Source organism: Streptomyces sp. BPTC-684, assembly GCF_030028635.1.
Taxonomy (GTDB): Bacteria; Actinomycetota; Actinomycetes; order Streptomycetales; family Streptomycetaceae; genus Streptomyces; species Streptomyces noboritoensis.
This window is the reverse complement of record NZ_CP124863.1, coordinates 1,296,511-1,354,181: the sequence shown is the minus strand read 5'-3', so window position 1 is coordinate 1,354,181 and position 57,671 is coordinate 1,296,511. Positions and strand designations below refer to the sequence as shown.

Here is a 57,671-nt window from a genome sequence, read left to right as displayed (position 1 = left end):
GTCGAGCAGGGTCATGCCCGCGTCGAGCGCCGCGTGGACGGTGGCGAGGGCGCGGGCCTCGTCGGGCCGCCCTTCGATGGACAGGGGCATGGCCCCGTACCCGACGGCGCCGACCCGCACGTCTCCAAGTGAGCGGTACCGCATATCAGTTGTCCCCCTGTGCTGCTGCTTCGAGCGTCCGGGCCACGGCGTCCGTGAGCCAGTCCTTGGTGTGCGAGAAGGCGAATCCGAGCTGCTCGGCTCGGGTGTTGCCCATGCCGTACGAGCGCCGGAAGGAGAACGGCGAGACCTCGCCGACCTCCACCGCCCGGTACCGCGCGGGCCCGCCGCCGATCGCGGTCACGATGTCCTCGGTGGTGAGCGGCCCGTGCGAGGCGGCGTTCACGGGCCCGGTGAAGTCCTGCCCCGCCGTCCAGAAGAGGAAGTCGGCGATCTCGTCGACGTTGATGTAGGTGGCGGGGTGGTTGGCCGCCGGGACGGCGATGGGCTCGCCGTCGCGGACGCGGTCCGCGTAGTGGGTGACGCGCCCGGTGAAGTCGTCGGCGCCGCCGAGTACATGGGCGACGCGCACGGAGACGTACGGGAAGCCGGGCGCGGCGGCGAGGACGGCTTCGGCCTGCCGCTTGCCCTCGCCGTAATGGGAGGCGAGGAACTCGGCGTCGTCCCACGGGAGTTCGAGGTCGACGGGTACGGAGGAGGGTTCGACGGCGCCTTCCGGCACCGGCTGGTCCGAGTCCTCGTACTCATATACCTCGACGGTCGACGTCATCACGTACCGCCGGGTGCGGTGGGCGAAGACGCGGCGGGCGGCGGCGGCCTGGCGCGGGGTGTAGCAGACCTGGTCGAGGACGACGTCGAACGTCCGGTCGCCGAGGGCGGCTTCGAGAGCGGCCTCGTCGTCGCGGTCGGCCACGAGGTGTTCGACGCCGGGTGGGGGTGGAGAGGAACCCCGGTTCAGTACGGTGACGCGGTCACCGGCGGTGACGAGGCGCGCGATGAGTCGCTTGCCGAAGTAGCGGTTGCCGCCGATGACCAGCACGTTTCGTGTCTTCTCCGCCATGTCGTTTGCCATGTACACAGTGTTACGTTGGCGGGCGGCATCCTGAAGGGGGAAACATGGGAGAACTGTCGGCTGTACCGAAGGAACCACGGAGTTCGAGGGCGTTGACCCACGATTCCTCACCGGCCTTCGACCAGGTGGACCGGCAGCTGCTCGAACTGGTCCAGTCGGAGGGCCGGATCAAGCTGAGCGAGCTGGGCCGCAGGGTGCGGCTGAGCCCCGCCGCCGTCACGGAACGGCTGCGGCGGCTGGAGGCGAGCGGCGTGATCACCGGGTACGGGGCGCGGGTGGACGCGGCGCGGCTCGGCTACGGCATCCAGGCGTTCATCCGGGTCAACCCGCACGGCGGCTACACCCTGAAGCACCCCAGGACGCTGGAGCTGATGGAGCGCGAGGAGATCCGGGAGGTCCACCACGTGGTGGGCGAGGACTGCTGGATCATCAAGGTCGCGGTCGCGGACACGGGGCACTTGGAAGAGGTGCTGGCACAGGTGTCGGCGCTGGGGCGGACCACGACGTCGATCGTGCTGTCGTCACCGGTGAGCGGGAAGCCGCTGCTGCCGGCGGGGTAGGGGGCGGGGCCGAGCCGGATGCTCGACCTGGTGGAGCGGTGGTTCGCCGAGCTCGCCCACAACAGGCTCCGCCGCGGCGTCCACCGCTCCGTCGAAGGCCTGGAGGCCGACCTCACCGACGGGATCCAGGACATCACCGAGTCAGGACACCGGTCAGTACTTCCGCAGGAGGTCCATGGCCACCTCGGCCGGTGTCGGCATGGCGGCTATCTCGCGGCCCAGCCCCTCTGCCGCGGTGCGGTACTCCGGCTTGTCGAGCAGCAGTGCCACCGAGTCACGCACCAGCTCGGCATCGTCCTGGCCGGCCACGTCGTCGAGCGCGATGCCCGCACCGGACGCCTCCAGTCGCTCGCCCAGCGCGAACTGGTCCGACCACTGCGGCAGCGCCAGCTGCGGCAGGCCGACCGTGGTCGCGGTGAGCATGGTGCCCGATCCGCTGTGGTGCACCATCGCGTCGCAGCTGTCCATGAACAGGTGCAGCGGGGTGGGCGACACGAGCTGGACCGCGGCCGGCATCGGCCCCAGCTCGTCCCAGTACTCGGGGGGCACGGTGCCGATGACCTCGACGTCCGGCACGCTCGCGGCCGCCTGGAGCACATGGCGCACATGCGGCACACCGTTGAGCTGAAGCGTGCGGGTGCCCAGCGTCACCACGACCCGGCGCGTGTCCGGCCGTCCGCGCCACGCCGGCAGTTCGCCGTACCCGTTGAACGGCACGTGCCGGATCGGCGTCCCCTTGCTCGCCGACGGCATCTGCAGCGACGGCGGGCAGGGGTCGAGCACCTCGGTCGGCGTCGGCAGTTCGTCGAGGCCGAACTCCTCCGCCAGGTCGGCGAGTTCGCCGCGGGCGTCACGCATCGCGAGGTCGGAGATGGGGTCGACGCCCCAGCGGTGGTGCACCACGGGGATGCCCAGCACGCCCCCGATGAGCAGCGAGGCGTACTCCACCTGGTCCGCGACGATCAGCTGCGGCTTCCACTCCCGGGCCAGCTCCAGGTACGCGTGGACATTGCGCCGCGCCTGGTCCATCCACACGCGGCCGTAGAAGCCCATCTCCTCCGGGGGGAACCGGGTGAAGCTCTCCAGCGGGCGCCGGCCCTCGGTCAGGAATCCGCGCAGGTGCGTGTCCCCGTCGAACTTCTCGCCGACCGGGGCGCCGACGAGCCCCGCCGAGCGGATCATGGGCATCACGTCGGGCTGCGCGGTGACCAGCACCTCGGCCCCCGCCGCGCGCAGGCCCCAGGCCAGCGGTACGAGCGGGGCGAAGTGCGTGGGCACCGCGGTACTCATCATCAGGATGCGCATCGGTGTTCCTCCGGACTTTCTCGACTAGTCGACGAACGTCGTCTTTGCTTGCTGTTCGACCTGGCCGACCAGCCTGGCCAGGTGGACGGTCTCCGCGTGAAGATGGCCGACCGGCTTGCCGGCGACCGCGTCGGCGAACCAGCGGATCGTGTTCGCGACCTGGTCGTCCGCGGCCAGTTCGTGTTCCTCGTGGCGGCCGTCGCGCGTGAGGGTGGCGGTGGGCCGGTAGTCGGCAGGCGGGGTGAACACCCGCTCCGCCGACAGCGTCCCGTCGGTGCCGACGAACTCGTAGTGCGCCCGGTACGCGTGCTCCATGCCGAACGCGACCTGGACGGCCACCCCGGCCGCGGTGTGCAGCAGCACATTGCCGCTCAGCACCACATCGCGAGCCCTGTCGACGCGCAGCACCGCACCGGCGACGTCGAGCTCCGTGCCGAGGAAGTGCAGTGCGGCCCGCAGCGGGTACACCCCGACGTCAAGGAGCGCGCCGCCGCCGACGGCCGGCAGGTAGCGGATGTCGTCCGCCGGTTTCGGCGGAATCGTGAACGCGCTGGAAAAGTAGCGCAGTTCGCCCACCGAGCCCAGCAGTTCCTTGATCCTCGCCTGTTGGCCGTGGTGCGGGAACATGAAGTTCTCCACCAGCACCCGATCCGCCGACCGCGCCAGCTCCAGCAACCGCACGGTGGTGGCGTGGTCGGCGCTCAACGGCTTCTCCGCCAGCACGTGCTTGCCCGCCGCGAGCGCCCGCTCGATCCAGGCCGCGTGGAACATCGCGGGCAGTGGGATGTACACGGCGTCGACGTCGTCCCTGGCGAGCAGCGTGTCGTAGCCGGTCACCGCGGCGCAGCCGAATCGGGTCGCGAACGTCCGCGCCTTCTCCGGGTCCCTGCTCGCCACCGCGACCAGTTCGACCCCGTCCACCGCGCGGATGGCGGGCAGGGTGCGCCGCCACGCGATGTCGGCGCAGCCCAGGACGCCGACGCGGATGGGCGCGGTCATCCGAGGACCTCCTCGGCCGACGCGGACTCCCGCTCGGCCGCGAGCATGTCCGCGAGCGAGTCGTCCAGCTTCCGGGCCGGCCGCCAGCCGAGCAGCCGACGGGCCCGGGAGATGTCCAACTGCTGCCAGGGCATCGGTTCCAGGACGGTCCGGTCGGCCACGACGACCTGCGCGGGCACACCGGACAGCGCGATCAGCCGGTGTACGAGTTCGCGGACCGGAACCGCGTTGCCACCGGCGATGTTGATCACCTGGCCGCTGACGTCCGCGGCGGGCGCGGTCGCCGCGGCCAGTACCGCGTCGATCACGTCCCGTACGTCCACGTAGTCGCGCCAGCAGGTCAGCGGGGAGAGCGGCAGTCGCTCCTCACCCGCCGCGAGCCGCCGGGCCACCATGCCGGGCAGGCTGCCGGCGCCCGCGCCGGGGCCGGCCACGTTCGCCACCCGGAGCACCACGCCGTCCACCCGGTGCTCCTGTGCGGCACGCCGTACGGCCTCCGTGCTGCGCCGCTTCGTCACGCCGTAGCCGGACGTGGGCGGACGCCGGTCGTCCTCGGTGGTGATCACGCCGAACTCGGCCGGTCCGTACTCGTAGCTGCTGCCCAGCTGTACGAGCCGGGGCCCCAGGTCGGCGGCCACGTCGATCAGCCGGTCGACGAACTCCACGTGCAGCGCCCGCATGGCTTCGTCGGTGGTCCGCCACACGACGGCGGCCGCGTTGACGACGACATCCGCCCCCGCCAGTGCCCGGCGCAGCCCGCCGGCGTCGACAGTGGACAGATCGAGGGCCGTCGAAGCGATGTCGTCGGACCACCACGGCGCGCGTCCGCCGGACCGGGACACGCTGAGCACGCTCCAGCCCGCCGCGGCGAACTCCTGGCACACCCGGCTGCCGAGGACACCGTTGCCGCCGAGGACCACTACGCGCCTGCTCACCGCGTCACGTCCTGCTTCAGCGGTTTCCACCACTCCGGATGGTCCCGGTACCAGGCGAAGGTGTCGGCGAGTCCCTTGTCGAACGGGACCTGCGGCCGGTAGCCGAGCTGTTCGCGGATCTTGGTCTCGTCGATGGCGTAGCGCAGGTCGTGCCCCGGCCGGTCCGCGACGCGCCGGATCATCGACTCGTCCGCACCGGCCAGGTCGAGCAGCATGCCGGTGAGCTCGTTGTTGGTGAACGCGTTGCCGCCGCCGACGTTGTAGATCTCACCGGCCGAACCCTTGGTCAGCACCAGCTGGATGGCCCGGCAGTGGTCGTCGACGTGCAGCCATTCGCGGACGTTGCGGCCGTCGCCGTACAGCGGCACCGGCACGCCTTCCATCAGGTTGGTGAGGAACAGCGGGATGAGCTTCTCGACGTCCTGGTGCGGCCCGTAGTTGTTGGAGCAGCGGGTGATCGACACGTCGAGACCGTGCGTGCGGACGAACGACCGGACGATCAGGTCGGCGGCGGCCTTGGATGCGGCGTACGGGGAGTTCGGCAGCAGCGGCGCGGTCTCCGTGCTCGCGCCGTGCTCGACCGAGCCGTACACCTCGTCCGTCGACACGTGCACGATCCGCTCGATCCCCGCCTCGCGGCACGCGGCGAGCAGCGCGTGCGTGCCGTCGACGTTGGTGCGTATGAAGTCGCTCGCGTCGTCGATGGAGCGGTCCACATGGGACTCGGCGGCGAAGTGCACCACCGCGTCATGGCCGGGCAGCAGGTCGAGCAGCAGCGGAACGTCGCAGACGTCCCCCCGCACGAAGTCCAGTCGGGGGTGGCCGGCCGGCAGGTTCTCCCGGTGGCCGCCGTGGCCGAGCTTGTCGAGGACGGTGATCCGGCAGTCCTCCCAGCCCGGGTACCCGCCGGCGAGCATGGTGCGTACGTAGTGCGAGCCGATGAATCCGGCGGCTCCGGTAACCAGTAGCTTCACTTGCCCCACCTGCCGGCGGTCGCCGATGGCGGGCTGACGATGACGAGTCTCATGGAAACCGCGGTCGATCCTCTCGGGCTTGTGGCGAGTGCGGATTGACCGGCGCCGCGCGGGCGGGCCCGCCCGGCGCCGGTGCCGTCACACGATGGAGAGCGGTGCGGGCAGCGGGAACACCAGCTTGCCGCCGCCGGCGAGGAAGTCCTGCTCCCGCTCCACGTACCCGTCGCGGTAGACCCACGGCAGCACCAGCAGCTGGTCGGGCTTCTGGGACAGCGCCTCCTGCTCGGAGACGATGGGGATGCGGGTGCCCGGCGTGAAGCGGCCCGACTTCTCCGGGCTGACCTCGCCGATGCACGGCAGGTCGCTCTCGTCGAGGCCGCAGTACTGCAGGACGACGTTGCCCTTGGTCGACGCGCCGTACCCCAGCGTCAGCTTGCCCGCCGCCTTGGAGTCGGCGAGGAACCCGCGCAGCTCGTCGCGGTGCTCCCGCACCCGCGTGGCGAACGCCTCGTACGGCGCCGTCGTGTCCAGGCCGAGCGCTTCCTCCTGCTTGCGCAGCCGCTCGATCTCCACCTCGTCGACCTGGTGCCCGGCCGACGACTTCGCGAGCGTCAGGCACAGGCTGCCGCCGTAGACGTCGGTGACCTCGGCGCGGATGACCTTCAGGCCCACCTGCTCGGCCATCCACTCGATCGGGCGCAGCGCGTAGTACTCAAGGTGCTCGTGGCAGATGACGTCGTACGCCGTGGCCGCCAGCATCGACGGCAGGTAGCTCAGCTCCAGCATCCACACGCCGTCGTCGGCGAGGACGGCGTGCACGTCCCGCATGAACTGCAGCGGGTCGGGGAGGTCGTAGAACATCGCTATCGACGTGATGACCTTCGCCTTGCGGTCACCGTACCGGGCGCCGAACGCCTCCTTCGAGAAGAAGTCGGCGATCAGGTCGACGTGCTGGGGGTAGTAGGGGCGCCACTTCTCCCCGGTCGGGTCGATGCCGACGAGCTGCGGGCCGTTGTCCGGGTAGTGGCGCAGCAGCGTCGAGTCGTTGCTGCCGATGTCGAGCACGAGGTCGGAGGCGTCGAGATCGACGAGCCGCCGCACCGCCTCGACCTTGCCCTTCAGGTGGTTGATCATGAAGGGGCGGATGCCGGAGCGGTAGCCGTAGCTGTCGCCGTACATCAGGGACGGGTCGGCCGTGTGCCGCAGCTGGACCAGACCACAGCCCTCCGGCGAGCACCTGACGAGCTCCAGCGGCGCCACCGGCACCTCTTCGTCCCGGTCGCGGGGGAAGATCCCGGTCAACGCCTGCGAACCGAGGTCGAGCACGGGGAGCAGGGAACGGTTACCGCATGCGCGGCACTCAGCAATCGCCATCTCGTTCTCCAACTGACAGATTGAAAATTCGTTGGTGGATATGAAATCGCCTGCGTCGCCAATGAAACGGTCCACAGAGGACTCAGCGGCGAATTGGCGACCACTGGGCGGTGGCAAAGGCGAAACTGCTATGCGACTGGGGGGTTATGCACTGGCTTTCGGAACTTCGCGAAAGCATGTCAGACGAACGTCGATTGGCCCAGGTGCCGGTGTTCAACCGCGGAAAGATCGTTGTTGAGCGCCGACGCCGCCGTGCCGCGCCCCGTCGAGCACCTCAACTGCACGGTTCCGGGCGCGGACCGAAGCGGAACCGAGTGCGCCGAAGCGGCTCCGGCCCGGTGCGACCGCCTTTGCCGCAGCGGCTGGGACGCCCGGCCTGTGCGAGAGCAACGCTGCCGCTCCATGCAATGCGTATCGAAGTCATGCATATCGAACGCATTCGAGCGTATGCCTCGCGGCGGGGAAATTGTCACATGCTTTGAATTCGCATACGGGCAGGGCTCTGGGCCGTGGACACCGGTCGGGTACGTACGCCGGTGTCCACGGCCCAGGGGGCCACCCGGTCGGGTCAGGTGAGGACGCGCTTGGTGAAGGTGCGGGTGGCCGCCCAGGTGAGCAGGGCCGTGCCGCCGAGGATCACCAGCAGGAACGCCCACGTGGGCATGTGCGGGAGGTCGGGGGTCAGCGCACTGCGCAGGCCCTCGCTCACGTACACCATCGGGTTGGCCAGGCTGAGGATCTGCAGCCAGCGGATGTCCTCCAGCGCCGACCAGGGGTAGTAGACGCAGCCCAGCATGGTCATCGGCAGCAGCACCAGCGCGAACATCACCTGGACCTTCTGCGGGTTCATCAGCGTGCCAAGGAGCAGCCCGCCCGCGGCGGCCAGCACCGAGCCGGCCAGCAGCACCACGATCAGCACCGGCCAGTTGGCCACGTGCACCTCCGGCTCCTGCCCGGGCGCGTGGATGAACAGCACCGCCGGGAACACGAGGAGGCCGCCTATCAGCCCCTGGAGCGCCGCCGCCAGGATCTTCTGCACCCCCAGCAGCCCGATCGGGATCGGTGCCAGCGCCCGGTCGGTGATGGACTTCTGCCAGTTCAGCTCCATCATCAGCGGGTAGGTCACCGCCTGCATCGCCTGCATGATCAGCGAGGAGCCGACCAGGCCGGGCAGCAGGATGGTGGAGAAGGTGGCCCCGGTCCCGTCGCCCGCCATGACGCCGCTGCCGATCTTGGGCATCACATAGGCGAACACGAAGACGAACATCACCGGCTGCACCAGCACCCGTACGAAGGTCCCGACCATGCTCTTGCGCAGCACCCGCGCCTCACGCGCCATCATCGCCGACAGCGTGCGCGGAATGGTCGCCCGCGCGGCGGACAGGGGGGTGTGGGTGGACGCGCTCATTCGCGGTAGTCCCTTCCGGTCAGGGTGAGGAAGACGGTCTCCAGGCTGGGCCGCAGCTGGTGGGCGTCGGTGACGCCGACCCCGGCGTGCGAGCCGATCGTCACCAGCTCGCCGAGCAGCCCGTCGGAGGCGGTGGCGAACACCCGGACCTGCCCGTCGTTCACCTCGACCTTGCTGATCCCGTCCCGGTCGGCGAGGGCGTGGACCTCGGCGGGGGCGGGCGCGTCGTAGCTGACGGAGATGACGATGTCGGCGCCGGCGGTGTTCTTCAGCTCGTCCACCGTGCCGCGCGCGAGGATCTTGCCGTGGTCGACGACCGCGATGCGGTCGCACAGGGCCTCGGCCTCCTCCATGTAGTGCGTGGTGAGCAGGATCGTCTGCCCGCCCGCCTGCAGCTCGCGCAGCACCTTCCACAGGTTGGCGCGGGTCTGCGGGTCGAGCCCGGCGGTCGGCTCGTCCAGGAACAGCACGTCGGGGCCGTGCATCAGCGCGCGGCAGATCATCACCCGCTTGGCCTGCCCGCCCGACATCTCGAACGGGTTGCCCTTGCGCTGCTCGGTCAGGCCGAACAGTTCGATCAGCTCGTCCGCGCGGCGGCGCGCCTCCTTGGCGGTGAGCCCGAAGTAGCGGCCGCGGAACTCCAGGTTCTCGGCGGCGGTGAGCTCGCTGTCCAGGGTGTTGTTCTGCGACACCACCCCGATCCGCCGCTTGACGTTGATGGGGTCGCGCACCACGTCGAGCCCGTACACCTCGGCGCTGCCGCCGGTCGGCTCGACCAGGGTGGTGAGCATGCCGATGGTGGTGGACTTGCCCGCGCCGTTGGGGCCGAGCAGGCCGAAGAACTCCCCGCGCGCCACGTCCAGGTCGATGCCGCGGACGGCGCGCACCTCGGGGCGCGGGCCGGCGGCCGGGTAGGTCTTCTCCAGGCCCGCCGTCCGGATGGCCGCCTCCGTCGCGGCGACGTCGGATCGTGTCTCTGCTTCTGTGGTTGGGGTCAACACCGGTCTCCTCCGGAGAAGTTCTCTGAGCGGTCGAGGGGGGTGGCCCGCCTCGGTGATGTGCGGGCGGACGGCCCGCCGGTCCTTCGCGTCGCGGCGGCGTTCGATCAGCCGTTGCGCTCCGGCGTGTTGGCGACCGGGACGATCGTGGCGGCCGAGTGCATGAGGCGCTCGGCACGTCTCCGGGGCGCGGCCCCGTGCTCGCCTGCTCAGCGCGTCCTGATCGCGCAAGGGCCGCAGCCCGCATGGCAGTTCAGGAGGGTGGAAGGAGTACCGGCCGAGTGTCTCCGTACAGCGAGGTGGAGCTCGGTCCCGGCTCCCGCGTGCGGATCGGCGGCGCCGGTCTCGGCGGACTCGGCGGATGATCCGTCAGGCGGGGTGTGCCGATGCTGCCTCAGGACCGGCAGCCGAACGAACGGGAACAGCAATCCGCCGACGGGCCCGCCGGGAGACAGCCAGGTCTCCCGGCGAGCCCCGTCACCGCTGTGCAGTCAGTGGACAAGAGCCAACACAGGGCTCAGCCCCAGGTCTTGCCGGCCGGCTCCTTGATGGTGCGGTTGATCCGGTTGAAGAAGTTGGTCAGCGCGATCTCCAGGTTGATCGCGCCGATCTGCTCCTCCGTGAAATGGGCGTTGACCTCGTCCCAGATCTCGTCCGTGACACCCTCCGCACCGTCCTGCAGCCGGGTGGCGGCCTCGGTCAGCGCCAGCGCCGCGCGCTCCGCATCGGTGTAGAACGGCGCCTCGCGCCACGCCGCCACGTTGTGCAGCCGCTCATCGGTGTCACCGGCCTTCTTGCCCCCGGCGATGCTGGCGTAGACGCACGCCGAGCAGCTGTTGATCTGGCTGGCGCGCAGGTGGACCAGCGAGAGCAGCTTCGGGTCGACGCCCCCGGCGGCGATCGCCTTCGTCAGGTGCTGGATCCCGGTCCACACGTCGGGGTTGTTGGCGCTCTTGTTCTTGAGTCGGTTTTCCATGTGCGTGTGCTCTCCTTCATCGGTTTACGTTGCCGGGCTTGGCCCGTCACCCCTATGACGGAGCAGCGGCCAAGAAGGTAACAACATGCCCGGCGTCCATCTCGCGGACCCGGTCGCTGTCGACGCCGACCACCCGGGCGCCGGGGCCGGCCGGGGTCAACGTCGGTTCTCGGCGTATTCCTTGGCGTGGTTCAGCGTCGCCGTGCTGTTCGTGCTCAACGCGGTGCGGACGTAGTCGCGGGCCTGCGCGACATCGGCGTCCGGGCCGAGGATCCTGGTGATGTTGTCGGTGTTGAGGACGACGGTGTGCTGCGACGACGCGGCCACGCCGTCGCCGCTGTCCTTGAACGTCCAGATGCCGGTGTGCAGCGTCATGAGGGCGGGCAAGGTGACCTGCTTGTAGGCGATCCTGCGGTGCGGGAGCGTCACCCGGTGCGACGTGGTCGTGTGCGTCGAACCGTCCTTGGCCCGCGTGTCCATCTCCAGGGTCTGCAGACCGGGCGTGTCCTCGGTCAAGCGCACCCGCGCGACGTGCGGCAACCGCTCCTGCCACAGGTGCGCGTCGTTGATGAAGTCGTAGACGTCCTCGGCCGACCCGTCGATCTGCACGGTGTCGGTGAACGAGAAGGCCAGGTCGGTCGCGGCGTGCGCGAACTCCACATTGGACTTGAGCGCGGCCAGCTCCAGCCGGGAGTTGCGCTCCACCTCCTCGGCGATCCGGGCCGGGTCGCCGTCGGCGGCGCGGTAGTTGTGCACCAGGCGCACCCGGGACTCGGTCCCGGAGCGGGGCTCGATGAGCCAGGTGCCGTCCAGCGACGCGACCGGCAGGCCGGACTGCTCCTGGGTGAAGTCGATGCGCAACCCGTACGGGTCGAACACCCGGTGCGACGTCCAGGTCTTCGCCTCGCCGTTCGCGGTCTCCCAGATCCGGATGCGCTCCTCGCCACCCTTCGTTTCGATCTGGTCGACGTAAATGGTCGACGGGAAGATCCGCGGCCAGTTCGCCGTCTTGGAGAGCAGCCGGTAGACGGTGGTCGCCGGGGCCGAGATCACGGCCTCCTGCTCGACCGCGTTGCTGGTGGATTCGCCGGGAGAGGCGGACATGATCATGCTCCTGGAGTCGAGAAGGGTCGAAGGAGGGTTCAGAAGTCGCCGAGGCCGATCCCGCTGGTCGCTCCGGTCACGACGGCGACTCAGACGTTCCGGGCCATGACGAGGTCGACCGCGATCTCGATCACCGCCGCGCCGGGCGGGTTGAGCCAGTCCTTCCCATAGCGCTCGGCGTACCGCCGCGCCCCGTCCGCCAGCCGTTCGGGATCCTCGTAGACCGTGCCGGTGCCTTCGAGGGTGACCCAGGAGGAGACGTTGTCCCGCTGGCACAGGGCGACCCGGCTGCCCGGCGCCGCGATCAGGTTCCGGGCCTTCTTCGACTGGGCGCCGGTCAGGACGCGGGCCAGTCGCGCCTCGCTGTCCCAGGTGAAGCTCACGGGCACCACATGGGGTGTGCCGTTGGGCCGGTGGGTTACGAGAATGGCCTGGCCCGGCTCGGCGAGGAATTCCTCGATTTCGGCAGAAAGAGGCCAGGACTGGGTGTCCCTGTGGCCCTCCGGCATTTGGCCGACTATGGGTTTCCGCCGAGTGCTGGTCGCCATTGTTTGCATTCTCCTTCAAGGCTTTTATATCCGCAGTATCGGCTGGCCGATGAGGCCTGGAATCGCATACTGCTGGCCGCCGATGGAACGAGCCAACTTTACAACGGCGTGGTAGGTGTTCAACTGCGAATAACCGCGCTCGAACATTGGCGGCTACCGGCTCCCCGTACCCCATTGAGGTTCCCGCGGAGGGTATTTGGAGGAGGCGGATTGCCCTTTATCTCCTGGCCTCGGCGTTTCAGTTGAGGTTGGGCCGGATGCTGGCTGATTACGCGAATGCGCCTTCCGGACTGCAATGCCGGTGAGATAGCACGGTTCCGGGGTTCGGAGTGGACGTGCCCGGCAGTGCGGGCGAGTGGGGCCGGGAAACTCGCTCTGTGCAGTCCCAACTCCCGTATCCCATAAGGGAATTCGCTGGACGTGCAGGCATCGGCGCGATCCGAGAACCTGCGGCGGGCTTGCGCCGGCCCGGGCCACCGGGCGGCCTCCGTCACCGTACGGCCGGTGGGGTCGACAGGCGCGATCGCGTCCCGCTCGAACTCCGCGGCGTACCACCGGGGTTACGCGCTTCCCGCCTGGTGCTCTTCCTCCGGAACCGCACGTACCGGTCTCCCGGTATCCATGATCAACGGGAAGCTCCCTCCGGGTTCCCCGCGCTCTGCAGACGTGCTTCCATGGATACCTGCTCCCCACATCGGGTTCAGCCGTACTGTCACCACCCATGACGGAGCAGGCCCGAGGAAGGTAACAACATGTCCGACACCCGCCCGACGGAGCACGTGGTCGCGGCGTTCGAGTCCCAGCGCGACCGGATGCGCGCGGTCGCCTACCGCGTCCTCGGCTCCCACGCCGACGCCGAAGACGTGGTCCAGGAAGCCTGGCTGCGCCTCTCCCGCCAGGACCCGGACACCATCAACAACCTCGCCGGCTGGCTCACCACCGTGGTCGGCCGGATCAGCCTCGACATCCTGCGCTCACGCCAGTCCCGCCCCGAGGCGTCCTGGGACGACCGGCTGCCCGAACTCGTCGTCACCCTCGACGACGCCCCCGCCCCCGACGAGGACGTGGAGTTGGCCGACTCGGTCGGGCTCGCCCTCATGGTCGTCCTCGACTCGCTGCGGCCCGGCGAACGCCTCGCGTTCGTGCTGCACGACATGTTCGCGGTGCCCTTCGACGAGATCGGCCAGATCCTCGGCAAGTCCACCGACGCCGCCAAGACGCTCGCCAGCCGCGCCCGCCGCAAGGTCCAGGCCAACGAACGCCCGCCCGGCGCCGGACCCGAGCAGCGCGCGGTGGTCCACGCCTTCCTCGCCGCCTCCCGCGACGGCGACTTCGAAGGGCTGCTGCGGGTGCTCGACCCCGAGGTGAAACTCACCGTCGACACCCCCGCCGGCGTGTTCGTCACCCTCGGCGCCACCGAAGTCGCCGCCGGCGCCAAGCTCTCCGCCAGCGCCGCCACCCTGGGCCACTCCGCCCTCGTCAACGGCCTGCCCGGCGTCATCTCCTGGAACCAGGACGGCACCCCGCTCTCCGTCCTCGCCTTCACGGTCACCGACGGCCGCATCACCCACATCCAAGCCGTCGTCGACCCCGCCAAACTCGCCCTGGCGGACCTGCCCGCACCGGTGTGAACCCACGAGGCTCCCGGGCCGTCGAGAGAGGCGCTTGACGCCTCGACTCTTCGGCCGGGGAGCCTCGTTCGTCACGTATCGATCCGCACCAAGCGCTCCGCCGCACATGGGGTTCGTTGGCTGCGGGCCGTCTGTGGCTGGTCGCGCAGTTCCCCGCGCCCCTTCGGGGTACGGGGAACCGCACCGGAATTCTGCGGGGCCGCAACGCCCCGCTCAGTGCACCGCGTTGACGAACGCCTTGAACAGGCCGGTGATTTCGGAGTCGCCCTCCTCGGCGTGCGGCTGGAATCCGACCAGGAAGCGCGCGGACGGGTCCTCGACCGCCTCGATCATGCCGTCCTCCTTCGCCCAGGCGGTGGCGACCAGCCCTTCGCCGATCTCCGCCACGCCCTGGTGGTGGTGGCAGTGCCCGGAGGTCGAGGCGCCCACGGCGGTCCCGAGGACGGAGTCCGGCGCGACCCTGATGTCGCGCACCGTGTGGCGGCCCGGGACGGTGGGGGCGTGCGCGGGCAGGTGCTGGTGGAGCGTTCCGCCCCGGGAGACGGCGATCACCTGCAGGCCCCGGCAGATGCCGAGGACCGGGATGCCGCGCCGCTCCGCGATGGCCAGGGCGGCGAAGTCGGTGGCGTCGCGCAGCGCGTCGGGCGGGAACGTGCGCGGGTCGCGCTCGGCCCCGTAAAGCGCGGGGTCGATGTCCGCGCCGCCGGTGATGAGGAGCGCGTCCACCGAGGCCATCACGTCCTCGACGGCCTCGGGGACCGGCGGCAGCAGCAGCGGCGAGCCGCCCGCCTCGGTCACCTTGGTGATATACGCCCAGGGTTGTACGGCGGCCGGGATGGTGCCCCAGACACCCCAGGTCGCCGCTGAAACCGCGTCCGCGGTGACCGCCACTACTGGCCTGTTCACTCGGGCCCTCCTAATGCTCGGCCGGCGCGTCGTACGAGGCGCCTGCGATGGGTTTGTGGCAATCACGGCTGAGGCCGGCGGGCATCGGGCGCCGCTTCGACCGGCATAGCGCGATACCCAATCCTTTTTCAGTACGGGAACGATCCACTGGTGTCCGCGACTATGATCATAACCAGCCCGATCCCGCAATGGTTGATGGCCGTCAGTGTTCAAGCGCGGGTTTTCGCAGTTGAACACACTCCGCGTTCGCATGCTTCGGTATGCGATTCTTGGCGGCGCCGGGAGAACGGCTTGGCACGGCGACGGACAAGACGGGCAAGGAATGTCCGACAACCCGCGAAATGGGACATTCCGGTTGATTTCAGTGGCGTACGCAATTACCTGCGGAACCGCCGCAGAAGCCTTACCGCCCCACAGGCACGGAGAGTCGCCGAAAGCCTGGTAAGGAGAACGAAAACTAATGACTACCAATACTGCACACAAGCCAAAGGTGGGCGTCATGCCTGCGGGTCACCGGGACACGCAGAGCTGGCCGCTTTCCGCTGAAATCGAGGCTTTCCTCGCCGCCGACGGCCAGGGCATCCTCACCACCCTGCGGCCCGACGGCACCCTCCACTCGGTGCCCGTGAGCTTCACCTGGGACAGCGAGGCGCGGCTGGCCCGGGTCATGACGGTCGGCCGGTCGAAGAAGGCCCGGAACCTGAGCCAGGCGCCGGGGAGCCGGGTCTCCCTGTGCCAGCGGGACAACGTCTCCTCCTGGGTCACCCTCGAAGGCACCGGCACGGTCTCGGACGACCCCGAGCGCCTGGCGGACGGGGCGCGCCGGTACGCCGAGCGCTATGGCAAGGACTGGCTCAACCCGCCCGGCCCGGCGATCATCGAGATCGCCGTCGACCGCGTCATGAGCCGGAATGTCTGAGTCGCCGACTGCGGAAATTCAGCAATGAGGTGAGCCGGTCGGGCACCGTTCCGGTGCAGTGTCGGCTCGCCCTTTTATGGCCATATTGATTTGCAGGGATGAACCCCATGGGAAACCTGCAAAGATCTGACGGGAATTGACGATCATGTGACCTGGTGTGGCTTGAAAGCACATCGCCGGGCGGTGATCATTGTTGTCGATGTCTGCTGAGTCGACACGGAAACGCAAGGGAGACGCGCTGTGAAGGGAATTATCCTGGCGGGTGGGCATGGAACACGGCTGCATCCAATCACGCTCGGCGCTTCGAAGCAGCTGCTTCCGGTCTACGACAAGCCCATGATCTACTACCCGCTTTCGGTTCTGATGCTCGCCGGCATCACCGAAATCGAAATCATCTCCTCGCCGGAGGATCTCCCCAAATTCCGGAATCTACTGGGTGACGGCTCGGAACTCGGCATCTCCCTCAGCTATGCCGAGCAGGACAAGCCCAGGGGGCTCGCCGACGCGTTCCTGGTCTCGGCCGACCACATCGGAGACGACTCCGTCGCCCTGATCCTCGGTGACAACATCTTCCACGGCCCGAATTTCGGAAGCCTGCTGCACCGGGCCGTCCAGAACGTCGAGGGCTGCGTTCTCTTCGGCTATCCGGTCCGCGACCCGGAGCGCTACGGGGTGGGCGAGGTGGACAAGCAGGGAAAGCTCATCTCGATCGAGGAGAAGCCGGCCGCGCCGCGCACGAACATGGCGATCACCGGCCTCTACCTCTACGACAACGACGTGGTGGACATCGCCAGGGGACTGCAGCCCTCCGAGCGCGGAGAGCTGGAGATCACCGATGTCAACCGGATCTACATGGAGCGCGACAAGGCCAAGCTGATCCCGCTGGGACGCGGCTTCGTCTGGCTGGACACGGGAACCCACGACGCCCTCACCGAGGCGGGGCAGTACGTGCAGATCCTGGAGCACAGGCAGGGCGTGAGGCTCGCCTGTCTCGAAGAAATCGCCTGGCGCATGGGGTACATAGACCGCGACGCCTGCTATCGCCTCGGCAGCCGTCTGGCGAAGTCGCCCTATGGCCAGTACGTCATGGAAGTGGCCCTCTCCGGATGAGGCCGCTGTCCACCGGACTCGGGAAGGGCACGAAATGAGCGCGATGACGCGGCTTCGCCCGCGGATGGAGCAGAACCTGCCACAGCGGCTGGCGAAGTCGGCGAACCTGCGGGACGCCGGGCACAGCATGCGCACGCGGGACGTCGCCCAGTGGCTCGAAAACCGTACGCGGGCCCATCACTTCGCCGTGGAGCGGATTCCGTTCGGCAAGCTGGACGGCTGGTTCTTCGCCGAGGACACCGGGAACCTGGTGCATGAGAGCGGCCGCTTCTTCTCGGTGGAAGGCCTGTCCGTCACGAGCTCCGAGGGGCCTTTCGGGCACTGGGAGCAGCCGATCATCCGCCAGCCCGAAGCCGGGATACTCGGGATCGTGGTGAAGGAGTTCGACGGCGTTCTGCACTTTCTGATGCAGGCGAAGCTGGAGCCCGGAAACCGCAATCTGCTCCAGCTGTCGCCCACGGTGCAGGCCACCCGGAGCAATTACTCCCGAGTGCACCAGGGCGCGCAGGTCAGATATCTGGACCATTTCACCCGGCCGGACCGGGGGCGCGTCCTGTACGACATACGCCAGTCGGAGCACGGCTCGTGGTTCTACCGGAAGGCCAACCGCAACATGCTCGTCGAGGCCGTCGGCGAGGTGGAGGAGCACGAGGACTTCTGCTGGCTGACGCTCGGCCAGATCGGGGAGCTGCTGCACCGGGACAACGTGATCAACATGGACGCCCGGACCGTGCTCGCGTGCCTGCCCACCGATGACGCCGGGGCGAGCGCGCTGTACTCCGACGCCCAGTTCAAGTCCTGGATCACCAGGGAGCGTTCGGGCCACGACCTGGAGGCCAGGCTCGTCCCCCTGTCGGGCATCGCCGGATGGGAGCTGGACGACGACGTCCTCGCCCGGCCGGACGGCCGGTTCTTCCGCGTGGTCGCGGTCTCCGTACAGGCGGGAAGCCGCGAAGTGCCCGCCTGGACGCAGCCGTTGTTCGAGCCCGAGGACACGGGGGTCACGGCCTTCCTGTTCCGCCGTATCGGCGGAGTCGTCCACCTTCTGGTGCGGGCCAGGGCGGAGGCGGGGTTCCTCGACACCATCGAGCTCGGCCCCACCGTGCAGTGCACCACGCGCAACTGGGACCAGGTGGAGCCCTCGCAGCGGCCCCCCTTCCTGGACGAGGTCCTGGCCGCCTCTCCCGAACGCGTCCGCTACGAGGCGGTGCACTCGGAGGAGGGCGGGCGCTTTCTGTACGCGGAGAGCCGCTACATGTTCGTCGAGGCCGATGAGGCCATGGCGCCGCTGGAGCCTCCCGCCGGCTTCCAGTGGTGCACCCCGGGCCAGCTCAGCGCGCTCACCGCGCACGGGCACTACGTCAACGTCCAGGCCCGGACGCTGCTGTCCTGCCTCAGCACGGGCGCGGTGCGCCTTGAGGACGCCGTCTGACCTCTCGTACGTGATTTCACACCGTCTCACGGGAAGCTTGTCGAATCTCCATGAAATTCCTGTTCATCGCCGGCGGCAGCTCGGCGACCGTCTTCACCATCGCTCCTTTGGCAACGGCCCTGCGGAACGCGGGACACGAAGTGCTCGTGGCCGCCAACCAGCCGCTGACCGACACGGCGTCGAGCATCGGGCTTCCCTCGGTCTCCACCAATCCCGAGCCGGTCTGGCACTTCATGCGGTTCGACCGTGCGGGCAACCAGATCGAACCGCCCAAGGGCCACCGGGAGAACATGCTGCACACCGGCCGGTCCTTCGCCAGGATGGGCGTCGCCGGCCTCGACGCGCTGCGTGACCTCGCCGAGGACTGGCGCCCCGATGTCGTCATCGGCGGCTCCATGACCTACGGCGCGGGGCTGTTCGCCACCGAGCTCGGCATCCCGTACGTACGCCACGACTGGGACGTCGTGCCGACCACGGAAGCTGACCCGGGCGCCGAGGAAGAGCTCCGGCCCGAGCTGGAGCGCCTCGGCCTGGCGGGGCTGCCGGTTCCCGACCTGGCCATCGACGTCTGCCCGCCCTCGCTGCGCCCGCACCTCCCGTCGCCGCACGCCGAAGGGGCGCAGCCGATGCACTGGCTGCCCGGCAACAGCCAGCGCCGCCTGGAGCGGTGGATGTACACCCGCCCCGAGAACCGCAAGCGCGTGGTGATCACCACCGGCACCCGGGCCCTCGCCTTCCAGTCCGCCCAGGAGATGCGGCGCCTGGTGGAGCAGCTCGCCCAGACCGGAGCGGAGGTGCTGATCGCGGCGCCCGAGCAGGTCACCGAGAAGTTCGCCCCGGAGCTGGGCGACGTCCCCATCGGCTGGCTCCCGCTGGACGTGGTGGTCCCGACCTGCGATCTGCTGGTGCACCACGGAGGCGGCGTCACCGCCATGACCGCCATGAACGCCGGGGTGCCGCAGCTGATCACCCCCGAGGCCTCCTACATGGAGATCGTCGCGAAGGCCCTCACCGACTTCGGCGCCGGGCTCACCGTGGCGACGCAGGACCAGGACTCGACGGACGCGATCGCCGCGGCCTGCCGGGAGATCCTCTCCGACGCGCGGTACGCGCAGCGGGCGCGGGTCCTCTCCGACGAGATGGCCACGCTGCCGACGCCTTCCGAGGTGGCGCACACCCTGGAGAAGCTCGCCACCGGCTGAGGCGGTGCCCCCGTGCCCCGAAGGGGCGCGGGGCCGTGTCACTTGCGGCTCCGCCGCGATGGGGGTCCCCCCTGTTCGAGCGAAGCCGAGAACTTGGGGGCACTACCGGCCACAGACGGCCCCGCAGCCGAATACCCGCCCACGGCTCAACCACGACGAGGAGATCTGTAGCCATGAACGCAGACCGGTGCCGATGCCGTGCCGTCCCGAAGGAGGAGAAGCGGTGAAGCTGCTCGTCACCGGCGGGGCCGGATTCATCGGCTCGCAGTTCGTCCGCACCCTGCTCCAGGACGGCTACCCCGGCCTGGAGGGCAGCCGGGTCACCGTCCTCGACTCGCTCAGCTACGCGGGCAACCGCGCCAACCTGCCCGACAGCCACCCGCGCCTCGACTTCGTCCGGGGCGACATCCTCGACCTGCCGCTCCTGCTCGACCTGCTGCCCGGTCACGACGCGGTGGTCCACTTCGCCGCCGAGTCGCACGTGGACCGCTCCATCGAGGACGCGAACGTGTTCATCAGGACCAACGCGGAGGGCAGCCAGAACGTCTTCGAGGCCTGCCGGCGCACCGGCGTGGAGCGGGTCGTCCACGTCTCCACCGACGAGGTGTACGGCTCCATCGAATCCGGCTCCTGGACGGAGGAGTGGCCGCTGCTGCCCAACTCCCCGTACGCCGCCTCCAAGGCCGCCTCCGACCTGATCGCGCGGGCCTACTGGCGCACCCACGGCCTCAACCTGTCGATCACCCGCTGCTCCAACAACTTCGGGCCGTACCAGCACCCGGAGAAGCTCATCCCGCTGTTCGTCACCAACCTCATCGAGGGCGCACCGCTGCCGCTGTACGGCGACGGCGCGAACATCCGGGAATGGCTGCACGTCGAGGACCACTGCCGGGCCATCCACCTGGTGCTCCTCAACGGCGCGGCCGGCGAGGTCTACAACGTGGGCGGGGGCAACGAGCGGACGAACCGCGAGATCGCCGACCGCCTGGTCGAACTGGGCGGCGCCGACGGTTCCGTGATCCGCCGCGTCGCCGACCGCCTCGGCCACGATCTGCGCTACTCGCTGGACGACACGAAGATCAGGCAGGAGCTGGGCTACGCCCCCCGCGTCTCCTTCGAGCAGGGGCTCGCCGACACCTTCGCCTGGTACCGCGACAACCCCGCCTGGTGGAAGCCGCTGAAGGGGAACGGACGCGGATGACCTCCACGGCCATGGTGCTGGGCGGCACCGGATTCATCGGCGGGCACGTCTGCGCCGCGTTCCGCGCCGCGGGACACCGCGTCGTCTGCGTCTCCCGCGGCCGGGCCCGGCCGGAGCCCGGCGACGACGGCGTGGTGCACCTCCACCGTGACCTCGACGGGCCGGCCGGCGAGGTGGCGGCGCTGCTCGCCGACGTGGCACCCGAGGTGGTGGTGAACGCGGCCGGTGTGGTGTGGCAGGCCGACGAGGACCGGATGTGGTCCCTCAACGCCCGCTTCGCGGAGCGGCTCGCCCACGCGGCGGCAGCGCTGCCGGGCCCCGTCCGCCTCGTCCAGCTGGGCAGCTCGCACGAGTACGGGCCCGCCGCGCCCGGTGGCAGCACCTCCGAGGACGCCGCCTGCGACCCCGTCTCCGTGTACGGGCGCACCAAACTGGCCGCCACCGAGGCCGTGCTGCGCACAGCCCGGGAGACGGGCCTCGCGGCCGTGGTGCTGCGGGTCGCCAACGTCACGGGGCCGGGCGTCCCCGGCAGCAGCCTGCTGGGCATCGTCGCGCAGCGCCTCGCCGCCGCGGCGGCCCCCCACGGCGACGGCGGGCCCGCGGAGCTGCGGCTCGCCCCGCTGCGCGCCCGGCGCGACTTCGTGGACGTCCGGGACGTCGCCGCCGCCACCGTGCTCGCGGCGGCGGCCCCGGCCCGCGAGGTCACCGGCCGCGTCATCAACATCGCCCGGGGCGAGGCCGTGCCCGTACGCCGAATCGTCGAACGGCTCATCGCCCTGGCGGACTCGCCCGTACGGCTGACGGAACAACCGCTGCCGGACCCCGGCCGGGACGGGGCGGGACGGGACTCCCGCGCGCTGCGCGCGGACCTGGAGTGGCAGCGGCTGGACATATCGCGCGCGCGGCGCCTGCTGGGCTGGCGGCCCGCCGTGGACCTGGACACATCACTGGCAGATCTGCTCGCGGACGTGCGGCTGCCGCAGCAGCAGGAAAGGACGCGCACGTGAGCGCTCGCAAAAACCTCGTGCTCGACGAGGTCCGCAAGTTCCATCAGGACGCGCAGCCGCAGGGCGGCTTCGTTCCCGGCGTCACCGAGATCTGGCCCTCCGGCGCGGTCCTGGAGGAAGAGGACCGGGTGGCGCTGGTCGAGGCGGCGCTGGAGATGCGGATCGCCGCGGGGGTGAGCTCCCGCAAGTTCGAGTCGGCCTTCGCCCGCAAGCTCAAGCGCCGCAAGGCGCATCTGACGAACTCCGGTTCCTCCGCGAACCTGCTGGCGGTGTCCGCGCTGACCTCGCACGTACTGGAGGACGAGCGGCTGCGGCCCGGCGACGAGGTCATCACCGTCGCCGCCGGTTTCCCGACCACCGTCAACCCGATCCTGCAGAACGGCCTGATCCCGGTCTTCGTCGACGTCGAGCTCGGTACGTACAACACCACCGCGGCGCGAGTGGAGCAGGCGATCGGCCCGCGCACCCGGGCCATCATCATCGCGCACGCCCTCGGCAACCCCTTCGAGGTCGCCGAGATAGCCCAACTGGCCACTGACCGCGGGCTGTTCCTCATCGAGGACAACTGCGACGCGGTCGGCTCGACCTACGACGGCCAGCTGACCGGCACCTTCGGCGACCTGGCCACGGTGAGCTTCTACCCCGCGCACCACCTCACGATGGGCGAGGGCGGCTGCGTACTGACCTCGAACCTGGCACTGGCCCGCATCGTGGAGTCACTGCGCGACTGGGGCCGCGACTGCTGGTGCGAGCCGGGCGAGAACGACAAGTGCCTCAAGCGCTTCAAGTACCAGATGGGCAGCCTGCCGGAGGGCTACGACCACAAGTACATCTTCTCCCACGTCGGTTACAACCTGAAGGCGACCGACATCCAGGCGGCGCTCGGCCTGACCCAGCTGGCCAAGCTCGACGACTTCTGCGGCGCACGGCGCCGCAACTGGCGCCGTCTGCGCGAGGGCCTCGACGGCGTCCCGCACCTCCTGCTGCCCGAAGCCACCGACCGCAGCGACCCGAGCTGGTTCGGCTTCGCGATCACCGTCGACCACGAGGCGCCGTTCAGCCGCTCCGAGTTCGTCGACCACCTGGAGGAGCGCAAGATCGGCACGCGCCGCCTCTTCGCCGGCAACCTGACCCGCCACCCGGCCTACCAGGACCAGCCGCACCGCGTCGTCGGCGACCTGACCAACAGCGACATCATCACCGACCAGACCTTCTGGATCGGGGTCTACCCCGCGATCACCGACGAGATGATCGACTACGTCGTCTCCACGGTGAAGGAGTTCATCGCGAGCCGCGGCTGATGACCGGGCGCCCCACCGCCCACAAGACGAAGGACACGGCGGAGCGCTTCGGGCGCGGCCGTGTCCTTCGTCTTGTGGGCGGAGGCGGCCCCGCCGGCCGACGCGATCGGCGAACCCCGCTCGCCGCAGGCCGCGTTCGCCGTTCCGGAGCATGGCCGAAGGGCCGGCACACCCCTTCCGGGTGTGCCGGCCCTTCGGCCATGGCGCGGTCAGACGGCCGTGCCGAACCAGCGCTCCAGTGCGTCGCGGAGCTTGCCGCCGTCGGGTGAGGCCCAGGCCACGTGCCCGTCGGGGCGGAGCAGGACCGCTTCGGGGTCGTCGGTGGTGGGTTCGCCGGCGGGGATCCAGTCGCCGGTGACGACGTCGACGCGGTCGGCCCAGCCCTCGGCGAGCTCGGCGGCCTCGCGCGAGTCACCGGTGGTGATCAGGACGCCGCGCGCGCTGTGCAGCAGTTCGGCGATCCGGGTCCGGCCGCCGTCGGCGAGCTTGAGCTCGCGGTCCGGCGAGAGGCGCAGGCCGAGCAGCCGGTGCGTGCCGGTGGTGCCCATGTCGTAGCGGACGTCGAGTCCGCTGACCTGTCCGGCCAGGTGGCGGGCCACGTCGGGGGACTGGACCAGTTCGCGCATGACCGCGCGCAGGGGTTCCATCTCGTCGCCGGTCAGATACAGGCGGGTCTGGGCGCGGGTGTTGCGCATCAGCTGCTCGCCGACGGGATGCCGCTCGGACTGGAAGGTGTCCAGCAGCCCTTCGGGCGCCCAGCCGCTGATCGCGGCGGCCAGTTTCCAGCCCAGGTTCACCGCGTCCTGCACGCCCACGCTCATGCCCTGCGCACCGGCGGGCATGTGGATGTGGGTGGCGTCCCCGACCAGGAAGACACGCCCCTTGCGGTACTGGGAGGCCTGGCGGGTGGTGTCGGTGAACGAGCTGATCCACCGGACCTCCGCATGGTGCAGCGACTCGCCCGTCATCCGCTGCCAGGCATCGGCGATCGTCGCGAAGGTGAGCCGGCTCTTGTCCTCGTGCGGGCGCAGCTTCTCGTCATGGATGACGATCCGGTCCACCCCGTTCTCCAGGTTGAACGCCATCACCATGCCCCCGGGCACCTGCTCCCCGATCGGCCGCTGCCGCACCCCCGCCCCGACCAGGTCGGCCATGTACATCCCCCGGGTGGCATCCCAGCCCGGGAAGTCGATCCCCGCCGTCTTGCGCACCACCGACCGGGCCCCGTCACAGCCGACGAGATACCGCCCCTCGGCCTCGCCGGGCCCGTCGGGGCCCTCGAAGGAGATGACGACACCGTCCTCGGTCTCCCGGAACCCGGTCACCTCGTGGTTGCGGTGGACGGTGACCCCCAGCTCGGCGAGCCAGCCCTCCAGGATCTCCTCGGTACGGAACTGCGGCACACCCCGCACACTGAAATGATTGTCATCCAGCTTCGAGAAATCGATCCGCACCCCACCGAAATGCCCCTGCGCCCACTCCACATCCCCGAACCGGGCCAGCAGACCCCGCTGATCGAAGACCTCGGCGGCACGCCGGGTGAACCCGACACCCCGCGACTCCCCACTCGGCGCCGGCAACCGGTCATAGACCGCCACCTCCACGCCACCGAGCTTCAGCTCACCGGCGAGCATCAACCCGACCGGACCGGCACCGACGACGATCACGTCACTCATCTTGGTCACCTCCACGTTCCTCACGTCGTTCACTGGGCGAGGAAGTCGAGCAGTTCGCGGGACACGAGGTCCGGGTCGTCCTCGGCGAGCCAGTGCAAGGACTTGTCCACCCGCACCATGCGTACGTCGGTCGCGATGTGCGACAGCTGGTCCTGCACCTGGTCGTACTGGGTGGGAGCGGCCAGCGCGAGCAGCGGCAGCGTCACCTTCCCGTACGTCTTGATGTCCTCGATGTCCTGGTGGAACGCCTGGTACCAGCCGTTGGTCGCCCGGATGCCCTCGGGCGTGTCGTACGCCCGTGCGTAGACGGCGCGGTCGAAGGCCGTGACCGACTCCGGGTCCTTGAGGGAGTTGCTGTACAGCCAGTCGATCAGGTACCAGCCGCGGCCGGAGAAGACCTGCTCCGGCAGGCCGCGCACCTGGTTGAACGCGTTCCACCACATGTTGAAGCCGGTGTTGGGACGCCGCAGCATCGGCCTGTCGTAGTACGTCTCGTCGGGGTGGACGACGTCGAGCAGGGCGAGACGCCGGGTCGCCTCGGGGTGGTTCGCCGCGAAGCTGTAGGCGACCATCGCGCCCAGGTCGTGCCCGACGATATGGGCGCTGTCGTAGCCCAGCGAGCGGATGAGCTCGTGGACATCGCGCGCCATGTTCTGCTTCGTGAATCCGTCCGAAGGCTTCAGCTCGTCCGGAACCCCGATGCCGCGATGGTCCACCGCGATGACCCGGTGGTGCGCGGCGAGCTTCGGCATCAGCTTCCGGTAGGCCCACCACGTCTCCGGCCAGCCGTGCAGCAGGACAACCGGGTCCCCGGAGCCTCCCACGACGTAGTGCAGCCGCGTTCCGTTCACATCCGCGAATTCACTGCGGAAATCTCCACCCAACGACCGTGCCAATTCTGCATTGTCCGGCACTTCCGGGGGTCCTATTACGGATTCATTCGACATTCTATTCATCCTCCCCGACATAGCCATTCCCTCGACTATAGCGAGAGGCCGAGCCGTTCGACCACGGCGAAGTCACAGTTGAACAGGGACTGTTCACACGCTCGACTCGTACGCGTCGATTGGCCAAGCTGAGCAATGCAAGGAAGCGACGGAAATTCGTCGCTCACTCCGGGAGGGATTCACTTCATGGGCAGGCTGACTGACAAAACGGCTCTCGTCACCGGAGCGAGCCGGGGCATCGGAAGAGGTATCGCACGGAGACTGGCGCGTGACGGCGCCCTGGTGGCCGTGCACTACTCGACCGGTGAGACCGAGGCCAAGGAGACGGCCGCGCTGATCGGCGAGGAAGGCGGACAGGCCTTCACCGTGCGCGCCGACATCAGCGAGCCCGACCAGGTGGCGGAGCTCTTCGGAGCGCTGGAGCGGGAACTCACCGAGCGGACCGGTTCCACGGCCCTGGACATCCTGGTCAACAACGCGGCGTTCAGCGGGCACACCGCGCTGCCCGGGGACGTCACCGCCGAACTGCTCGACCAGTACTACGCGGTGAACGCGCGGGCGCCGTTCCTGATCGCGCAGCGTGCGCTCCAGCTGATTCCGCAGGGCGGACGCATCGTCAACATCTCCTCGGGGATCACCCGGAGCGCCCAGCCGGACATGATCGCGTACGCGATGTCCAAGGGCGTGATCGAGCAGCTCACCCTGCACCTGGCGCGCCACGTCGCCGACCGCGGCATCACGGTCAACAGCGTCGCGCCGGGCCTCACCGACAACGGCAAGCCGATGTTCTCCAACCCGGCCGTGGTGGCACGGCTGGCCGAGCTCTCCGCGTTCAAGCGGGTGGGCCAGGTCGAGGACATCGCCGACGTCGTGGCGTTCGTCGTGTCCGACGACGCCCGGTGGATCACCGGGAGCTACATCGACGCCAGCGGCGGCACGCTGCTCGGCTGACCTGCGCGCCGACTCCGTACATGTGCCGGGGCCCGCAGCGGTTGAACCGCTGCGGGCCCCGGCACATTCATTTTCTACGCACCGGCCGGCTCGCCGAACCACCTGGTGAGGGCGGCGCGCAGGTCGCCGCCGTCCGGCGCGGTCCAGGCGATGTACCCGTCGGGGCGCACCAGCACGGTGTCCGGCAGCGGCAGCGTGCCCGGCTTGCTGTCGTCCTCGTCCACCAGCCACGTACCGCGGACCGTGTCGACGCGGTCGGACCAGCCGGCCGCCTCGTACTCGGCGGCCGCCGGGCCGGTGATGAGCACGCCGCGCGCGGAGCGCAGCAGCTCGGCGGCGCGCCGGGGGGTGCCGTCCACCGCGATCCGCCGGTCCGGCGACAGGCGCAGCCCCAGCAGGGGATGGGCCGTCCCGAGCGCCGCGCCCATGTCGTAACGGATGTCCACTCCGGAGACCTGGCCGGCCAGATGGCGCGCCGCCTCCGGGATCTCGGCCAGCTCGCGCACGACGGCCCGCAGCGGCTCCATCTCCTCACCGCCGAGGTACAGCAGTGACGCGGCGAGGGTGTCGCGCAGCAGCCGCTGCCCCACCGGGTGCCGTTCGCCGTGGTACGTGTCGAGGAGGCCCTCGGGGGCGTGGCCCTTGAGGGCGGCGGCCAGCTTCCACCCGAGGTTGACCGCGTCCTGGATCCCGGTGCTGACGCCCTGCGCCGCCAGCGGGGCGTGGTCGTGGGCGGCGTCGCCGGCGAGGAAGACCCGGCCGCTGCGGTACTGCTCGGCCTGGCCCTGGGCGTTGGTCAGCGCGGCCATCCAGGTCGCGTCGCCGTGGTGGATGGAGTCACCCGTCATCCGCTTCCAGGCGTCCGCGACCTCCTGGAACGTCGGCTCGCTCTCCCCGTGGTGCGGCGGGACGTCGGGCTCGTGGATCACGATCCGGGAGACGCCGGGGCCGAGGGTGACCGAGAGGACCATCCCGCCGCCCTCCACCCGCTTGCCGATCGGGTTCATCGGCAGCTCGGCCCCGACGACGTCCGCCATGTAGATCCCGCGTGTGGCGGGCAGCCCGGGGAAGCCGATCCCGGCCAGGTCCCTGACGGTGCTCCTGCCCCCGTCGCAGCCCACCAGGTAGGAGGCGCTGTCCTCGCCCCGCCCGTCGGGCCCCTCGAACTCGACGGTGACCGTCTCGTCGTCCTGCCGCAGGCCGATGACCCGGCAGCCCCGGCGCACGGTCACCCCCAGCTCCGCCACCCACGCACCGAGCATCTCCTCGGTACGCGACTGGGCCAGCCCCATCACCCCGTAGTGCCGGTCCGCCACCTGCTCGAAATCGACCCGCACCCCACCGAAATGACCCTGCTTGCCCCACCGGGCGCCCTTCAGACGCTCCAACAGGCCCCGCTGGTCCAGCACTTCCGCGGTCCGCCGGGTGAAGCCGAGACCGCGCGACTCACCGCTCGGCGCGGGCAACCGGTCGTAGACGACGACATCGGCACCGCCGAGGCGAAGCTCACCCGCCAGCATCAGCCCCACCGGGCCGGCACCGACAACGATCACACCATGGCTCATGATCCAACTCCTCGTATCAACAGCGGCAGATGGGCGGGCACAGTGAAGCCCGCACCGCGTCTGAGAAGCAACGACGCGCCAAACCGGTGGTCGTGCCCCGGGGCGTGCGGCAGGGGATCAAGCGTTACGCGTTCCGATGGGAGGCGCCCTCAGCAGACGCTTGCCGCACCACAACGCACCGGCCACCGCGGTGTTCGACATCGGACACTCCGCTGTTGCACACCGGCCCCACCCTGCACAGGCGCATCAGCTGAAACAGGAGTACCAGACTCCACTCCGGCGCCGGGTGTCGCAAGGGGGCGGGTGGCGGACCGGCGCGAGGAAGGCGGACCAAAAGCCCCGGGAAAAGAAAAACACCCCGCCCGACAAGGAAACCCGCCCGACCGAACAGCCCGCACAAAACAACGACAGCACGACTCGGAAGACGCGCCCGGAAAAACCGCGATACGCGCCCCTGACACGACCCGCGCGCCGCCCGCCAACGACCGCGAATGTCCTGCCCAAGTCGCACCGGCCGGTAAACCCGCCCCTGCGGAACCAGTGCCCCTTATCGCCCGGCCTCCATAAAACCTCCACCAAATCCCCACCTCGCTCGAGAACAGATTCGCCATCGCGAAGAGCTCGCTGGGGCCGACTCCCGCACCGGGCGCTTACCTGGAGGTGGGTAGCTGACAAAAAAGTCGGTACTTGTGGGGAATTGGGGGCGGGCGAAGGATCGTCGGCATGACGAATCCCAGTAACGCTTCTCCTTCCACTCCTACTTCTGTAACCGTCCTCGGCCTGGGCAACATGGGCCGGGCGCTGGCCGGCGCGTTCCTCGCGGCGGGGCATCCGACGACCGTCTGGAACCGTTCGGCCGGGCGCGCCGACGAGCTCGTGGCCCGGGGCGCGGTCCATGCCGCCAGCGCTGAGGACGCGGTGCGGGCGAGCGCGTTGACGGTGGTGTGCGTGGTCGACTACGACGCGGCCGAGGCGATCCTGGCGCCGGCGGCGGAGGCCGGGGCGTTCGACGGCGGTCGCGTCCTGGTGAACCTCACCTCGGACACGCCCGAGCGGTCCCGTTCGGCGGCCGCGTGGGCGGCCGAGCACGGCATCGCGTACCTCGACGGCTCGGTGATGGTCCCGACGACCGTCGTCGGCGGCCCCGAGGCGCTGATCTTCTACAGCGGGGACCGCGCGGCGTTCGAGCAGCACGAGGGCGCGCTGCGTGCGCTGGGCGGCAAGGCGACGTTCCTGGACGAGGACGCGGGTCTGGCGGCGGTGTACGACCTGGCGATGCTCGACTTCTTCTATACGGCGATGTCGGGGCTGGTGCACGCGTATGCCCTGGCGGGGGCGGACGGGGTGGGGGCGGCACGGCTGGCCCCATACCTGGACACGATCTCGTCGATCCTGCCGCCCATCTCCGCGGTGATGGCCGGGCACATCGACGCCGGGGCCCATCCCGGGGACCTGGGCACCCTCGCGATGGAGGTCGCGGGGATCGACCACATCCTGCACACGGCCCGGGGCCGGGGCCTGGACGTCACGGTCCTGGAGGCGGTCCGGGCGATCGCGGGGCGGGCGGTGGGGAAGGGGCACGGGGGTGACGACTGGTCGCGGACGGTGGAGGAAGTGCGGGGTTAGGTGCGGGGCGGTTTGTCCCCGCCCCACCCCTTCCCTGAAGCCCTCTGGCGGGCGGCCGGGTGGGGGTCGGGGTGGTGTGCTGGGGGCTTCGCCCCCAGACCCCCGTTTTCGCCTGCGGACCGTGCTGGGTTGCTCGCGCAGTTCCCCGCGCTCCTAGGTGGTCAGGGGCGCGGGGAACTGCGCGACAAGCCACAGACGGCCCGCAGGCGAACGTAGCGGGGTGCAGGGGCCGCAGGCCCCGCCAAAGGGGTCCGGGGGCGTAGCCCCCGGGAAACCACCTCCACCCCCACCCACCCCCGGAGGGTTTAGGGAAGGGGTGGGGTGGGGCTCTCCTTGCCTTGACGTCCGCGTCAAGGATTACCGTCGCCCCATGCGAATCGGCGAGTTGGCCGCGCGGGCCGGGACCACCACCCGGGCGCTGCGCTACTACGAGTCGCGCGGCCTGCTGACCGCGCGTCGGGCGGAGAACGGGTACAGGGCCTACGACGAGGACGACCTGCGGTTGCTCACGCAGATCCGGACCCTGCAGGACTTCGGGTTCGAGCTGGAGGAGACGAGGCCGTTCGTGGAGTGCCTGCGGGCGGGTCACGAGGCCGGGGACACCTGCCCCGCCTCGCTCGCCGTGTACCGCCGCAAGCTGGCCGAGCTCGACGGACTCATCGGCCAGCTCCAGTCCGTACGCGACCAGGTCGGCAAGCAGCTGGCCCGGGCGGAGTCGGCCCGCGCCGAGCTGGAAGCCGGTTCGCTGGTGCCCGGGACCCCCGGGTGCGAAATGACGGGTAGGGAAGAGGGGTTGGGATGAGCGTGCAAGCCGTGGGTGTGGACGTCGTGACGGACGCGACCTTCGACGCGGAGGTGCTGGCGGCGGATCTGCCGGTGCTCGTGGAGTTCACCGCCGAGTGGTGCGGACCGTGCCGACAGCTCGCGCCGGTGCTGAGCCAGATCGCCTTCGAGGAGGGCGACCGGCTCAAGGTGGTGCAGCTGGACGTGGACAAGGACCCGGAGACGACCGTGAAGTACGGCGTGCTGTCGATGCCGACGCTGATGGTGTTCCGCGCGGGCGAGCCGGTGAAGGCGATGGTGGGCGCGCGCCCCAAGCGCCGCCTGATGCAGGAGCTCGAAGACGTGCTCTAGTTCCCAGTGCGGGAGAAACAAAAAGCCCCGGTCCCATATTGCGGCCGGGGTTTTTCTCTGCGTATAGTGGTTTCTTCGTGTGCGTTCTGTCGAAAACACACGAAAAGCCCTTACAGAAAGCACTGTATCGCGTCAGGAGCGGAATTGTCAACCGAGGAAATTCGGAAAGAACAGCAATTCATCGACGGGCTCTACGCGCGCCTCGAAGACCTGCGCGGGCAGGCCGAGGCGTCGGTGCGGCGCGCCCTGGCGCAGGTCGGGACCGGTCTGCAGGCCCGCCTTGAGCGCGATGTGCTGGTGGCCGAGCAGTCCGGGCTGCTCAGCGCGCTCGACGGCGGCGAGAACGGACTCTGCTTCGGCCGCCTCGACTTTTCCGACGGGCGCGCCCACCACATCGGCCGCATCGGAATCCGCCGCGACGACAGGGAACGTACGCCGCTGGTGATCGACTGGCGGGCCGATGTGGCGCGCCCGTTCTATCTCGCCACCGGGTACACCCCGATGGGGCTGCGCCGCAGGCGGCACCTCACCACCCAGGGGCGCACGGTCACCGCGCTGCACGACGAGATCCTCGACCTCACCGACGCGGCCCGCACCGGGCACGAGGGCGCGGACGCCGACGCCGTGCTGCTCGCGGCGCTCGACGCGGCCCGCACCGGCCGGATGCACGACATCGTGCAGACCATCCAGGCCGAGCAGGACAAGGTCATCCGGGCCCCGCAGCGCGGCGTCCTCGTCGTCGAGGGCGGGCCCGGCACCGGCAAGACGGCGGTCGCGCTGCACCGGGCGGCGTATCTGCTCTACGCGTACCGCGAGCAGCTGGCCCGGCGCGCCGTGCTGATCGTCGGCCCCAACCCGGCGTTCCTCGGCTACATCGGCGAGGTGCTGCCCGCGCTCGGCGAGACCGGCGTGCTGCTCGCCACCATGGGCGAGCTCTTCCCCGGCGTGCACGCCACCGGCACCGACACCCCGGCCGCCGCCGAGGTCAAGGGGCGCGGCGAGATGGCCGAGGTGCTCGCGAAAGCCGTACGCGACCGGCAGACCGTTCCGCACACCGCCGCCGAGATCGACCACGAGGGGTACGGGACGCTCAGCCTCGACCGGGCCATGGCCGAGGACGCCCGCTGGCGCGCCCGCGAGACCGGGCTGCCGCACAACCTGGCCCGCCCGCACTTCGCCTTCCACATCATCGACGCGCTCACCGCGCAGCTCGCGGACCGGATCGGTGCGGATCCTTCCCCAAGCTCTCAACTTCGTTCGAGCAGGGGAGGCCCCAATGGCGGCGAGAACCTGCTGGGCCCCGACGACCTCGCCCAGCTCGGCAAGGAGATCGCCACCAGCCGCGAGGTGCACGCGGCGATCGAGGAGTTCTGGCCCGCGCTCACCCCGGAGCGGTTCGTGGCCGACTTCCTGGCCGATCCGTCCCATCTGGCGGACACCGACGCGGAGTTGATCCGCCGCGAGGGCGGCGACTGGACGCCTGCCGACGTGCCGCTGCTCGACGAGGCCGCCGAGATCCTCGGCGAGGACGACTCGGCGGCCCGCGCCGCCGCCGAGGCCGAGCGCCAGGACCGGATCGCGTACGCGCAGGGCGTCCTCGACCTCTCCGCGGGCTCGGAGAGCTTCGAGTTCGAGGACGAGGAGTCCGAGGTGCTCGCCGCGCACGACATCATCGACGCCGAGCGGTTCGCGGACCGCCACGAGGAGGCCGACCACCGCAGCGCCGCCGAGCGTGCCGCCGCCGACCGCACCTGGGCGTTCGGCCACATCATCGTGGACGAGGCGCAGGAGCTCTCCGCGATGGCCTGGCGGCTGCTGATGCGCCGCTGCCCGACCCGCTCGCTCACCCTGGTCGGCGACCCCGCCCAGACCGCCGACGCGGCGGGCGTCGGCTCCTGGCGGCGGATCCTGGAGCCGTACGTGGAGGACCGCTGGGAGCACGTGCGACTCGGGGTCAACTACCGTACGCCCGCCGAGATCATGGAGGTGGCGGCGCAGGTCTGCCGCGCGGTGGACCCGTCGTTCGAGCCGCCGAGCTCGGTGCGGGCCACGGGGGTTCGGCCCTGGGCGCGCGAGGCGGCGCCGCAGGCCCTCGCCGAGGCCGTCGCCGAGGCGGTGAAGGCGGAGACCCCCGAGGCCGGCCGCCTCGCGGTCGTCGCGCCCCGCACCCTCCACCCCGCGCTGCACGCAGCCCTCCCGGACGTCCCGCCGGGCGAGCCCGATCTGACCCGCCCGGTCGTCCTGCTCGACCCGCGTCAGGCCAAGGGGTTGGAGTTCGACACGGTCCTGGTGGTGGAGCCGGCCGAGTACGGGGTGAGCGATCTGTACGTGGCGCTGACCCGGGCCACCCAGCGCCTCGGTGTGCTGCACTCGGCGCCCCTGCCGAAGGCACTGGCCGAGGCGCTGAACGGCTGACTCACACCGGCCGCAGCCACACCGTCGCCAGCGGCGGCAGCGTCAGCCGGATGCTGACCGGCTGCCCGTGGCTCGGCGTGGAGTCCGGCTTGAGGGGGTCCTCGTTGCGGATGTCGCCGCCGCCGTAGCGCGCGGCGTCCGTGTTGAGGACCTCCGCCCAGGCGGGGACGGTGTCGGGGACGCCGAGCCGGTAGTCGTGGCGGACCACCGGCGAGAAGTGGGAGACGGCGAGCAGCGGGGCGCCGGAGGCGTCGTGGCGCAGGAAGGCGAAGACGTTGTCCTCCGCCGCGTCGCCCGCCACCCACGCGAAGCCGCCCGGGTCGGTGTCCCGCTGCCACAGCGGCGGGGCGTCGCGGTAGACGGTGTTCAGATCGCGGACCAGGTCCCGTACGCCCCGGTGGTCCGGCTCGGCGGAGTACGACGGGTCGAGCAGCCACCAGTCGGGGCCGGTCGTCTCCGACCACTCCGCCCCCTGGGCGAACTCCTGCCCCATGAAGAGGAGTTGCTTGCCGGGGTGCGCCCACATGAAGCCCAGATAGGCACGGTGGGTGGCGCGCTGCTGCCACCAGTCGCCGGGCATCTTGGAGACCAGTGAGCGCTTGCCGTGGACGACCTCGTCGTGGGAGATCGGCAGGACGTAGTTCTCGCTGTACGCGTACACCATCGAGAACGTCATCTCGTGGTGGTGGTACTTGCGGTGGACCGGCTCGTGGGCCGCGTAGCCCAGCGAGTCGTGCATCCAGCCCATGTTCCACTTCAGGCCGAAGCCGAGCCCGCCGAAGCCGCCGGGGCCCACGTGGTGGGTCGCGCGCGTCACGCCGTCCCACGCCGTGGACTCCTCGGCGATGGTGATCACGCCCGGGCAGCGGCGGTAGACCGTGGCGTTCATCTCCTGGAGGAAGGCCACCGCGTCCAGGTTCTCCCGGCCGCCGTGCTCGTTGGGCGCCCACTCGCCCGCCTCGCGCGAGTAGTCCAGGTAGAGCATCGAGGCGACCGCGTCCACCCGCAGCCCGTCGACGTGGAACTCCTCGCACCAGTACGTGGCGTTGGCCACCAGGAAGTTGCGGACCTCCGTGCGGCCGTAGTCGAATTCGAGGGTGCCCCAGTCGGGGTGCTCGGAGCGCGCCGGGTCCTCGTGCTCGTACAGCGGCCGCCCGTCGAAGTGGGCCAGCGCCCAGTCGTCCTTCGGGAAGTGCGCGGGCACCCAGTCGACGATCACCCCGATCCCGGCCCGGTGCAGCGCGTCCACCAGGAAGCGGAAGTCGTCCGGGGTGCCCATCCGGGCGGTGGGGGCGTAGAACCCGGTCACCTGGTAGCCCCAGGAGCCCCCGAAGGGGTGCTCGGCCACCGGCAGGAACTCGACGTGGGTGAAGCCCAGGTCGCGTACGTACGCCGGGAGCTGTTCGGCGAGTTGACGGTACGTCAGGCGCGGTCGCCAGGACGCCAGGTGCACCTCGTACACCGAGAACGGGGACTCGTGGACCGGCCGGTCGCCGCGCGCCGCCATCCACAGCTCGTCCTGCCACACGTGGTGCGACTCGGTCACGATCGACGCGGTCGCGGGCGGCACCTCGGTGCGCCGGGCCATCGGGTCGGCCCGCAGGGTGTGCGAGCCGTCGGGGCGGGTGATGTCGAACTTGTAGAGCGCGCCGTCGCCGACGCCCGGCAGGAACAGCTCCCACACGCCGGTGGAGCCGAGCGAGCGCATCGGGTACGCGGTGCCGTCCCAGTAGCAGAAGTCGCCGGTGACGCGGACGCCGAGCGCGTTGGGGGCCCAGACGGTGAACCGGGTGCCGGGCACGCCCTGGTGGGTCATCGGGCGCGCGCCCAGCGCCGTCCACAGCTCCTCGTGGCGGCCCTCGCCGATCAGGTGCAGATCGAGCTCGCCGAGCGCGGGCAGGAAGCGGTACGGGTCCTCGGCCTCGATCTCGCTGTCGTCGTAGGTGACAAGCAGCGAGTACGCGGGCACCTCGGGCAGCGGCAGCACCCCGCTGAACAGGCCGTCGCCCTCGTCGTGCAGCTCGGCGCGGAGGCCCTTGGCAAGGACCGTCACCGCCTGCGCGTACGGGCGCAGCACCCGGAAGGCGACACCGCCGCGCACCAGGTGCGCGCCGAGCAGCGCGTGCGGGTCGTGGTGCGCTCCGGCGAGCAGCCGGGCGCGGTCGTCGGGGGCGAGCGGCCGCGCGGCCCGTACGCCGTGGCTCCCGCCGCGCTTCGGCTTCGACGGCGCGGCGGCGCGGGCGGGCCGGGAGGGGTCGGGGTGGTGCGGGCGGTCGCCGGTGGGCGGGCGGGCGGTCACGGGTACGGCCTCCTCGGGGGCGGTGCGGGGGTCGGGGTCAGTCCTGGGCCAGTCGGCGGACCGCCGCCATCGGGACGGCGAGCCAGTCGGGGCGGTGCCGGGCCTCGTAGAGCACCTCGTACACCGCCTTGTCGGTCTCGTACGCGCGCAGCAGCTCGGGCTCGTCGCGCGGGTCGGTGCCGGCGCCCGCCGCGTAGCCCGCGCAGTACGCGTCCCGGCAGGACTCGGCCCACTCGGGGCGCCAGGGGAGCTGGGTGCGGGCCGCGTAGTCGAAGGAGCGCAGCATCCCGGCGACGTCGCGGACCGGGGGCTGCGGGCGGCGGCGCTCGGCCAGCGGCCGGGCGGGCTCGCCCTCGAAGTCGATGACCGCCCAGTCGCCGCCGCCGGTCCGCAGGGTCTGGCCCAGGTGCAGATCGCCGTGGACGCGCTGGGCGGGCCGGGGCCCGGCCACCTTCGTCACCGCGTCGAACGCGGCGCGCAGCCCCGGCACATGGGGCAGCAGCGTCGGCACCGCCTGGGCCGCCGCCTCCAGGCGCTCGCGCATCGCGGCCGCGAGCAGCTCGGTCTGGGCGCGGCCGAGGGTGACCACCGGCAGCGCGGCGGCGAGCGCGGTGTGCACCTCGGCGGTGGCCCGGCCGAGCGCGTGCGCCTCCCGGGTGAAGTCGCGCCGCTCCGCGAGCGCGCGCAGCGCCAGCTGCCAGCCGTCCTGGGAGCCGCGCAGATACGGCTGGAGCACGGCGAGCGTGGCGTTCTCGGGCCGCTCGGTCTGGATCCAGGCCGCGGGCGCGGGCACCCGGGGGCACCCGTGCCGGGCCAGGACCAGCGGAAGTTCCAGGTCGGGGTTGACCCCGAAGTGGATCCGGCGGAATACCTTGAGGATGAACGTATCTCCGTACACCAGCGAGGAGTTGGACTGCTCGGCGGCGAGGAGGCGGGGCGCGAGTCCGGCGGGGACGGGGATGCCCGCGTCGCAGCCGAAGCGCAGCGGTCCCAGCCGCCCCGGCGTGCGCAGCCGCTCCAGGAGGAGGGCTGCGACCTGGGGGTCCTGGAGCGCGTCGTACACGGTGAGCCCGGTCAGCGGCCCGGCGGTGGCGTGGCCGACGAGCGCGGGGGCGAGCGGCGGCGGCAGCACCTTCCGTACGCCGATCAGCAGCTGGTAGACGTCGCCGGGGCCGGGCTCGGGGGTGCCGGGCTGCTCGGCCCGGACGAGCAGGTGCAGACAGCCGGGCAGCAGCTCGGTGACCGAGGCCAGCGAGAAGCCGGTGACCGGGCGGCCCTTGCCCGCGAACCAGCGCTGTCTGGGGAGCCATTCGTGCAGCAGCGGCGCCAGCGACGGCAGCAGCGCGACGGGAGTCAGGGTGGGTGCGGCCTTGGGCATGGCAGCGCGTCCTTTCCCCGGGCTCACAAGGATGTGCGCAGAGTGTCCCGGATTGCGGCATTGGCTGTCCGGCGGCGCGCGGAGCGTCCGGTGTGCCACTGGGAGCGGTCCGGAGCGTCGCTGAGGAGAGTGCCCAGGGCGGGCCGGAGGAAACCGGCCCGCCCTGGCCCGCCCTCGGCGGGGTGGGGCTAGCCGATCACGATGCAGTCCTTGCGCAGCCGGAACCAGTAGAAGCCGTGACCCGCCAGGGTCAGCAAGTACGGCCACTGGCCGATGGCCGGGAAGCGCACCCCGCCGATGAGCTCCACCGGATGGCGTCCGGCGAAGGTCCGCAGATCGAGCTCGGTGGGCTGGGCGAACCGCGAGAAGTTGTTCACGCACAGCACCAGGTCGTCGTTGTGCTCCCGCAGGAACGCGAGGACCGCCGGGTTCGAGGACGGGAGTTCGGTGTACGAGCCGAGCCCGAAGGCCGGGTTCTGCTTGCGGATCTCGATCATCCGCCGGGTCCAGTGCAGCAGTGACGACGGCGAGGCCATGGCCGCCTCCACGTTGGTCACCTGGTAGCCGTAGACCGGGTCCATGATCGTGGGCAGGAACAGCCGTCCCGGGTCACAGGACGAGAAGCCCGCGTTGCGGTCGGGCGTCCACTGCATGGGGGTGCGCACCGCGTCCCGGTCACCCAGCCAGATGTTGTCGCCCATCCCGATCTCGTCCCCGTAGTAGAGGATCGGCGAGCCGGGCAGGGACAGCAGCAGGGCGGTGAACAGCTCGATCTGGTTGCGGTCGTTGTCCAGCAGGGAGGCCAGCCGGCGCCGGATGCCGATGTTGGCGCGCATCCGGGGGTCCTTGGCGTACTCCGCGTACATGTAGTCGCGCTCTTCGTCCGTGACCATTTCGAGGGTCAGCTCGTCGTGGTTGCGCAGGAAGATGCCCCACTGGCAGGTCTTGGGGATGGCCGGGGTCTTGGCCAGCACCTCGGAGACCGGGTAGCGGCTCTCGCGGCGCACGGCCATGAAGATGCGCGGCATGACGGGGAAGTGGAACGCCATGTGGCACTCGTCGCCCCCGGCCGCGTAGTCGCCGAAGTAGTCGACGACGTCCTCCGGCCACTGGTTGGCCTCGGCGAGCAGCACCGTGTCCGGGTAGCTCGCGTCGATCTCGGCCCGGACCCGCTTGAGGAAGTCGTGGGTCGCGGGCAGGTTCTCGCAGTTGGTGCCCTCCTCCTGGTAGAGGTACGGGACGGCGTCGAGGCGGAAGCCGTCGATGCCCAGGTCCAGCCAGAACCGCAGCGCGGCCAGGATCTCGTCCTGGACGGCCGGGTTCTCGTAGTTCAGGTCGGGCTGGTGGGAGAAGAAGCGGTGCCAGTAGTACTGCTTGCGGACGGGGTCGAAGGTCCAGTTGGAGGTCTCGGTGTCGACGAAGATGATCCGGGCGTCCTGGAACTGCTTGTCGTTGTCGGCCCAGACGTAGTACTCGCCGTACGGGCCCGCGGGGTCTTTCCGCGACTCCTGGAACCACGGGTGCTGGTCGCTGGTGTGGTTCATCACGAAGTCGATGATCACGCGCATGCCGCGCTGGTGGGCGGCGTCCACGAACTCCACGAAGTCGGCGAGGTCGCCGAACTCCGGGAGCACCGCGGTGTAGTCCGAGACGTCGTAACCGCCGTCCCGCAGCGGGGACTTGAAGAAGGGCGGCAGCCAGAGGCAGTCCACCCCCAGCCACTGCAGGTAGTCGAGTTTGGCGGTGATGCCCTTGAGATCCCCTACGCCGTCGCCGTTGCTGTCCTGGAAGGACCGCACGAGCACCTCGTAGAAGACGGCCCGCTTGAACCATTCGGGATCGCGGTCCTTGGCGGGAGTGTCCTCGAAGGTGTCGTGGACGGGCTCGTTGACGATCATGGTGTGGGTGACCCTCCGATCGGCGGGGACGGTCGCAGGACCAGGACGTGCGCGGGCGCGCGGCCCGGCTCTAGGCGCACGTAGTCGGTCCTGCCCCAGTGGTAGGTCTCACCGGTGAGCTCGTCGCGCACCGGGACGGACTCGTGCCACGAAAGGCCGAGTTCCGGCATGTCCAACGAGACCGTGGCCTCCTGGGTGTGGTGGGGGTCGAGGTTGGCGACCACCAGAACGGTGTTCGACCCCGAGCGCTTGCTGTACGCGAGCACCGCGTCGTTGTCGGTGTGGTGGAAGCGCAGCGAGCGCAGCTGCCGCAGCGCCGGGTTGCGGCGGCGGATCCGGTTGAGCGAGGTCAGCAGCGGGGCCAGCGAGCGGCCCTCGCGCTCGGCCGCCTCCCAGTCCCGGGGCCGCAGCTCGTACTTCTCCGAGTTCAGGTACTCCTCGCTGCCGTCGTGCAGCGCCGTGTCCTCGCACAGCTCGTAGCCCGCGTACACGCCCCAGCTGGGCGAGAGCGTCGCGGCGAGCACCGCGCGCACCTCGAAGGCGGGGCGGCCGCCGTGCTGGAGGTAGGCGTGCAGGATGTCGGGGGTGTTCACGAAGAAGTTGGGGCGCATGTACGCGGCCGCCTCGCCGGTCAGCTCGGTGAGGTAGTCGGTCAGCTCCTGCTTGGTGTTGCGCCAGGTGAAGTACGTGTACGACTGCTGGAAGCCGATCCGGGCCAGCGTGTGCATCATCGCGGGCCGGGTGAACGCCTCGGCCAGGAACACCACGTCCGGGTCGGTCCCGTTGACCTCGGCGAGCACCTGCTCCCAGAACACCACCGGCTTGGTGTGCGGATTGTCGACGCGGAAGATCCGCACCCCGTGGTCCATCCAGAACCGCAGGATCCGCACGGTCTCGGCGACCAGGCCCGGCATGTCCCGGTCGAAGGCGAGCGGGTAGATGTCCTGGTACTTCTTGGGCGGGTTCTCGGCGTACGCGATGGTGCCGTCGACCCGGTGGTGGAACCAGTCGGGGTGCTTGTCCACCCAGGGGTGGTCCGGCGAGCACTGGAGCGCGAAGTCGAGGGCGACCTCCATGCGCAGATCGCCCGCCGTGCGCACGAAGTGGTCGAAGTCGTCGAGGGTGCCGAGGTCGGGGTGGACGGCGTCGTGCCCGCCGTCCGGCGAGCCGATGGCCCAGGGCACGCCGACGTCGCCGGGCGCGGCCGACAGGCTGTTGTTGGGGCCCTTGCGAAACGTGGTGCCGATGGGGTGCACGGGCGGCAGATAGACCACGTCGAAGCCCATCGCGGCGACCGCGGGCAGCCGCTCGGCGGCGGTCCGGAAGGTGCCGCTCACCGGCGGCTTCCCGGCCTGGACCACCGCGCCCTCGGAGCGCGGGAACAGCTCGTACCAGGACCCGAAGAGCGCCCGCTCACGCTCCACGACCAGCGTCAACGGCTCGCTGGCGCTGACCAGTTCGCGCAGCGGGTAGCGGGCGAGCGCCGTGTCGGCCTCGGGGGTCAGGGCCGCGGCGAGCCGGGCGGCCGGCGGGCGGGAGCCGTCGCGCAGGGCGTCCACCGCGGCGAGCACCGCCTCGCGGCCCTTGGTCTTCGGCACCCCGCGCGCGGCCCGCTCGTACAGCGCGGCGCCCTCCGCGAGGACCAGCTCGGTGTCCAGACCCGCCGGGATCTTGATGCCGGCGTGCCGGCGCCAGGTGGCTACCGGGTCGCTCCACGCCTCGACCGTATACGACCAGCGCCCTTCGGCCGCCGGAGTGACCTCGGCGCCCCAGCGGTCGGTGCCGGGCGCCAGCTCGCGCATCGGCGTCCACGGGCCGGGCCGCCCGCGCGGGTCGCGCAGGACCACATTGGCGGCGACCGCGTCATGGCCCTCTCGGAAGACGGTGGCGGTGACCGGGAAGGCCTCGCCCACCACCGCCTTCGCCGGCCTTCTGCCGCAGTCGACGGCGGGGCGGACGTCCAGGACGGGGATACGACCGATGGGCATGTTCACGGGCTCACCTGGTGGCTGGTGGGTGCGGGGCGTGGTGGGGTCTGCTCTTTGTAACTGCTCCGTTGACGTTCGACGGGCTGCGGGCATGGCCGCTCCTGTCCGCGTTCACTCGGGTGGCGGTCAGCGGTTGCACAGACGGCGTCCTACCGGTGGAGCCTTCCACAGGCTTCGAGTGGGCATTCCGGTGGTTTGTTAACTACCTGGGCGTAACGGATCGGACAAGGAAACGGCCCCGTCTTTCGGCGGGACCGCACCAGAATTTGCCTACCCACAAGTTCAGTTGGCGCCCGGATCACCGCCCACGCGCAGCAGGCGGTCGGGCGAGCCGGGCCCGGCGCGGGTGATCCTTCCGGTGGCCGCCCGCGCGTTCAGGGCCGCGCCCACTTCGGCCGGATCCGCCGCCGGGTGCCCGCCGAGGTACAGCGCGGCCGCGCCCGCGACGTACGGGGCGGCCATCGACGTGCCCGACAGGGTCCGGTACGCCGTGTCGTCCGAGTTCCACGCCGAGGCGATGCCCGTACCCGGGGCGAACAGATCGAGTGCGGAGCCCCAGTCGGAGAAGGAGGCCCGGGCGTCGTCGCGGTCGCTCGCGCCGACCGTGACCGCCTCCGGGACCCGGGCCGGGGAGTAGCGCTCGGCCGGTTCCCCCTCGTTCCCGGCCGCGACCGTGAACGTCACTCCGGCGGCGACGGCGCCCCGCACCGCCCGGTCGAGCTCCGGGCTGGGAGCGCCGCCCAGGCTCAGATTGGCGACGGCGGGGCGGCGGGCGTTGCGGGTCACCCAGTCGATCCCGGCGATCACCCGGGCGGTGGTGCCGGTGCCCCGGTCGTCCAGGACGCGCACGGCCACCACCGCCGCGTTCTTCGCCACGCCGGTCGTCGCGCCCGCCAGGGTCGCCGCCACATGGGTGCCGTGGCCGTTGCCGTCCTGGGCGTCGGCGTCGTCGTCCACGAAGTCCCAGCCGCTGTCCGCCCGGCCGCCGAACTCCCGGTGGGTGGTGCGCACCCCGGTGTCGATGACGTACGCGGTGACGCCCGCGCCGCCGCCCCGCGGCCAGGTCCCCTCCGGCGGCAGATCGCGCGGGCCGCCGCCCGGCCGGTCGTCCTGGCGGTGCTCCAGGGCGACGGCGCTGTCCTGCGCCACCGACGCCACGCCCGGATCGGCCGCCAGGCGCCGGGCCCGCCCGGCGTCGACGCGCACCGCGTAGCCGTTGAGGGCGGTGCCGTACGTACGGCTGATCCGGGCCCCGTATCTCGCGGCCAGGTCGCGGCCCGCCTCGGAGGCGGCGCTGGTGGAGTCCTTGAGCGTGACGATGTAGCTGCCGCCGACCGCGCCCGGTGCGTCCGCGCCGAGCACGCGCCCCTCGGGCGGCGCGGCCCGGGCGGGCGGCGCGAGGGTCAGCGCCGCCACCGTGCCCAGCGCGGTCAGCGCCCCGGCCGTGCGCAGGCGCGTGCTGCGTGTCGCTCCCATGCCGTGGTCCCCCCCTAGGGCCTGTCGTCACATTCCCGTCTGCCCCGCGACGTCTGGCACGCTCCCCCAAGCTCTTCGAGCAGGGGGGACCCCCAGAGCACGCACCAGACGCCGTGGGGCCGCCCTTCGGGCGACGACGGGAATGTGACGACAGGCCCTGCCCTTTGGACGCCCTTCGCAGCCTCCCGCCCCGCGGGGACGCCCACAAGGGCGCACGCCGGGGGCGGTCGCCTCCGTGCGCCGTGGTAGTGCGGGGCGCCCGCCCACTACCTTCGAGGGTGAAGGACAGTCGAACAGAGCTGTACGTCCACCCTGTTGCGTACATCCCCTGCGAAGGTGGAACACGTGAAGGCAATCCGTCGATTCACCGTCCGCCCCGTCCTCCCCGAGCCCCTGCGGCCGCTGAGCGAGCTGGCCCGCAATCTGCGCTGGTCCTGGCATCCCGAGACCCGCGAGCTGTTCCGGTCCGTCGACCCCGAAGGGTGGCGGGCGGCCGGAGAGGACCCCGTGCGCCTGCTGGGGTCGGTCTCCGCCGCCCGGCTCGCCGCCCTCGCCGAGGACCGCCGCTTCGTCCGGTCCCTGACCGCCTGCGCCGGCGACCTCGCCGACTATCTGAGCGGGCGGCGGTGGTACCAGGAGCAGCCCGAGGGGCTGCCGAACGCCGTCGCCTACTTCTCGCCGGAGTTCGGGATCACCGCCGCCCTGCCGCAGTACTCGGGCGGGCTCGGCATCCTCGCCGGCGACCACCTCAAATCCGCGAGCGACCTCGGCGTGCCGCTGATCGGCGTCGGGCTGCTCTACCGGCACGGCTACTTCCGCCAGTCGCTCTCGCGCGACGGCTGGCAGCAGGAGCACTATCCCGTGCTCGACCCCAACGAACTGCCGCTCGCGCTGCTGCGGGAGGCCGACGGCGAGCCCGCCCGGATCTCCCTGCACCTGCCCGGCGGCCGCGCGCTGCACGCGGTGGTCTGGATCGCGCGGGTCGGCCGGGTCCCGCTCCTGATGCTCGACTCGGACGTGGAGGAGAACGGCCCGGGCGAACGCGACGTCACCGACCGGCTGTACGGGGGCGGCAGCGAGCACCGGCTGCTCCAGGAGATGCTGCTCGGCATCGGCGGGGTGCGGGCGGTGCGCGCGTACTGCCGGATCGCCGGGCACCCCGCGCCCGAGGTCTTCCACACCAACGAGGGCCACGCGGGCTTCCTCGGCCTGGAGCGGATCCGCGAACTCGCCGGTGAGGGGCTGGAGTTCGAGGCGGCCCTGGAGTCGGTGCGGGCCGGTACCGTCTTCACCACCCACACCCCGGTCCCCGCCGGGATCGACCGCTTCGACCGCGAGCTGGTCGCCCACCACCTCGGCGACGACGGCGAACTGCCCGGCGTCGACGTCTCGAAGATCCTCCAGCTCGGCATGGAGACCTACCCCGGCGGCGAGCCCAACCTCTTCAACATGGCCGTGATGGGGCTGCGCCTGGCCCAGCGCGCCAACGGCGTCTCCACCCTGCACGGCGAGGTCAGCCGGGAGATGTTCGCGGGACTGTGGCCCGGGTTCGACCCCTCGGAGGTGCCGATCACCTCCGTCACCAACGGGGTGCACGCGCCGACCTGGGTGGCGCCCGAGGTGTTCCGGCTCGGCGCCAGACAGATCGGCGCCGGGCGCGCCGAGGACGCGCTCACCGTGGGCGGCTCGCCGCGCTGGGACGCGGTCGCCGACATCCCCGACAACGAGATCTGGGAGCTCAGGCGCGAGCTGCGCGAACAGCTGGTCCTCGAAGTGCGCGAGCGGCTGTACGCGTCGTGGCGCACGCGCGGCGCCGGGACGGCCGAACTCGGCTGGGTGGACGGGGTGCTCGACCCCGACGTCCTCACCATCGGCTTCGCCCGCCGCGTCCCCTCGTACAAGCGGCTGACCCTGATGCTCCGCGACCGGGACCGGCTGATGGAGCTGCTGCTCCATCCGACCCGGCCGGTGCAGATCGTGGTGGCGGGCAAGGCGCACCCCGCCGACGACAGCGGCAAGCGGCTCGTCCAGGAGCTGGTGCGGTTCGCCGACGACCCCCGGGTGCGCCACCGCATCGTCTTCCTGCCCGACTACGGGATGGCGATGGCCAAGAAGCTCTACCCGGGCTGCGACGTGTGGCTCAACAATCCGCTGCGGCCCCTTGAGGCGTGCGGGACCAGCGGGATGAAGGCCGCGCTCAACGGGTGCCTCAACCTCTCGGTCCTGGACGGCTGGTGGGACGAATGGTACGAGCCGGACTTCGGCTGGGCCATCCCGACCGCCGACGGCTCCGCCACCGACGAGGACCGCAGGGACCAGCTGGAGTCGACCGCCCTGTACGACCTGATCGAGGACCGGGTGGCGCCGCGCTTCTACGACCGGGGCGAGGGCGGGCTGCCCGGCCGCTGGATCGAGATGGTCCGCGAGACCCTGGCCTCGCTCGGCCCGAAGGTCCTTGCGGGGCGGATGGTGCGCGAGTACGTGGAGCGGCTGTACGTGCCCGCCGCCCGGGCCCACCGCGACCTCGATCCGGACACGGCCCGGGAGCTGGCGGCCTGGAAGGCCCGGGTGCGGGCGGCCTGGCCGCAGGTGGCGGTCGACCACGTGGAGGCGGTGGCCGCGACCGCGCTGAACGGTCACGCGGAGCTCGGCTCCACGCTCGCCCTGCGGGTGCGGGCGGGGCTCGGCGGGCTCCAGCCGGACGACGTGGAGGTGCAGGCGGTCGCGGGGCGGGTGGACGCCGCCGACACGCTCGCGGAGGCCCGCACGGTCGCCCTGAAGCCCACGGGCGGCCCGGACCTGGAGGGGCGCTGGGTGTACGAGGGCCCGCTCGCCCTGGACCGGACCGGCCCCTACGGCTACACGGTCCGCGTCCTGCCCGCCCACCGGCTCCTCGCCGACGGCGCCGATCTCGGCCTGGTCGCGCTGCCGACCGAGGCGACGGGGGAGGGGGCGGGGGTGCTGATGCGCTGAGGGCCGAGGGGTTGTACCGTACGTCGGCCGCTGCCATGCACCCCGTACGGAACTGCGAGGTCCGATTGTGAACCCTGCCGAGAATGTCGTCGCTCGTCCCATACGTCCGTATGGGACCTGGGCGGCGCGCGCGGGCCTCGCGCTGCTGCCCTTCGCGTCCCTGGGGCTGCTGTGCCCGGTGCCGTCGCTGGTGATCGCCGTCAAGCGGCACCGGAGCGCGGACTGGGTCGCCTTCGCGGTCTTCTGCGCGGTGTGGGTGTCCTGGGTGCTCCAGCTGGCGACCACCCCGGACACCACGCACGGCATGCGGTTCGCGGCCGACGTGCTGCTCGTCGGGCTGTCGACGGCCGGGGCGGCCGCGCACGCCTGGAAGGCGTGGCCGGCGGCCCGGCAGTCCCCGAACGAGAACGGCAAGAGCGCGTGAAGCAGGTCAAGCAGGTACGTCAGGCCCAGGCGGCGAAGGCTGCCCGGGAAGGCCAGGACAAGCAGGGCAGATACGCGCGCTACCGGCTGCGGTTCGCCCGGCTCACGGCGCTTGCGCGGGTGCACCGGCGCCGGGTCCGGATCGCCGCGGGCGCGGCGGTGGCCGTCGCCGTGGCCGCGATCCTCGTCTCGGTGCTGGACGAGGACGACAAGCCGGGGCCGCCGGATCCGCGGGCCCGGCAGTACAAGAACGTCGACGCCTGTCTGCTGACCGGGGACAAGGGCGTCACCGAGGGCACGGACGGCGCGCCGGTGTGGGCGGGGATGCAGGACGCCTCGAAGGCCACTCGCGCGCGCGTCAACTTCGTCCCGGTGACGGGCGAGCAGACCGCCGCCAACGCCACCCCGTTCGTCAACAGCCTCATCCAGCGCTCGTGCGACGTGGTCGTGGCGGTCGGCAAGGCGCCGGTGGCGGCGGCCGAGGCGGCGGCGAAGGCCCACCCCAAGGTCCGTTTCGTGGTGGTCGGCGGGGAGGCCGCGGCGGCCAATGTGACGGTGGTGAAGCCGGGTGACGGAGTGCGGGCGGATGTCACCCGGGCCGTCGAGCAGGGAGTCAATACACCCGGATAGCCCGGAATTTATCGTTCCGCACCGCATGGACATGGCAAAGAAATGTCAAAGGATCATGGGGTGGAGGCAACCTCTGTAAAAACGTGGGGCACGATCGCCAGGCTTTGTCTTCTGTAAGCCTCGCGTAAGTAAAGGCTGTCTCAAATGCGCGCTCGATGGGCCCGAACGTCCCGTCTGTTGTTTCCGCCCGGGAGAACCGGGCGCCGCAGGGCCAGGAGGATCTCCCTCCTGGTCCTGCTGGCTTTCTCCTTCATGCTCACCACCGAGACGGCGCAAGCCACCGGGGCCACGCTGCCCCGTCTCTCGATGCCCAAGTGGTCCCTGTCGGGTCTGTGGGAGTGGGCCAACAAGTCCCCGCTGGACACCCCGGACCAGCAGAGCGGCACCGCGCGCGGCAAGAGCCACAGCGCCTCCGCCCAGCAGACCCGGGCCAAGGGCGGCAACGGCCACCGGCCCGGCAAGGGCAAGGGTGAGCTCGGCGCGTACGAGCGGCCGCAGGACAAGGCCGAGCTGACGAAGACCGGCAAGGCGGCCGGGAACGCCAAGAGCTTCGACGCGCGCACCAGCAAGCGCGACGCCAAGAAGTCGACGGCGACCTCGGACTTCTACACCAACGCCGACGGCTCCACGACGGTGCGCCACTACACCGGGCGCTCCAACTTCAAGGCCGCCGACGGCAGCTGGAAGCAGATCGACACCGAGCTGCGCGAGGAGAAGGGCGGCCGGCTGGTCGAGAACGCCAACTCGCTCGGCGTCGCCTTCGCCCCCGACGCGGTCACCCCCGACCTCGCCTCGGTCGACTTCGGCTCCGGGCGCGCGCTGTCGTACGGGCTGCACGGCGCCGCCAGGAGCCGGCCGAAGGTCGACGGCGACTCCACCGCCACGTACGACAACGTTCTCAAGGACACCGACCTCAAGCTGTCGCCGCTGAGCGAGGGCTTCAAGGAGCGGATCGTCCTGCGCTCCAAGGCGGCGCCCAACACCTGGGTCTTCCCGCTGAAGGTGAAGGGGCTCACCCCGAAGGTCGCGGCCAACGGCGACGTGGTGTTCACCGACGCCGACGGCAAGGTGACGGCGACCGTCCCGCACGCCTTCATGGAGGACTCGAAGATCGACCCGCGCTCGGGCGACGCCGCCCAGTCCCGCGCGGTCACCTATGAGCTCACCACCCTGGACGGCGCCCCCGCGCTGCGGATGACCGCCGACCGGGCCTGGCTGGACGACCCGAAGCGGGTCTTCCCGGTCACCGTCGACCCGACGGTGACGGCCGGCAACTCGACGTACACCCAGAACACCATCGGCGGGGACCACTCCACCGAGAACATGATCAAGGTGGGGTCGTACGACTCCGGCACCAACAAGGCGAACTCGTTCCTCCAGTTCTCCTCGCTCGGCACCACGCTGGCCGGCCAGAAGGTCACCGCCGCGACCCTGAACGTGTACGCGATCTGGTCCTCGACCTGCACCGCCGAGCCGTTCAACGTCCACCCGGTCACCAAGGCCTGGACGCCCTCCACGGTCACCAGCTACCCCGGCCCGACCTACGGCTCGGCGATCGGCTCGGCGACGGTGGCGCCCGGCGCGTCCTGCACCAACTCCTCCAGCTCCACGAGCGTCGGCGTGAAGATGCCCGTCCCGCTCAACACCGGCTGGTTCAACACGGTCGCGGGCGGCGGCGCCAACTACGGCCTCGCGATGACCGCGATCACCAGTGACATGCTGCACTGGAAGAAGTTCCACTCGGACAACTCCACCACCGCGGGCTTCCGCCCGGCGCTCGACCTCACCTACACGGCCAACGCCGCCCCGCAGGTCAACGCCCAGTACCCGCCGGAGAACTTCCAGGCCAACACGCTGCGGCCGGAGCTCACGGTCTACGCGACCGACGCCGACCACGGGCCGAGTGCCCTGTCGTACTCCTTCGACGTCTTCGACGCGGACACCGGCAGCCAGACCCCGGTGGTCAGCTCCGGCACCCTCACCCAGGGCGCCTGGACGATCCCGGCCGGCAAGCTGAAGTGGAGCAAGAACTACCTCTGGTTCGCCACCGTCAGCGACGGCACCAACGCGGTGTCGTACGACAGCCGGTTCACCACCGCCGTGCCGCAGCCGCCGGTGACCTCGGGGCTCACCCAGAACACCGACGGCCGCGAGTTCGACCCCAGCGACGGCAACTACACCACCGACGACACCGACGCGGACGTCGAGGTCACCGGACCGTCACTGTCGATCGAGCGCTCCTACAACAGCCTCGACCCGCGCCAGGACGGCGCGTTCGGCGCGGGCTGGGCGACCATCGCGGACATGAAGGCCGCCGAGGTCAAGGACAGCTCCGGCGCGGTCACCAGCGTGGTCATCACCTACCCCGGCGGCGAGCAGGTCGCGTTCGGCCGCAACACCGACGGCACCTTCGTCCCGCCGCTCGGCCGGTACGCCCGCTTCCAGGCGGTCACCGGCGGCTACACGCTGGTCGACAAGGACTTCACCACCTACAGCTTCACCCAGACCACGGCCAAGGCCGGGGTCTACGCGATCAAGACCATCACGGACTTCGCGAACCGCGGTGAGACGTTCTTCTACACCAGCAACCAGCTGACCAAGATCACGAACACCACGTCCAACCGTTCGCTGACCCTCAGCTGGCAGACCCCCGCGGGCGCCACCGCCGCACACGTCAACACCGTCGCCACCGACCCGTCGACCGCCGGCGACTTGGCCACCGCGCAGACCTGGCAGTACAGCTACACCGGTGACCAGCTCACCAAGGTCTGCCCGCCCGCCGACTGGTCCAAGTGCATCACCTACGGGTACGCCACCGGCAACCACTACCGCACCACGGTCCTGGACGAGGACCCGTTCGCGTACTGGCGGCTCGGCGAGGCGGCCGGTGACGGCGTCGCCAAGGACGCGGTCGACCTCAACCAGGGCAAGTACAACGGCATCTACCACGACGTGACCACCGGTGGCACGGGCGTGCTCGCCGGGTCCACCCAGCCGGCCGCCACGTTCAACGGCACCAGCTCCTACGTGGAGATACCCAGCGCCCCGGGCGCGACCCCCTCGTACGCGAGCGTCTCGCTCTGGTTCAAGACCTCCCAGGCGGGCGGCGTCCTCTTCTACTACGGCGACAAGCCGCTGAGCGACCCCGACCCGGTGGGCACCACGACCCACAACACCCCGGCGGTCTACGTCGGCACCGACGGCAAGCTGCACGGCTGCTTCGCCTCGTCGCCCGGCTGCAACACCACGATCGTCTCCGCCGCCGCCGTCAACGACAACAAGTGGCACCAGGCCGTCCTCACCGGCGCCGCCACCACCATGTCGCTCTACCTCGACGGCGTCTCCCAGGGCACCAAGTCCGGCACCATCAACGACTGGGCGCAGCCCTACCTCACCCTCGGCGCCGGTGTGAACACCGACGGCTGGCCGAACATGAACGCGGCCGACCCGCTCGGCCACTTCAGCGGCCAGCTCGCCGAGGCGGCGATCTACTCCGAGCCGCTGACGCAGGACGTCATCACCGCGCAGTACCAGGCGGCGACCCGTCCGGCCGGGCTGCTCAACAAGATCACCACGCCGAACGGCAAGGTCCAGAGCTCCGTCACCTACTCCACCGCCGACGACATGGTCACCCAGGCCGTCGACGGCGACGGCGGCACCTGGAAGCTCAACCCGGCCACCGTCACCGGCTCCTCGCAGGTCTACCGCTCGGCCGTGATGGGCGCCGCCCCTTCCGGCTACTGGCGCCTCGGTGACGTCCAGGGCGCGCCGCAGGCCGCCAACGAGGTGCACACCGGCTTCGGCACGTACAACACGGTCACCCAGGGCGCGGAGGGTCCGTTCGGTCCCGACGACGCCACGGCGGTCGACTTCGACGGCGCGACCTCCTTCGCCGAGCTGCCCTACGCCCCGCTGCACCGGTCCGGCAACCGCGCGATCGAGCTGTGGTTCCGCACCGCCAAGCCCGGTGTGATCGCCGCCGACCAGGCCCGGGTCCCCAACGACCCGGCGGGCGCGGGAGCCGCCTACTCGCCGCTGATGTACGTGGGCGCGGACGGCAAGCTGCGCGGCCACTGGTGGAGCGCCACCGGCAGCGGCACGACCGACTTCGGCTCCAAGTCGACGGTCACCGACAACGCCTGGCACCACGCGGTCCTCTCCGCCTCCGGCACCACCCAGACGCTCTACCTGGACGGCGAGAAGCAGGCCGACTACACCGGCGCCGCCGGTGACCAGACGACCACCCGCACCTTCATCGGCGCGGGCTTCACCAAGGGCTGGATCAGCTCGCCCGCCGACGTCAGCTACTTCGACGGCTCGATCGCCGAGGTCGCCTTCTACGCGGAGCCGCTGACCGCGGACGAGGTCGGCCGCCACTACTCGGCCGCCAAGGCGTCCTCGGGCACCGCCCCGGTCCGCACGGTCAAGCTGACCGACCCGACCGACAAGACGCTGACCTACGTGTACGACGCGGAGCTGGGCAACCGGCTGCTCGCCGCGACCGACACCGCGGGCAACCGGACGACCTACGGGTACGACACCTCCGGCTTCCTGCACACCGTCACGGACGCCAACGGCAACCGCTCGGTGACCGGCCACGACGTGCGCGGCAACACGGTCTCCACGACCACCTGCCAGAACACGGCCGCCAACACCTGCGCCACCGAGTACTACACGTTCTACCCGGACGCGACCACGCTGTTCCCGGCGATGGACCCGCGCAACGACCTGGTGCTCACCGAGCGCGACGGCCGCTCCTCGGGCCCCACGGACAACACGTACCTCACCAGCTACACCTATGACACGGGCGGAAACGTCACTGCGGTGACCACCCCGCCGGTGCCGGGCTCGCCCGCGGGCCGTACGGCCTCCACGGTGTACACCACCGCGACCACCGTCGCGGCCGAGGGCGGCACCAACTACGCCCCGGCCGGACTCGTCGCCGAGGTGCGCACGCCCGGTGGCCGCAGCACCAAGTACACCTACTTCAAGAACGGCGACCTGGCGCAGATCACCGACGCCAACGGCGCCGCGCTGAAGTACACGTACGACAACCTGGGCCGTCAGATCACCAAGACCGAGGTCTCCGACTCCTACCCGGCGGGTCTGACGACCACGCTGGCGTACGACAAGGACGACCAGGTCGTCTCGGAGACCAGCCCCAAGGTCACCAACCGGGTCACCGGCGCCGTCCACCAGGCGAAGTCGACGACTGTCTTCGACCCGGACGGCAACGTCCAGTCCCAGACGGTCGCGGACGCCACCGGCGGCGACACCTCCCGGGTCACCTCGATGACGTACGACGCGTACAACCGGGTCGCGACCCGGACGGACCCGGGCGGCGACACCACCGCGTTCGCGTACGACGTCTACGGCAACAAGGTCAAGGAGACGGACCCGGCCGGGAACGTCAACGAGTACACCTTCGACGCCGAGGGCCGTCCGCTCACCACCAGCCTGCTCAACTACACCGGCGACCCCAACAGCCCGTCCGCGCCGACCAAGCTGGTGCAGGAGTCGCGGGCGTACGACCCGGCGGGTCGGCTCGCGTCGATCACCGACGCGATGGGCTGGGCCACCGAGTACACCTACACCGACGACGGCCTGTCCGCGACGGTGGTGCGCAGGGACCCGCAGAACAACAAGGCGTTCACCGAGCAGGCGAACACCTATGACGCGGCCGGGAACCTGACCAAGCAGGTCACCAACGACGGCACCACGACCACCTCGTTCACGGTGGACGCGGCGGACCGCACGACGTCGACGACGATGGACCCGGGCGGGCTCGCCCGGACCAACAAGGTCTCCTACGACCCGGACGACAACGTCGTGTCCGAGACGGACTACGACCCGACCGGCGACACCAGCACCACCGACACGCGCTACGACGCGCTCGGCAACGTCACCGGCAACACCGTCCACGACGGCACCACCGCGCCGGTCGGCCGCTGGAAGCTCAACGAGACCAGCGGCACCAACGCGGCGGACTCCTCCGGCGGCAACAACAAGGTCACCCTCGGCGCCGGCGTCACCCGCTCCACCGAGCAGGGCGGCAGCGCGGTCTTCGACGGCACCGCCAACGCGTACGGGCAGGGCACCGGCCCGGCCGTCAACACCAACGGCGGCTTCACCGTCTCGACCTGGGTGAAGCTGGCCGACACCACCGCCAACCACACGTTCGTCTCGCAGGACGGCACGGCCGACCACGGCTTCCAGCTGTACTACTCGACGGCGTACGGCTGGTCGTTCAACCGGACCTCCGGCGACGTGGCGTCCCCGACGCTGGCCCGTGCCACCTCCGGCACGGCGGCGGTGACGGCCAACACCTGGACGCACCTGACGGGTGTCTACGACGCGACGGCCGGGGAGATCCGGCTGTACGTCAACGGCGCGCTGAAGGCGACCACCCCGTACAGCGGCTCCTGGGAGGCCACCGGGCCGCTCCAGATCGGCCGCCGCATGTCGGGCGGTACGCAGGGCGAGTACCACAAGGGCTCCCTCGCGGACGTCCAGGTCTACGGCGAGGCGCTCACCGCGACGCAGGTCTCCGGCGTCTACGGCAAGACCCTGCCCGCGGCGGGCAGCGCGGTGCGCACCACCAGCTGGAAGCTGGACCAGCGCGGCATGCCCGTGTCGATGACCGACGCCAACGGCGCGACCACCGACTACGGCTACGACGAGTCGGGCCAGCAGACCAGCGTCACCGAGCCCGCGGTCAACGCCGAGCAGAACGGCGGCACTCCGGCTTCCGTCCGCCCGGTCTCGCTCACCGGCTACAACACGTACGGCGAGCAGACCGAGTCCTCGGACCCGCTCGGCAACGTCACGGTCACCGCCTACGACGGCGAGGGCCAGGAGGCGTCCACGACGCTTCCGGACTACACCGCGCCGGGTGCCTCGACGCCGATCAAGGCGGTGAGCTGGAACGAGTACAACCACCTCGGCCAGGTCTCCGCGGAGGTCGACCCGCTGGGCAACCGCACCGAGTACACCTACACCCAGCTGGGCGACCTGGCCTCGGTGAAGGAGCCGGGCGGCGACACCACCAGGTACACCTACGACACCAACGGCGACCAGCTCTCGGCGACCCGCCCCAACGGCGCCCGCCAGGAGTCGACCTTCGACTACCTGGGCCGCGAGGTCACCAGCACGGACATCGTCCGCCAGCCGACCCAGCGCGCGTTCACGGCGATCAACTACTACGACGCGCCGGGACAGCAGCTGTCGAAGACGGTGAGCCCGGCGGGTGTCACGCAGTCGTACGGCTACAACACGCTCGGCGAGGTCACGTCCACGACGGACGGGGCGAACAACACGACGCGGTTCACGTACGACATGGACGGGCAGATGCTGACGTCCACGGATCCGGACGGGACGAGCACCAAGAACACCTACGACGGGTTCGGCCAGCTGGTCTCGACGAGCGATCTGGACGCGACCGGGAGGGTGCTGCGGACCACCAGCTCCACGTACGACCGGATGGGTCAGCAGTCCTCGGTGACCGACTTCCGCGGGCACACCACCACCTTCACGGTGGACGCGACCGGAATGGTCACCAAGGCCGTGCAGCCCGTCTCCGCGACCGAGTCGATCACCGCCACCTTCGGGTACGACGTGGCGGGCAACAGGACCCGGTTCACCGACGGCCGCAACAACGCCTTCCTCACGACGTACAACGCGTGGGGCAGCCCGGAGTCGGTGATCGAGCCGGCCACGCCCGCCTATCCCAACGCGGCGGACCGCACCTTCACCACGACCTACGACGCCAACGGACGGGTCAGGGAAGAGCGTTCGCCCGGCGGTGTGAAGGTCGTGGACGACTACGACGCGAAGGGACGACTGACCAGGCAGACCGGCACGGGCGCCGAGGCGGCCACCGCCGACCACACCTACGGCTATGACGCCGACGACCGGATCGTCTCGGTCACCGGTACCGACGCCGACACCGGCAAGGACACGTTCAGCTACGACGACCGGGGCCAGCTCCTGTCGACGGGCGGCGGGTCCGGATCCTCGTCCTTCGCCTACAACGGCGACGGCAGGATGACCTCGCGGACCGACGCGTCCGGCACCTCGACGTACGGCTACGACACCGCGGGGCGTCTGTCCACGGTCAACGACGGCGCCACCGGCTCCGCGCTGACCTACGGCTACGACGTCAACAGCAACGTCAAGTCGATCGACTACGGCACCGGCAAGGCCAAGCGCGCCTTCGCCTACGACGACCTGGAGCAGCTCAAGTCGGACACCCTGACCTCCCCGACCGGCAGGACGCTGGCCTCGGTGAGCTACGGGTACGACGAGAACGGCAACGAGACGTCGAAGACGACGACCGGGGTCGCGGGCGCGTCCGCCAACACCTACACCTACGACTGGGCGAACCGCCTGTCGTCCTGGAACAACGGGACGACGACGGAGAGCTACGGCTACGACGCCTCCGGCAACCGGACGCGCGTGGGCGGCGACACCTACACCTACGACGCCCGCAACCAGCTCACCTCGGACGGGCACAACGCGTACACGTACACCGCGCGCGGCACGATGAGCTCGATGACGGACGACGGGAGCAAGGTCAGCGTCGTCAAGGCGGACGCCTTCAACCGGGTCGTCAACGAGGGCGACCGCACCTACGCGTACGACGGCCTGGACCGGGTGCTGACCGCGAGCGACCCCGGCACCGGCCCGCTGTTCACCTTCCAGTACAGCGGCGCGGGCAACGACGTGGCCTCCGACGGCTCGTCGACGTACAGCCGCAACGCCGACGGAGGGCTGCTCGGCGTCAAGTCGGGAACCAGCTCGGCGCTGGCGATGACCGATGTGCACAACGACGTCATCGCGCAGTTCACGGCGGGCGGTGAGGCGCTGTCCGGGTCGACGACGTACTCGCCGTTCGGCAAGGTCAACCAGAGCGCCACCATGCTGGGACAGCTCGGCTACCAGTCGGGCTGGACCGACCCCGAGACGGCCAAGGTCAACATGGCCGCGCGCTGGTACTCGCCGCAGACCGGCCAGTTCAACAGCCGGGACACGGCGGACGTGGACGGACTGCCGTCCTCGATCGGCGCCAACAAGTTCGCCTACGCCGACGCCAACCCGATGACCATGACCGACCCCACCGGTCACTGGAGCTTCGGCGGCGCCTGGAAGAAGTTCAAGAAGAAGGTCAAGCACGTCGCCAAGTCCGCTTGGCACAAGACCAAGAAGGCCGTCAAGCACGTCGCCAAGGCGGTCAAGAAGGCCGCGAAGAAGATCAAGCACGCGGTCAAGAAGGCGGTCAAGAGGGTCAAGCACGCGGTCCGCAAGGCCGTGCACTACGTCCATGACGCGGTCAAAAAGGTCAAGAGATACGTCAAGCGGACGTACAAGCGGGTCAAGAAGTACGTCCACAAGGTCGTCAGGACCGTCAAGCGCGCGGTGAAGCACGCCGCCAAGGTGATCAAGAGCGTCGCGCACAAGGTGGTCAAGGCGGCCAAGAAGGTCGGCAGAGCGGTCAAGAAGGCCGCGAAGGCGACGGCCAACTATGTGAAGCAGCACGCGGCGACCATCGTCCCGATCGTGGCGGGCATCGCGGCCGCGGTCGTCTGCACGGCGGCGACGGCCGGTGTCGGCGCGGTCGCCTGCGCGGCCGGCGCGGGTGCGCTGATCAACGCACTCGGCTATGCGATGAGCGACGGGCCGCACACCCTGAACGGCTTCCTCGGAGCCGCCGCGATCGGTGCGGCCACCGGCCTGATCGGCATGGGCGCCGGTGCGGCCGCCGGACGGGCCCTGGGCACGGCGGTCAGCGCCGTGACCCGCGGCGCGGTGACCGGCGCCGCCGGTGGAGCCGCGGAGAGCGCCGCCACCTACGGCGTCTCCTGCTCCAGCAGCCAGGAGGGCTGCAGCGCCAGCGGCGCGGCCAAGGCGACGGTGACGGGTGCCGCGCTCGGCGGCATCTTCGGAGCCGCGCTGAGCAAGTACGGCCGCAAGGGGTGCACCCCGCACAGCTTCAGCCGCAACACCCCGGTGCTGGTGTCGACCACCGCCACCAAGGCCATCTCGCAGATGCGGGTCGGCGACTACGTACTCACCGCCGAGCCCGGAAAGGACAAGAAGGAGAGGCACCGGGTCAAGGCGGTCATCGTCACCAGGACCGACCGTGACTACGTCGACGTCGTCGTGGGCTCGAAGTCCGGCCCCAAGACGATCCAGACCACCGCTCACCACCAGTTCTACGACGCCACGGCGAACGCCTGGACCCAGGCGGCCGACCTGAAGAAGCACCACGCCCTTCAGGGCGCGGACGGCGGCCGGACCCCGGTCCTGGACGTCCGGTCCTACACGGACACACGGGTCACCTACGACCTGAGCGTCGACGGCCTGCACACGTACTTCGTGGCGGCGGGCGACACCCAGGTCCTGGTCCACAACGCCGACGACGTCTGCCCGATCGGCGGACCGGCCCCGGACGGGAACGGCCAGTGGCGGCACGGCGGACGGTTCGCGGCCAACCCCGACCGCATCGGGCCGGGACAGGTGCACCCCGACGGAATGCTGCGGGGAACCAACGACGCCGGGCACGTCACCAGCCGGCCGTCGTTCCGCACGCCCACCGTGCGCGGGATGTGGGACGACGCCGAGGTCGCCCCGGGTCCGCACGGGTCGCAGGGTAGAGTCTGCACCCGCGGTGGCCCGAACTGCGAGGGCGTGGTCTACGACGATCCGTACGACCCGAACGGCGGTCCCCGTATGTGGGACGGCGGGCACTACCCGGAATCGTGGAGCAACCGCAAGTTCCACCCGGATGTCACGCGTGAAGAAGTCCTGGACAACTACAACACCGATGTCCAGCTCGAATGCAGGCCGTGCAATCGCGGGGCCGGAAACAGACAGGACGGTTAGCGAACGCCATGGCTGCTCTCGTCAACCACTTGGAAGCACGCCTCGGCCGCCTGGTCGGGTCGTGGTCGGCGGCCGAGCAGTCCCCTCCGGGCACCCCCCAGGTCGGATTCTTCACCGGGGGTGCCCTGGAGGGCGTCCAGTCCTTCGCCACCATCGGGCTCTTCAGCACTCCGCTGGTCTCCCGCACCTCGGGCCGTCATCAGCACCTGGAACTGCTGGGGTGCAACCGCCCGCTCGCGGGTGACGAGTACGGCCCCTTCGCGGGAGTCCTGGAGCACGTCAGCGAGCGCCTGGTCACCAGCGGCGACGCGGTCCTGCGCGGGGATGTCATCCCCCTGCCGATGCCGCTGGCGCCGGGCAGTGTCCTGAGCTCCCTGTACGCGTCCTCCCCGGTGTACTTCGACGACGACTTCGCCGAGGTCGTCGTGGAGAACGGCACCACGGTCTCC

General features: G+C 70.5%; 40 protein-coding genes (2 of these 40 only partly in view). 19 read left to right on the top strand and 21 right to left on the bottom strand.

Annotation, left to right across the window (positions count from 1 at the left end):
- Nucleotides 1–144 carry the beginning of an aldo/keto reductase gene (locus QIY60_RS05910; protein WP_283141480.1) on the bottom strand. 732 nt of this gene lie to the left of the window's left edge, so 144 of the gene's 876 nt are visible here — the first part of the coding sequence; the start codon lies at nucleotides 142–144; the stop codon falls past the left edge of the window.
- Between the two features lies 1 nt (nucleotide 145).
- Nucleotides 146–1,072 (bottom strand): NAD-dependent epimerase/dehydratase family protein, encoded by a 927-nt coding sequence (locus QIY60_RS05905; protein WP_283141479.1) that lies wholly within the window; start codon nucleotides 1,070–1,072, stop codon nucleotides 146–148.
- A gap of 44 nt (nucleotides 1,073–1,116) precedes the next feature.
- Between QIY60_RS05905 and QIY60_RS05900 the strand changes: the two genes are divergently transcribed.
- Entirely contained in the window at nucleotides 1,117–1,632 is a 516-nt protein-coding gene (locus QIY60_RS05900; protein WP_283141478.1) for an Lrp/AsnC family transcriptional regulator, read from the top strand.
- A gap of 153 nt (nucleotides 1,633–1,785) precedes the next feature.
- Here the strand turns inward: QIY60_RS05900 and QIY60_RS05895 are convergent, their stop codons facing one another.
- From QIY60_RS05895 to QIY60_RS05850, 10 genes are all read right to left on the bottom strand, one after another.
- A complete protein-coding gene (locus QIY60_RS05895) occupies nucleotides 1,786–2,937 on the bottom strand; it encodes a glycosyltransferase (RefSeq protein ID WP_283141477.1) in 1,152 nt (383 codons plus the stop codon).
- Between the two features lie 24 nt (nucleotides 2,938–2,961).
- Complete coding sequence (locus tag QIY60_RS05890; RefSeq protein ID WP_283141476.1) at nucleotides 2,962–3,936, bottom strand: Gfo/Idh/MocA family oxidoreductase; 975 nt, start codon at nucleotides 3,934–3,936, stop codon at nucleotides 2,962–2,964.
- On the bottom strand, nucleotides 3,933–4,871 hold the full coding sequence (locus QIY60_RS05885; protein ID WP_283141475.1) for an NAD(P)-dependent oxidoreductase: 939 nt from the start codon (nucleotides 4,869–4,871) through the stop codon (nucleotides 3,933–3,935). The genes QIY60_RS05890 and QIY60_RS05885 overlap by 4 nt, the downstream gene beginning before the upstream one ends.
- Nucleotides 4,868–5,845 carry a dTDP-glucose 4,6-dehydratase gene (gene rfbB / locus QIY60_RS05880; protein ID WP_283141474.1) on the bottom strand — a complete coding sequence of 326 codons (978 nt, stop codon included), beginning with the start codon at nucleotides 5,843–5,845 and terminating at the stop codon, nucleotides 4,868–4,870. Before rfbB (QIY60_RS05880) ends, QIY60_RS05885 begins: the two co-directional genes overlap by 4 nt.
- 138 nt (nucleotides 5,846–5,983) lie before the next feature.
- The gene (locus tag QIY60_RS05875; protein WP_283141473.1) at nucleotides 5,984–7,219 is read right to left on the bottom strand and encodes a class I SAM-dependent methyltransferase; all 1,236 of its coding nucleotides are present in this window, start codon (nucleotides 7,217–7,219) and stop codon (nucleotides 5,984–5,986) included.
- Between the two features lie 568 nt (nucleotides 7,220–7,787).
- Entirely contained in the window at nucleotides 7,788–8,627 is an 840-nt protein-coding gene (locus QIY60_RS05870; RefSeq protein ID WP_283141472.1) for an ABC transporter permease, read from the bottom strand.
- Nucleotides 8,624–9,625, bottom strand: a complete 1,002-nt coding sequence (locus tag QIY60_RS05865) for an ATP-binding cassette domain-containing protein (protein ID WP_283141471.1) — start codon at nucleotides 9,623–9,625, stop codon at nucleotides 8,624–8,626. The genes QIY60_RS05870 and QIY60_RS05865 overlap by 4 nt, the downstream gene beginning before the upstream one ends.
- A gap of 517 nt (nucleotides 9,626–10,142) precedes the next feature.
- Nucleotides 10,143–10,601, bottom strand: a complete 459-nt coding sequence (locus tag QIY60_RS05860) for a carboxymuconolactone decarboxylase family protein (protein WP_283141470.1) — start codon at nucleotides 10,599–10,601, stop codon at nucleotides 10,143–10,145.
- A 156-nt stretch (nucleotides 10,602–10,757) separates the two neighbouring features.
- Entirely contained in the window at nucleotides 10,758–11,705 is a 948-nt protein-coding gene (locus tag QIY60_RS05855; RefSeq protein ID WP_283141469.1) for an aromatase/cyclase, read from the bottom strand.
- A gap of 89 nt (nucleotides 11,706–11,794) precedes the next feature.
- Nucleotides 11,795–12,214, bottom strand: coding sequence for a pyridoxamine 5'-phosphate oxidase family protein (locus QIY60_RS05850; protein WP_283141468.1), 420 nt, complete (start codon nucleotides 12,212–12,214; stop codon nucleotides 11,795–11,797).
- Between the two features lie 791 nt (nucleotides 12,215–13,005).
- Here QIY60_RS05850 and QIY60_RS05845 point away from each other — a divergent pair.
- A complete protein-coding gene (locus tag QIY60_RS05845) occupies nucleotides 13,006–13,884 on the top strand; it encodes a sigma-70 family RNA polymerase sigma factor (protein WP_283141467.1) in 879 nt (292 codons plus the stop codon).
- A 213-nt stretch (nucleotides 13,885–14,097) separates the two neighbouring features.
- Here QIY60_RS05845 and QIY60_RS05840 read toward each other — a convergent pair whose 3' ends face one another.
- On the bottom strand, nucleotides 14,098–14,790 hold the full coding sequence (locus QIY60_RS05840; RefSeq protein WP_283141466.1) for a gamma-glutamyl-gamma-aminobutyrate hydrolase family protein: 693 nt from the start codon (nucleotides 14,788–14,790) through the stop codon (nucleotides 14,098–14,100).
- A 499-nt stretch (nucleotides 14,791–15,289) separates the two neighbouring features.
- On the opposite strand from QIY60_RS05840, the gene QIY60_RS05835 reads away from it, so the two are divergent.
- From QIY60_RS05835 to rfbH, 7 genes are all read left to right on the top strand, one after another.
- Entirely contained in the window at nucleotides 15,290–15,709 is a 420-nt protein-coding gene (locus tag QIY60_RS05835; RefSeq protein ID WP_283141465.1) for a pyridoxamine 5'-phosphate oxidase family protein, read from the top strand.
- A gap of 240 nt (nucleotides 15,710–15,949) precedes the next feature.
- On the top strand, nucleotides 15,950–16,819 hold the full coding sequence (gene rfbA, locus QIY60_RS05830; protein ID WP_283141464.1) for a glucose-1-phosphate thymidylyltransferase RfbA: 870 nt from the start codon (nucleotides 15,950–15,952) through the stop codon (nucleotides 16,817–16,819).
- A gap of 34 nt (nucleotides 16,820–16,853) precedes the next feature.
- Complete coding sequence (locus QIY60_RS05825) at nucleotides 16,854–18,251, top strand: NDP-hexose 2,3-dehydratase family protein (RefSeq protein WP_283141463.1); 1,398 nt, start codon at nucleotides 16,854–16,856, stop codon at nucleotides 18,249–18,251.
- A 50-nt stretch (nucleotides 18,252–18,301) separates the two neighbouring features.
- Nucleotides 18,302–19,453 (top strand): nucleotide disphospho-sugar-binding domain-containing protein, encoded by a 1,152-nt coding sequence (locus QIY60_RS05820; protein ID WP_283141462.1) that lies wholly within the window; start codon nucleotides 18,302–18,304, stop codon nucleotides 19,451–19,453.
- A gap of 223 nt (nucleotides 19,454–19,676) precedes the next feature.
- Nucleotides 19,677–20,654, top strand: a complete 978-nt coding sequence (rfbB, locus tag QIY60_RS05815) for a dTDP-glucose 4,6-dehydratase (RefSeq protein WP_283141461.1) — start codon at nucleotides 19,677–19,679, stop codon at nucleotides 20,652–20,654.
- Nucleotides 20,651–21,661 (top strand): NAD(P)-dependent oxidoreductase, encoded by a 1,011-nt coding sequence (locus QIY60_RS05810; RefSeq protein WP_283141460.1) that lies wholly within the window; start codon nucleotides 20,651–20,653, stop codon nucleotides 21,659–21,661. Before rfbB (QIY60_RS05815) ends, QIY60_RS05810 begins: the two co-directional genes overlap by 4 nt.
- Nucleotides 21,658–22,962: a lipopolysaccharide biosynthesis protein RfbH gene (gene rfbH, locus QIY60_RS05805; protein WP_283141459.1), complete on the top strand. Its 1,305-nt coding sequence runs from the start codon at nucleotides 21,658–21,660 to the stop codon at nucleotides 22,960–22,962. The genes QIY60_RS05810 and rfbH overlap by 4 nt, the downstream gene beginning before the upstream one ends.
- A 209-nt stretch (nucleotides 22,963–23,171) precedes the next feature.
- On the opposite strand, the gene QIY60_RS05800 is transcribed toward rfbH, so the two are convergent.
- Together QIY60_RS05800 and QIY60_RS05795 are read right to left on the bottom strand one after the other, a co-directional pair.
- A complete protein-coding gene (locus QIY60_RS05800; RefSeq protein WP_283145831.1) occupies nucleotides 23,172–24,638 on the bottom strand; it encodes an FAD-dependent monooxygenase in 1,467 nt (488 codons plus the stop codon).
- A 29-nt stretch (nucleotides 24,639–24,667) separates the two neighbouring features.
- Entirely contained in the window at nucleotides 24,668–25,489 is an 822-nt protein-coding gene (locus QIY60_RS05795) for an alpha/beta hydrolase (protein WP_283141458.1), read from the bottom strand.
- A 282-nt stretch (nucleotides 25,490–25,771) separates the two neighbouring features.
- On the opposite strand from QIY60_RS05795, the gene QIY60_RS05790 reads away from it, so the two are divergent.
- Nucleotides 25,772–26,536: an SDR family oxidoreductase gene (locus QIY60_RS05790; RefSeq protein ID WP_283141457.1), complete on the top strand. Its 765-nt coding sequence runs from the start codon at nucleotides 25,772–25,774 to the stop codon at nucleotides 26,534–26,536.
- A 74-nt stretch (nucleotides 26,537–26,610) separates the two neighbouring features.
- On the opposite strand, the gene QIY60_RS05785 is transcribed toward QIY60_RS05790, so the two are convergent.
- Entirely contained in the window at nucleotides 26,611–28,101 is a 1,491-nt protein-coding gene (locus QIY60_RS05785; RefSeq protein ID WP_283141456.1) for an FAD-dependent monooxygenase, read from the bottom strand.
- Between the two features lie 723 nt (nucleotides 28,102–28,824).
- On the opposite strand from QIY60_RS05785, the gene QIY60_RS05780 reads away from it, so the two are divergent.
- The 4 genes from QIY60_RS05780 to QIY60_RS05765 all read left to right on the top strand — a co-directional run bounded on the left by QIY60_RS05780 (nucleotide 28,825) and on the right by QIY60_RS05765 (nucleotide 33,276).
- Nucleotides 28,825–29,727 carry an NAD(P)-binding domain-containing protein gene (locus QIY60_RS05780; protein ID WP_283141455.1) on the top strand — a complete coding sequence of 301 codons (903 nt, stop codon included), beginning with the start codon at nucleotides 28,825–28,827 and terminating at the stop codon, nucleotides 29,725–29,727.
- 370 nt (nucleotides 29,728–30,097) lie between these two features.
- Nucleotides 30,098–30,529: a MerR family transcriptional regulator gene (locus QIY60_RS05775; protein ID WP_283141454.1), complete on the top strand. Its 432-nt coding sequence runs from the start codon at nucleotides 30,098–30,100 to the stop codon at nucleotides 30,527–30,529.
- A complete protein-coding gene (trxA, locus tag QIY60_RS05770) occupies nucleotides 30,526–30,861 on the top strand; it encodes a thioredoxin (protein ID WP_283141453.1) in 336 nt (111 codons plus the stop codon). The genes QIY60_RS05775 and trxA overlap by 4 nt, the downstream gene beginning before the upstream one ends.
- Nucleotides 30,862–31,005: 144 nt before the next feature.
- Nucleotides 31,006–33,276 carry an AAA family ATPase gene (locus QIY60_RS05765; protein ID WP_283141452.1) on the top strand — a complete coding sequence of 757 codons (2,271 nt, stop codon included), beginning with the start codon at nucleotides 31,006–31,008 and terminating at the stop codon, nucleotides 33,274–33,276.
- Between the two features lies 1 nt (nucleotide 33,277).
- Here QIY60_RS05765 and glgB read toward each other — a convergent pair whose 3' ends face one another.
- The 5 genes from glgB to QIY60_RS05740 all read right to left on the bottom strand — a co-directional run bounded on the left by glgB (nucleotide 33,278) and on the right by QIY60_RS05740 (nucleotide 42,315).
- A complete protein-coding gene (gene glgB, locus QIY60_RS05760) occupies nucleotides 33,278–35,575 on the bottom strand; it encodes a 1,4-alpha-glucan branching enzyme (protein WP_283141451.1) in 2,298 nt (765 codons plus the stop codon).
- Between the two features lie 37 nt (nucleotides 35,576–35,612).
- Nucleotides 35,613–36,953: a maltokinase gene (locus QIY60_RS05755; protein WP_283141450.1), complete on the bottom strand. Its 1,341-nt coding sequence runs from the start codon at nucleotides 36,951–36,953 to the stop codon at nucleotides 35,613–35,615.
- Between the two features lie 188 nt (nucleotides 36,954–37,141).
- Nucleotides 37,142–38,851, bottom strand: coding sequence for a maltose alpha-D-glucosyltransferase (treS, locus tag QIY60_RS05750; RefSeq protein WP_283141449.1), 1,710 nt, complete (start codon nucleotides 38,849–38,851; stop codon nucleotides 37,142–37,144).
- On the bottom strand, nucleotides 38,848–40,839 hold the full coding sequence (locus QIY60_RS05745) for an alpha-1,4-glucan--maltose-1-phosphate maltosyltransferase (RefSeq protein WP_283141448.1): 1,992 nt from the start codon (nucleotides 40,837–40,839) through the stop codon (nucleotides 38,848–38,850). The genes treS and QIY60_RS05745 overlap by 4 nt, the downstream gene beginning before the upstream one ends.
- A 282-nt stretch (nucleotides 40,840–41,121) precedes the next feature.
- On the bottom strand, nucleotides 41,122–42,315 hold the full coding sequence (locus tag QIY60_RS05740) for a S8 family peptidase (protein WP_283141447.1): 1,194 nt from the start codon (nucleotides 42,313–42,315) through the stop codon (nucleotides 41,122–41,124).
- Between the two features lie 345 nt (nucleotides 42,316–42,660).
- On the opposite strand from QIY60_RS05740, the gene glgP reads away from it, so the two are divergent.
- From glgP to QIY60_RS05715, 5 genes are all read left to right on the top strand, one after another.
- Entirely contained in the window at nucleotides 42,661–45,288 is a 2,628-nt protein-coding gene (gene glgP / locus QIY60_RS05735; protein ID WP_283141446.1) for an alpha-glucan family phosphorylase, read from the top strand.
- Between the two features lie 67 nt (nucleotides 45,289–45,355).
- Nucleotides 45,356–45,712: a hypothetical protein gene (locus QIY60_RS05730; RefSeq protein ID WP_283141445.1), complete on the top strand. Its 357-nt coding sequence runs from the start codon at nucleotides 45,356–45,358 to the stop codon at nucleotides 45,710–45,712.
- Nucleotides 45,709–46,341, top strand: a complete 633-nt coding sequence (locus QIY60_RS05725) for a BMP family ABC transporter substrate-binding protein (protein WP_283141444.1) — start codon at nucleotides 45,709–45,711, stop codon at nucleotides 46,339–46,341. Before QIY60_RS05730 ends, QIY60_RS05725 begins: the two co-directional genes overlap by 4 nt.
- 252 nt (nucleotides 46,342–46,593) lie before the next feature.
- On the top strand, nucleotides 46,594–57,222 hold the full coding sequence (locus QIY60_RS05720; protein ID WP_283141443.1) for a LamG-like jellyroll fold domain-containing protein: 10,629 nt from the start codon (nucleotides 46,594–46,596) through the stop codon (nucleotides 57,220–57,222).
- Between the two features lie 8 nt (nucleotides 57,223–57,230).
- On the top strand, nucleotides 57,231–57,671 hold the 5' portion of the coding sequence (locus QIY60_RS05715; RefSeq protein ID WP_283141442.1) for a suppressor of fused domain protein. It continues 135 nt past the right edge of the window; the window shows 441 of its 576 coding nt (coding positions 1–441); the start codon lies at nucleotides 57,231–57,233; the stop codon falls past the right edge of the window.

Bases quoted from the DNA above. Each gene is read 5' to 3' on its own strand.
- QIY60_RS05905 (WP_283141479.1), bottom strand. From the start codon at position 1,072: ATGGCAAACGACATGGCGGAGAAGACACGAAACGTGCTGGTCATCGGC.
- QIY60_RS05900 (WP_283141478.1), top strand. From the start codon at position 1,117: ATGGGAGAACTGTCGGCTGTACCGAAGGAACCACGGAGTTCGAGGGCG.
- QIY60_RS05895 (WP_283141477.1), bottom strand. From the start codon at position 2,937: ATGCGCATCCTGATGATGAGTACCGCGGTGCCCACGCACTTCGCCCCG.
- QIY60_RS05890 (WP_283141476.1), bottom strand. From the start codon at position 3,936: ATGACCGCGCCCATCCGCGTCGGCGTCCTGGGCTGCGCCGACATCGCG.
- QIY60_RS05875 (WP_283141473.1), bottom strand. From the start codon at position 7,219: ATGGCGATTGCTGAGTGCCGCGCATGCGGTAACCGTTCCCTGCTCCCC.
- QIY60_RS05870 (WP_283141472.1), bottom strand. From the start codon at position 8,627: ATGAGCGCGTCCACCCACACCCCCCTGTCCGCCGCGCGGGCGACCATT.
- QIY60_RS05860 (WP_283141470.1), bottom strand. From the start codon at position 10,601: ATGGAAAACCGACTCAAGAACAAGAGCGCCAACAACCCCGACGTGTGG.
- QIY60_RS05855 (WP_283141469.1), bottom strand. From the start codon at position 11,705: ATGTCCGCCTCTCCCGGCGAATCCACCAGCAACGCGGTCGAGCAGGAG.
- QIY60_RS05850 (WP_283141468.1), bottom strand. From the start codon at position 12,214: ATGCCGGAGGGCCACAGGGACACCCAGTCCTGGCCTCTTTCTGCCGAA.
- QIY60_RS05845 (WP_283141467.1), top strand. From the start codon at position 13,006: ATGTCCGACACCCGCCCGACGGAGCACGTGGTCGCGGCGTTCGAGTCC.
- QIY60_RS05835 (WP_283141465.1), top strand. From the start codon at position 15,290: ATGCCTGCGGGTCACCGGGACACGCAGAGCTGGCCGCTTTCCGCTGAA.
- QIY60_RS05825 (WP_283141463.1), top strand. From the start codon at position 16,854: ATGAGCGCGATGACGCGGCTTCGCCCGCGGATGGAGCAGAACCTGCCA.
- QIY60_RS05820 (WP_283141462.1), top strand. From the start codon at position 18,302: ATGAAATTCCTGTTCATCGCCGGCGGCAGCTCGGCGACCGTCTTCACC.
- QIY60_RS05810 (WP_283141460.1), top strand. From the start codon at position 20,651: ATGACCTCCACGGCCATGGTGCTGGGCGGCACCGGATTCATCGGCGGG.
- QIY60_RS05800 (WP_283145831.1), bottom strand. From the start codon at position 24,638: ATGAGTGACGTGATCGTCGTCGGTGCCGGTCCGGTCGGGTTGATGCTC.
- QIY60_RS05790 (WP_283141457.1), top strand. From the start codon at position 25,772: ATGGGCAGGCTGACTGACAAAACGGCTCTCGTCACCGGAGCGAGCCGG.
- QIY60_RS05785 (WP_283141456.1), bottom strand. From the start codon at position 28,101: ATGAGCCATGGTGTGATCGTTGTCGGTGCCGGCCCGGTGGGGCTGATG.
- QIY60_RS05780 (WP_283141455.1), top strand. From the start codon at position 28,825: ATGACGAATCCCAGTAACGCTTCTCCTTCCACTCCTACTTCTGTAACC.
- QIY60_RS05775 (WP_283141454.1), top strand. From the start codon at position 30,098: ATGCGAATCGGCGAGTTGGCCGCGCGGGCCGGGACCACCACCCGGGCG.
- trxA (WP_283141453.1), top strand. From the start codon at position 30,526: ATGAGCGTGCAAGCCGTGGGTGTGGACGTCGTGACGGACGCGACCTTC.
- QIY60_RS05755 (WP_283141450.1), bottom strand. From the start codon at position 36,953: ATGCCCAAGGCCGCACCCACCCTGACTCCCGTCGCGCTGCTGCCGTCG.
- treS (WP_283141449.1), bottom strand. From the start codon at position 38,851: ATGATCGTCAACGAGCCCGTCCACGACACCTTCGAGGACACTCCCGCC.
- QIY60_RS05745 (WP_283141448.1), bottom strand. From the start codon at position 40,839: ATGCCCATCGGTCGTATCCCCGTCCTGGACGTCCGCCCCGCCGTCGAC.
- QIY60_RS05740 (WP_283141447.1), bottom strand. From the start codon at position 42,315: ATGGGAGCGACACGCAGCACGCGCCTGCGCACGGCCGGGGCGCTGACC.
- QIY60_RS05720 (WP_283141443.1), top strand. From the start codon at position 46,594: ATGCTCACCACCGAGACGGCGCAAGCCACCGGGGCCACGCTGCCCCGT.